This window comes from Halopiger goleimassiliensis, assembly GCF_000455345.1.
GTDB lineage: Archaea > Halobacteriota > Halobacteria > Halobacteriales > Natrialbaceae > Halopiger_A > Halopiger_A goleimassiliensis.
In genome coordinates, this window is sequence record NZ_HG315690.1 from 2,565,403 (window position 1) to 2,620,788 (window position 55,386).

Annotated in this window: 60 protein-coding genes and 1 tRNA gene (2 of these 61 cut by a window edge); 37 read left to right on the top strand and 24 right to left on the bottom strand. The window is 65.8% G+C overall.

What is annotated here, in order from left to right:
* Together TX79_RS12575 and TX79_RS12580 are read right to left on the bottom strand one after the other, a co-directional pair.
* A protein-coding gene (locus TX79_RS12575) for a winged helix-turn-helix domain-containing protein (RefSeq protein ID WP_049927782.1) crosses the window boundary here: on the bottom strand, positions 1-150 show its beginning. The gene continues 753 nt to the left of window position 1, outside the view; only the first 150 of its 903 coding nucleotides appear in the window; it begins with the start codon at positions 148-150; its stop codon lies beyond the left edge, outside the window.
* Between the two features lie 96 nt (positions 151-246).
* Positions 247-1,242: a phosphate uptake regulator PhoU gene (locus tag TX79_RS12580; protein ID WP_049927783.1), complete on the bottom strand. Its 996-nt coding sequence runs from the start codon at positions 1,240-1,242 to the stop codon at positions 247-249.
* A 445-nt stretch (positions 1,243-1,687) separates the two neighbouring features.
* Here TX79_RS12580 and TX79_RS12585 point away from each other — a divergent pair, with 445 nt between their 5' ends.
* The 11 genes from TX79_RS12585 (at position 1,688) to TX79_RS12640 (ending at position 11,495) form a co-directional block, all read left to right on the top strand.
* Positions 1,688-2,677 carry a PstS family phosphate ABC transporter substrate-binding protein gene (locus TX79_RS12585; protein ID WP_049927784.1) on the top strand — a complete coding sequence of 330 codons (990 nt, stop codon included), beginning with the start codon at positions 1,688-1,690 and terminating at the stop codon, positions 2,675-2,677.
* A 63-nt stretch (positions 2,678-2,740) separates the two neighbouring features.
* On the top strand, positions 2,741-3,676 hold the full coding sequence (gene pstC / locus TX79_RS12590) for a phosphate ABC transporter permease subunit PstC (protein ID WP_049927785.1): 936 nt from the start codon (positions 2,741-2,743) through the stop codon (positions 3,674-3,676).
* 49 nt (positions 3,677-3,725) lie between these two features.
* Positions 3,726-5,438 (top strand): phosphate ABC transporter permease PstA, encoded by a 1,713-nt coding sequence (gene pstA / locus TX79_RS12595; protein ID WP_049927786.1) that lies wholly within the window; start codon positions 3,726-3,728, stop codon positions 5,436-5,438.
* A gap of 6 nt (positions 5,439-5,444) precedes the next feature.
* Positions 5,445-6,344, top strand: a complete 900-nt coding sequence (pstB, locus tag TX79_RS12600; RefSeq protein WP_081655561.1) for a phosphate ABC transporter ATP-binding protein PstB — start codon at positions 5,445-5,447, stop codon at positions 6,342-6,344.
* Positions 6,345-6,346: 2 nt separating this feature from the next.
* Entirely contained in the window at positions 6,347-7,006 is a 660-nt protein-coding gene (gene phoU, locus TX79_RS12605; protein WP_049927787.1) for a phosphate signaling complex protein PhoU, read from the top strand.
* The gene (locus TX79_RS12610) at positions 7,006-8,031 is read left to right on the top strand and encodes a phosphate signaling complex PhoU family protein (protein ID WP_049927788.1); all 1,026 of its coding nucleotides are present in this window, start codon (positions 7,006-7,008) and stop codon (positions 8,029-8,031) included. Before phoU ends, TX79_RS12610 begins: the two co-directional genes overlap by 1 nt.
* Positions 8,032-8,461: 430 nt before the next feature.
* Complete coding sequence (locus TX79_RS12620) at positions 8,462-9,694, top strand: translation initiation factor IF-2 subunit gamma (protein ID WP_049927790.1); 1,233 nt, start codon at positions 8,462-8,464, stop codon at positions 9,692-9,694.
* Between the two features lie 18 nt (positions 9,695-9,712).
* Positions 9,713-10,099: a PIN domain-containing protein gene (locus TX79_RS12625; protein ID WP_049927791.1), complete on the top strand. Its 387-nt coding sequence runs from the start codon at positions 9,713-9,715 to the stop codon at positions 10,097-10,099.
* A 1-nt stretch (position 10,100) separates the two neighbouring features.
* Positions 10,101-10,676 (top strand): DNA-directed RNA polymerase, encoded by a 576-nt coding sequence (locus TX79_RS12630; protein ID WP_049927792.1) that lies wholly within the window; start codon positions 10,101-10,103, stop codon positions 10,674-10,676.
* A 2-nt stretch (positions 10,677-10,678) separates the two neighbouring features.
* A complete protein-coding gene (gene spt4 / locus TX79_RS12635; RefSeq protein ID WP_049927793.1) occupies positions 10,679-10,876 on the top strand; it encodes a transcription elongation factor subunit Spt4 in 198 nt (65 codons plus the stop codon).
* 7 nt (positions 10,877-10,883) lie between these two features.
* Entirely contained in the window at positions 10,884-11,495 is a 612-nt protein-coding gene (locus tag TX79_RS12640) for a GTP-dependent dephospho-CoA kinase family protein (protein WP_049927794.1), read from the top strand.
* Between the two features lie 137 nt (positions 11,496-11,632).
* Here TX79_RS12640 and TX79_RS12645 read toward each other — a convergent pair whose 3' ends face one another.
* From TX79_RS12645 to TX79_RS12655, 3 genes are all read right to left on the bottom strand, one after another.
* Complete coding sequence (locus TX79_RS12645) at positions 11,633-12,871, bottom strand: hypothetical protein (protein WP_154660517.1); 1,239 nt, start codon at positions 12,869-12,871, stop codon at positions 11,633-11,635.
* Positions 12,872-12,978: 107 nt separating this feature from the next.
* Entirely contained in the window at positions 12,979-14,070 is a 1,092-nt protein-coding gene (ygfZ, locus tag TX79_RS12650) for a CAF17-like 4Fe-4S cluster assembly/insertion protein YgfZ (RefSeq protein WP_049927797.1), read from the bottom strand.
* A 156-nt stretch (positions 14,071-14,226) separates the two neighbouring features.
* The gene (locus TX79_RS12655; protein WP_049927798.1) at positions 14,227-14,526 is read right to left on the bottom strand and encodes a DUF6432 family protein; all 300 of its coding nucleotides are present in this window, start codon (positions 14,524-14,526) and stop codon (positions 14,227-14,229) included.
* Between the two features lie 204 nt (positions 14,527-14,730).
* Here TX79_RS12655 and TX79_RS12660 point away from each other — a divergent pair, with 204 nt between their 5' ends.
* From TX79_RS12660 to TX79_RS12675, 4 genes are all read left to right on the top strand, one after another.
* Positions 14,731-15,615, top strand: coding sequence for a DUF7093 family protein (locus tag TX79_RS12660; protein ID WP_049927799.1), 885 nt, complete (start codon positions 14,731-14,733; stop codon positions 15,613-15,615).
* A gap of 179 nt (positions 15,616-15,794) precedes the next feature.
* On the top strand, positions 15,795-16,181 hold the full coding sequence (locus TX79_RS12665) for a DUF5611 family protein (protein WP_049928389.1): 387 nt from the start codon (positions 15,795-15,797) through the stop codon (positions 16,179-16,181).
* 112 nt (positions 16,182-16,293) lie between these two features.
* The gene (locus TX79_RS12670; protein ID WP_049927800.1) at positions 16,294-16,797 is read left to right on the top strand and encodes a hypothetical protein; all 504 of its coding nucleotides are present in this window, start codon (positions 16,294-16,296) and stop codon (positions 16,795-16,797) included.
* A gap of 51 nt (positions 16,798-16,848) precedes the next feature.
* Positions 16,849-17,037 (top strand): hypothetical protein, encoded by a 189-nt coding sequence (locus TX79_RS12675; RefSeq protein WP_049927802.1) that lies wholly within the window; start codon positions 16,849-16,851, stop codon positions 17,035-17,037.
* Positions 17,038-17,112: 75 nt separating this feature from the next.
* On the opposite strand, the gene TX79_RS12680 is transcribed toward TX79_RS12675, so the two are convergent.
* Positions 17,113-18,615: a heme-binding protein gene (locus TX79_RS12680; RefSeq protein WP_049927803.1), complete on the bottom strand. Its 1,503-nt coding sequence runs from the start codon at positions 18,613-18,615 to the stop codon at positions 17,113-17,115.
* 108 nt (positions 18,616-18,723) lie between these two features.
* On the opposite strand from TX79_RS12680, the gene TX79_RS12685 reads away from it, so the two are divergent.
* A complete protein-coding gene (locus tag TX79_RS12685) occupies positions 18,724-19,248 on the top strand; it encodes a PadR family transcriptional regulator (protein ID WP_049927805.1) in 525 nt (174 codons plus the stop codon).
* Positions 19,249-19,568: 320 nt separating this feature from the next.
* Positions 19,569-20,735, top strand: a complete 1,167-nt coding sequence (locus TX79_RS12690) for an acyl-CoA thioester hydrolase/BAAT C-terminal domain-containing protein (RefSeq protein WP_049927806.1) — start codon at positions 19,569-19,571, stop codon at positions 20,733-20,735.
* Between the two features lie 43 nt (positions 20,736-20,778).
* Here TX79_RS12690 and TX79_RS12695 read toward each other — a convergent pair whose 3' ends face one another.
* The 5 genes from TX79_RS12695 to TX79_RS19700 all read right to left on the bottom strand — a co-directional run bounded on the left by TX79_RS12695 (position 20,779) and on the right by TX79_RS19700 (position 25,673).
* A complete protein-coding gene (locus tag TX79_RS12695; RefSeq protein ID WP_049927807.1) occupies positions 20,779-22,617 on the bottom strand; it encodes a site-2 protease family protein in 1,839 nt (612 codons plus the stop codon).
* Positions 22,618-22,731: 114 nt separating this feature from the next.
* Positions 22,732-22,950 (bottom strand): HalOD1 output domain-containing protein, encoded by a 219-nt coding sequence (locus TX79_RS12700; RefSeq protein ID WP_049927808.1) that lies wholly within the window; start codon positions 22,948-22,950, stop codon positions 22,732-22,734.
* 1,649 nt (positions 22,951-24,599) lie between these two features.
* Positions 24,600-24,673, bottom strand: a tRNA-Lys gene (locus TX79_RS12710).
* A 75-nt stretch (positions 24,674-24,748) separates the two neighbouring features.
* Positions 24,749-25,435 carry a DUF7119 family protein gene (locus tag TX79_RS12715; RefSeq protein ID WP_049927810.1) on the bottom strand — a complete coding sequence of 229 codons (687 nt, stop codon included), beginning with the start codon at positions 25,433-25,435 and terminating at the stop codon, positions 24,749-24,751.
* A 97-nt stretch (positions 25,436-25,532) separates the two neighbouring features.
* On the bottom strand, positions 25,533-25,673 hold the full coding sequence (locus TX79_RS19700) for a hypothetical protein (protein WP_195892498.1): 141 nt from the start codon (positions 25,671-25,673) through the stop codon (positions 25,533-25,535).
* Positions 25,674-26,223: 550 nt separating this feature from the next.
* On the opposite strand from TX79_RS19700, the gene TX79_RS12725 reads away from it, so the two are divergent.
* Positions 26,224-26,565 (top strand): hypothetical protein, encoded by a 342-nt coding sequence (locus TX79_RS12725; RefSeq protein ID WP_049927812.1) that lies wholly within the window; start codon positions 26,224-26,226, stop codon positions 26,563-26,565.
* A 144-nt stretch (positions 26,566-26,709) separates the two neighbouring features.
* Here the strand turns inward: TX79_RS12725 and TX79_RS19360 are convergent, their stop codons facing one another.
* A complete protein-coding gene (locus TX79_RS19360) occupies positions 26,710-27,090 on the bottom strand; it encodes a hypothetical protein (protein ID WP_154660518.1) in 381 nt (126 codons plus the stop codon).
* 387 nt (positions 27,091-27,477) lie between these two features.
* Here TX79_RS19360 and TX79_RS12735 point away from each other — a divergent pair, with 387 nt between their 5' ends.
* The 4 genes from TX79_RS12735 to rimI all read left to right on the top strand — a co-directional run bounded on the left by TX79_RS12735 (position 27,478) and on the right by rimI (position 29,121).
* Entirely contained in the window at positions 27,478-27,762 is a 285-nt protein-coding gene (locus TX79_RS12735) for a DUF6360 family protein (protein ID WP_049927814.1), read from the top strand.
* 65 nt (positions 27,763-27,827) lie between these two features.
* Entirely contained in the window at positions 27,828-28,322 is a 495-nt protein-coding gene (locus tag TX79_RS12740; RefSeq protein WP_049927815.1) for a ferritin-like domain-containing protein, read from the top strand.
* A 4-nt stretch (positions 28,323-28,326) separates the two neighbouring features.
* Entirely contained in the window at positions 28,327-28,455 is a 129-nt protein-coding gene (locus TX79_RS20020; protein WP_268257988.1) for a hypothetical protein, read from the top strand.
* Positions 28,456-28,644: 189 nt separating this feature from the next.
* Positions 28,645-29,121, top strand: coding sequence for a ribosomal protein S18-alanine N-acetyltransferase (gene rimI / locus TX79_RS12745; RefSeq protein ID WP_049927816.1), 477 nt, complete (start codon positions 28,645-28,647; stop codon positions 29,119-29,121).
* An 87-nt stretch (positions 29,122-29,208) separates the two neighbouring features.
* On the opposite strand, the gene TX79_RS12750 is transcribed toward rimI, so the two are convergent.
* Both TX79_RS12750 and TX79_RS19365 read right to left on the bottom strand, forming a co-directional pair.
* Positions 29,209-29,667: an NUDIX hydrolase gene (locus TX79_RS12750; protein WP_049927817.1), complete on the bottom strand. Its 459-nt coding sequence runs from the start codon at positions 29,665-29,667 to the stop codon at positions 29,209-29,211.
* A 50-nt stretch (positions 29,668-29,717) separates the two neighbouring features.
* Positions 29,718-29,945, bottom strand: coding sequence for a hypothetical protein (locus TX79_RS19365; protein ID WP_154660519.1), 228 nt, complete (start codon positions 29,943-29,945; stop codon positions 29,718-29,720).
* On the opposite strand from TX79_RS19365, the gene TX79_RS12755 reads away from it, so the two are divergent.
* The 5 genes from TX79_RS12755 to TX79_RS12775 all read left to right on the top strand — a co-directional run bounded on the left by TX79_RS12755 (position 29,934) and on the right by TX79_RS12775 (position 33,146).
* Positions 29,934-30,719, top strand: coding sequence for an SDR family oxidoreductase (locus TX79_RS12755; protein WP_049927818.1), 786 nt, complete (start codon positions 29,934-29,936; stop codon positions 30,717-30,719). The two genes, TX79_RS19365 and TX79_RS12755, sit on opposite strands and share 12 nt — an antisense overlap.
* Before the next feature lie 78 nt (positions 30,720-30,797).
* Positions 30,798-31,025 (top strand): hypothetical protein, encoded by a 228-nt coding sequence (locus TX79_RS12760; protein WP_049927819.1) that lies wholly within the window; start codon positions 30,798-30,800, stop codon positions 31,023-31,025.
* Between the two features lie 178 nt (positions 31,026-31,203).
* A complete protein-coding gene (locus tag TX79_RS12765; protein WP_049927820.1) occupies positions 31,204-32,103 on the top strand; it encodes an acyltransferase in 900 nt (299 codons plus the stop codon).
* Between the two features lie 172 nt (positions 32,104-32,275).
* The gene (locus TX79_RS12770; RefSeq protein WP_049927821.1) at positions 32,276-32,599 is read left to right on the top strand and encodes a DUF7577 domain-containing protein; all 324 of its coding nucleotides are present in this window, start codon (positions 32,276-32,278) and stop codon (positions 32,597-32,599) included.
* A 235-nt stretch (positions 32,600-32,834) separates the two neighbouring features.
* Positions 32,835-33,146 (top strand): HalOD1 output domain-containing protein, encoded by a 312-nt coding sequence (locus TX79_RS12775; RefSeq protein ID WP_049927822.1) that lies wholly within the window; start codon positions 32,835-32,837, stop codon positions 33,144-33,146.
* A gap of 55 nt (positions 33,147-33,201) precedes the next feature.
* On the opposite strand, the gene TX79_RS12780 is transcribed toward TX79_RS12775, so the two are convergent.
* Positions 33,202-33,924, bottom strand: a complete 723-nt coding sequence (locus tag TX79_RS12780; protein ID WP_049927823.1) for a hypothetical protein — start codon at positions 33,922-33,924, stop codon at positions 33,202-33,204.
* 272 nt (positions 33,925-34,196) lie between these two features.
* Here TX79_RS12780 and TX79_RS12785 point away from each other — a divergent pair, with 272 nt between their 5' ends.
* Positions 34,197-34,442, top strand: coding sequence for a hypothetical protein (locus TX79_RS12785; protein ID WP_049927824.1), 246 nt, complete (start codon positions 34,197-34,199; stop codon positions 34,440-34,442).
* Here TX79_RS12785 and TX79_RS12790 read toward each other — a convergent pair.
* Both TX79_RS12790 and prf1 read right to left on the bottom strand, forming a co-directional pair.
* Positions 34,439-36,355 carry a hypothetical protein gene (locus TX79_RS12790; protein WP_049927825.1) on the bottom strand — a complete coding sequence of 639 codons (1,917 nt, stop codon included), beginning with the start codon at positions 36,353-36,355 and terminating at the stop codon, positions 34,439-34,441. The two genes, TX79_RS12785 and TX79_RS12790, sit on opposite strands and share 4 nt — an antisense overlap.
* 178 nt (positions 36,356-36,533) lie before the next feature.
* On the bottom strand, positions 36,534-37,793 hold the full coding sequence (prf1, locus tag TX79_RS12795; RefSeq protein WP_049927826.1) for a peptide chain release factor aRF-1: 1,260 nt from the start codon (positions 37,791-37,793) through the stop codon (positions 36,534-36,536).
* 164 nt (positions 37,794-37,957) lie between these two features.
* On the opposite strand from prf1, the gene TX79_RS12800 reads away from it, so the two are divergent.
* Together TX79_RS12800 and TX79_RS12805 are read left to right on the top strand one after the other, a co-directional pair.
* On the top strand, positions 37,958-38,803 hold the full coding sequence (locus TX79_RS12800; protein ID WP_049927827.1) for a MinD/ParA family ATP-binding protein: 846 nt from the start codon (positions 37,958-37,960) through the stop codon (positions 38,801-38,803).
* Between the two features lie 404 nt (positions 38,804-39,207).
* Positions 39,208-39,738 carry a hypothetical protein gene (locus TX79_RS12805; protein WP_049927828.1) on the top strand — a complete coding sequence of 177 codons (531 nt, stop codon included), beginning with the start codon at positions 39,208-39,210 and terminating at the stop codon, positions 39,736-39,738.
* Positions 39,739-39,885: 147 nt separating this feature from the next.
* Here TX79_RS12805 and argS read toward each other — a convergent pair whose 3' ends face one another.
* The 3 genes from argS to TX79_RS12820 all read right to left on the bottom strand — a co-directional run bounded on the left by argS (position 39,886) and on the right by TX79_RS12820 (position 43,551).
* Complete coding sequence (argS, locus tag TX79_RS12810) at positions 39,886-41,727, bottom strand: arginine--tRNA ligase (RefSeq protein ID WP_049927829.1); 1,842 nt, start codon at positions 41,725-41,727, stop codon at positions 39,886-39,888.
* Between the two features lie 245 nt (positions 41,728-41,972).
* Positions 41,973-42,440, bottom strand: coding sequence for a hypothetical protein (locus tag TX79_RS12815; protein WP_154660520.1), 468 nt, complete (start codon positions 42,438-42,440; stop codon positions 41,973-41,975).
* Positions 42,441-42,555: 115 nt separating this feature from the next.
* Positions 42,556-43,551 carry a radical SAM protein gene (locus tag TX79_RS12820; protein ID WP_049927831.1) on the bottom strand — a complete coding sequence of 332 codons (996 nt, stop codon included), beginning with the start codon at positions 43,549-43,551 and terminating at the stop codon, positions 42,556-42,558.
* A 104-nt stretch (positions 43,552-43,655) separates the two neighbouring features.
* Here TX79_RS12820 and TX79_RS12825 point away from each other — a divergent pair, with 104 nt between their 5' ends.
* The 3 genes from TX79_RS12825 to TX79_RS12835 all read left to right on the top strand — a co-directional run bounded on the left by TX79_RS12825 (position 43,656) and on the right by TX79_RS12835 (position 46,943).
* Entirely contained in the window at positions 43,656-44,180 is a 525-nt protein-coding gene (locus TX79_RS12825; RefSeq protein WP_049927832.1) for a DUF2062 domain-containing protein, read from the top strand.
* Between the two features lie 71 nt (positions 44,181-44,251).
* Positions 44,252-45,607, top strand: coding sequence for a metallophosphoesterase (locus tag TX79_RS12830; protein WP_049927834.1), 1,356 nt, complete (start codon positions 44,252-44,254; stop codon positions 45,605-45,607).
* 226 nt (positions 45,608-45,833) lie between these two features.
* Complete coding sequence (locus TX79_RS12835) at positions 45,834-46,943, top strand: DUF373 family protein (protein WP_049927835.1); 1,110 nt, start codon at positions 45,834-45,836, stop codon at positions 46,941-46,943.
* 12 nt (positions 46,944-46,955) lie between these two features.
* Here the strand turns inward: TX79_RS12835 and TX79_RS12840 are convergent, their stop codons facing one another.
* From TX79_RS12840 to TX79_RS12855, 4 genes are all read right to left on the bottom strand, one after another.
* Positions 46,956-47,798: a polyprenyl synthetase family protein gene (locus TX79_RS12840; protein ID WP_049927836.1), complete on the bottom strand. Its 843-nt coding sequence runs from the start codon at positions 47,796-47,798 to the stop codon at positions 46,956-46,958.
* Between the two features lie 48 nt (positions 47,799-47,846).
* Positions 47,847-50,240, bottom strand: a complete 2,394-nt coding sequence (locus TX79_RS12845; RefSeq protein ID WP_049927837.1) for a methyl-accepting chemotaxis protein — start codon at positions 50,238-50,240, stop codon at positions 47,847-47,849.
* A gap of 220 nt (positions 50,241-50,460) precedes the next feature.
* Complete coding sequence (locus tag TX79_RS12850; protein ID WP_049927838.1) at positions 50,461-51,414, bottom strand: electron transfer flavoprotein subunit alpha/FixB family protein; 954 nt, start codon at positions 51,412-51,414, stop codon at positions 50,461-50,463.
* Positions 51,415-51,472: 58 nt separating this feature from the next.
* Entirely contained in the window at positions 51,473-52,264 is a 792-nt protein-coding gene (locus TX79_RS12855) for an electron transfer flavoprotein subunit beta/FixA family protein (protein WP_049927839.1), read from the bottom strand.
* A 230-nt stretch (positions 52,265-52,494) separates the two neighbouring features.
* On the opposite strand from TX79_RS12855, the gene TX79_RS12860 reads away from it, so the two are divergent.
* The 4 genes from TX79_RS12860 to TX79_RS12875 form a co-directional block, all read left to right on the top strand.
* Positions 52,495-52,941, top strand: a complete 447-nt coding sequence (locus TX79_RS12860) for a TRAM domain-containing protein (RefSeq protein WP_049927841.1) — start codon at positions 52,495-52,497, stop codon at positions 52,939-52,941.
* A 190-nt stretch (positions 52,942-53,131) separates the two neighbouring features.
* The gene (locus TX79_RS12865; RefSeq protein ID WP_049928390.1) at positions 53,132-54,121 is read left to right on the top strand and encodes an MBL fold metallo-hydrolase; all 990 of its coding nucleotides are present in this window, start codon (positions 53,132-53,134) and stop codon (positions 54,119-54,121) included.
* A gap of 120 nt (positions 54,122-54,241) precedes the next feature.
* The gene (locus TX79_RS12870; RefSeq protein WP_049928391.1) at positions 54,242-54,706 is read left to right on the top strand and encodes a Tfx family DNA-binding protein; all 465 of its coding nucleotides are present in this window, start codon (positions 54,242-54,244) and stop codon (positions 54,704-54,706) included.
* A gap of 126 nt (positions 54,707-54,832) precedes the next feature.
* A protein-coding gene (locus TX79_RS12875; protein WP_049927842.1) for an SDR family oxidoreductase crosses the window boundary here: on the top strand, positions 54,833-55,386 show its 5' portion. Its footprint extends 232 nt past the window's final position; 554 of the gene's 786 nt are visible here — the first part of the coding sequence; its start codon is at positions 54,833-54,835; the stop codon falls past the right edge of the window.

Sequence of the window (55,386 nt, forward strand, 5' to 3'; positions counted from 1 at the left end):
CGCGACCGGTCGTTCGTCGGCCGCCCACAGCGCTTCGAGGATCGCCAGCCGCGTCTCGTTGCCGACCAGCGCGAACGCGTCGGCGGGATCGAGACAGTCCGTACACTCGAGGACGCCCTCGCCGTCACTCGAGGCGTTCGATCGGCTCATATCGAGATACAGACAACGAACTTACAAAATAGTTCCCTGAACCTCGTTTTTGTATACGAGTTGATATTAGGGGGTCGTCCCCGATCGAATGCGACGTTACGGACGCGGCGCGGCCTTCTGGAGGGCCGTCTCCGCGACGTTGCCACCGTAGTCGGCGCTGCGCGAGAGCGAATCGAGGACCAGTCCGAGCGACTGTGCCTGAACGGGATCGAGATCCCGGAGCATGTCGTCGATCCGGCGCGTGTGCTCGTCGATCTCCCGGACCGACTCGAGCGCGTCGTGCCCCAGGTCGGTCGCCTCGTTGCCGTCCTCGCTGAACAGCGCGTCCATCGACGTCTCGACGACGTCGACCGCGTCGTCGTGGAGGTCCAGGAGCGCGTCCGCGACGTCCTCGGGCACGGCGTCGAGTCTGCGCGCGAGTTGGCTGATCTTCACGGCGTGGTCGGCGATCCGCTCGAGCTGACGGGCGCTCGAGTGGTAGTCGAAACAGTCCTCGCGGGAGACGCCGAGCGATTCCGCGGCCCGCGGCGAGCGCAACGTAGCGCGAAAGATCCGCGAGACGACGAGAAAGAGGCGGTCGACGTCGTCGTCGCGTTCGATGACATCGCGGGCGACGTCGTCGTCGTCCTCGACGAGCGCAGTCACGGCGTCCTCGAGCATCGAGGTGGCGATCAGGCGCATCCGGGAGACGGCGTTGACGATCGACAACTCGGAAGAGTCCAGCAGGTCCTGGACGACGACGCGGTCGGTCGCTTCCTCGACGACCTCGACGCCGATGAGCCCCTGAACCGCGCTTCGGATCGATCGTCGCTGATCGGTCGTGATCCGCCCGGCCTCGAGTTCGATGACGTCGAAGCCGCTGACGTACATGGTGAAGACGGCGCGGACCAGTTCCTCACCCTCGAGCGACCCGATCTCGAGGGTGCCCTCCTGTCGATCGTCGTCCGTCTTCGGCGTCACGAGGAGCGTATCGCCGTCCGCGTACAGTTCGACGGTTTCGCCGCTGCTGATTCCGTTTTCCGTGGCCCACGTCTTCGGAAGCGAGACGGTGTAGGTCGAACCGCCAGTCACCTGGACTTTCCGCGTCTCCATGCATCGGGGTTCCGAGGGACCGAACATAAATATACCTGAATCTATAGAGACAGACCTGTTCCGCCGGTACTCGTGTCTATTGCCTATATTCCAGTCAATACCGACCGTACTGCAACGTACTAATATAGTTTTGAACCAGTGACTATGTTTTACTATGTAATAAGTCGTGATGGTATTGGCGGCGAGTGGAAACTAGACCGATTGTCGTCCAGTCCTGTGTGAGAGACGTAGGTAGATACTGATCAGTCGAATATCTCCCCTCTCCACTACCCCCCAAATATCTTGGCCACAGACTCTCAAACGGAAGATTCGTCCGGATAAGAGAGGACCCGATACGTGTTGGATAGAACCGATAGTGACCGACACGTACAGGAATGTATAGATACGTGTAGATATATATTATTCATAGCAGTGCTTTTTTAGTGACTGTCGGACCTCACAGGTGATGGCAGCAAACCAGCGCGGTCGTTCGGTCGAGTCAGTTTCCAGACGAAAGTTCGTCGCAACCGCCGGTGGGGTCGGTGCCGTTGCGCTCGCGGGCTGTTCCGAGACCGACACTGGCAACGGCGGCAACGGCGACGGTGACCTCTCCGGCGAGGTCGACGTCACGGGGTCGAGTACGGTGTTCCCGATCTCGGACGAGATGTCCGAGAAGTTCATGGACGATCACCCGAGCGTGAACGTGCCCGTCGACCCGACGGGCAGCGGTGGCGGGTTCGAGAACTTCTTCTGCCACGGCGATTCGGACATCAACGGCGCTTCGCGACCGATCAAGCCCGAAGAGGAGGACCTCTGTTCCGACAACGACGTCAATCCGATCGAGATGCACATCGGCGGTGACGCCCTCACGATGGCCGTCAGCCCCGAGAACGACTGGGTCGACTGCATGACCTTCGACGAGATGGCCCAGATCTGGCAGGAGGACGGTGCCGAAACGTGGGCGGACGTCAACTCCGACTGGCCGGACGAACCGTTCGACCTCTACGGCCCCGACACTACGTCCGGGACCTACGACTGGTTCACCGAGAACGTCGTCGGCGAGGCCGGGAACCACCGGACCGACTACGAACCCACCGAAGACGACAACCTGATCGTCGAAGGCCTCGAGTCGAACCCGTACGCGATGGGGTACTTCGGGTACGCCTACTACTCCGAGAACAGCGACCGGGTGAAGGCACTCTCGGTGCGCGAGAGCGAGGGTGACAGCTGTGGCGAACCCGGCCTCGAGGCGGCGAGCGAGGGAACGTACCCGATGGCGCGCCCGCTGTACATTTACGTAGCCGAGGACGCCGTCCAGCGCGACGAGGTCTACGAGTTCCTGAAGTTCTACATCGAGAGCGCCGGGGAGGACTGGATCGCCGACGACGTCGGCTACGTCCCGTCGAACGACGACATGGTCGACGAGAACTTGAGCAAGCTCGAGGACGCCCGATAGCGGCCGTCGGCGTCGACTACCAGTTACATCGACCGATGATTTTCACCGAAACGACTGTGAGAAATGAGTACTGAATCGACGTCCGCCGATCTGACCCGATCGTCCCGGGGCCAGGCGACGAAAGAGCGGCTGTACCAGATGTTGCTGTTCGGTTGTGCCGCACTGACGGTGTTCGTGACGGCCGGCATTATCGTCACGCTGTCGCTCGACGCGGCAGCGTTCTTCGAGGACGTCAGCATCAGTTCGTTCCTGACCGGGACGGAGTGGGAGTCCAGCCACGGGCAGTTCGGCGTGTGGCCGCTCGTGACGGGAACGCTGACCGTCACGGCCGTCTCGGCGATGGTCGCGATCCCCATCGGGACGGCCGCCGCGGTGTATCTCAGCGAGTACGCGAGCGAACGGATGCGAGCGGTGCTGAAGCCGGCCCTCGAGATCCTCGCCGGCATTCCGACCGTCGTCTACGGCTACCTCGCACTCGTCTACCTCACGCCGTGGCTACAGGCGATCGGGCTCGATCTGACCCTGTTCAACACCCTCAGCGCCTCGATCATGGTCGGGATCATGATCATCCCGATGGTCTCGTCGCTCTCCGAGGACGCGATGAGCGCGGTGCCGGACGACCTTCGGCAGGCCGGCTACGGACTCGGCGCGACCAAGTTCGAGGTGTCGACGGGGATCGTCATTCCGGCCGCCATCTCGGGCATCTTCGCGTCGTACATTCTCGCGCTCTCGCGGGCGATCGGCGAGACGATGATCGTCGTCATGGCGATGGGTATGCAGGCGCGGATGTTCGACCCGACCGACCCGTTCGGTCACCTGTTCCAGTCGGGCGAGACGATGACCTCCGCGATGGTCCACGCCGTCACGAGCGACGCGACCGGCGGGACGCCGGAGTTCTACTCGATGTTCGCGATCGGCCTGACGCTGTTTGCGATCACGTTCGCGATGAACCTGCTGAGCAATCGCATCACGGCACGCTACGAGGAGGAGTACGAATGACGACCGACGCGCGATCACCTGCGAACGCCTTCCGGGAGGTGAGCTACTGATGGCGACGTCCGACGATACGATCGGTGCCTGGTACGGCGCGGACGGACAGGTGAGCCAGGTCCGCGGACTGCTGTTCAAGCTGTCGTGTCTCGGCGCGACCCTGCTGGCGCTCCTGCTGATGCTCGGGTTCCTGGCGTACGTGTTCAACGACGCGATCCAACCGGCCACCGCCGACGCCGGCTGGCTGGTCACGTTCGCCGGAACCGTCGTCGTCCCGGCGATCCTGCTGGGCGTGTACTTCTACCTGTCCGATTCGAAGGCCGGCGAAGTCGCCTACACGTCGCTCGGCCTGCCCATCGTCTCGGTCCTGTTCGCCGGCGGTGCCGTCATCGCGTTCAGACACATCGTCACTCCGCGCGAGTGGCTGGCGCTCGTCATCGCGGCGGGCGTCGCCTACGCAGTCGTGACAGTCCACGGACAGGTTCGCGATGCGGGCGTGCTCGAGCGGTTGGCGGTCGTCGTACTCGCTCCCGTTCTCGCCGTCGTCGGCGTACCGGGGTTCAGCGTCGACAGGACGATTCGAACGCCGCTACTCGGGCAGGAACTGTTCGACGTCTCGTTCGCGGTGCCCGACCTCGTCCCGAGTCTTCGGGAGCTGATCCTCTCGTTACCGTTCCTCCCGCTGCCGTGGATTTCGGCCCTCCTGGCGTTTACCGGACTGGTCGCCGTGGGGGTTGCGAGGTACGTCCGGTCCGTCAGAGAAAGCGAACGCGACGGGATCGTCGCCGGCGTCGCGGTGCTCGCCGTCGGTGCGGCCGGATTCGCCGTCGCGTCGGTCGTCGGCGTCCCGTCGGCCTACGGCGTCATCGTGGCGACGGTCGTCGTCGTCCCCAACGCGCTGTACGTCGAGTTCGTCCTCCGACGGAACGACGGCGTCGCGGGACTGGCGTATCCGGTCGTGATCGGCGCCGGCATCCTGGTCGGCGTCGTCGTCGTCGACGCGATGGGATACGCGGGACCGGACGTCTGGCTCGACTGGAGCTTTCTGATCTCGAGCCACAGCACTACGCCCGCGGACGCCGGGATCTACCCCTCGCTCGTCGGCACCGTGATGTTGCTGACCGTCATCGCGGTCTCGGCGTTCCCCGTCGGCGTCGGGGCGGCGATCTACCTCGAGGAGTACGCCCCGAACCAGGGACGGATGGGTCGGATCGTCGAACTGATCGAGATCAACATCGCGAACCTCGCAGGGGTGCCGTCGGTCGTCTACGGCGTGCTGGGACTGGCGCTGTTCGTTCGGGGCGTCGGCTTCCAGACCGGGATCGTCTTCGTCGGCGGCCTGACCGTCGGCCTGTTGATCCTGCCGATCGTCATCGTCTCGGCTCAGGAGTCGATTCGCGGGGTTCCTGATTCGATGCGACGGGCGTCCTACGGGATGGGCGCGACACGCTGGCAGACCGTTCGCAACGTCGTACTGCCGGAGGCCATGCCAGGGATCCTCACCGGGACGATCCTCGCGTTCGGCCGCTCGATCGGCGAGACGGCACCGCTGCTGATGATCGGTATGCCGGCGGTCGTTCGCATCTCCCCGGACTCGTTCTTCAGCGTCTCGAGCGCGATGCCGAGACAGATCTTCACCTGGTCGCGGCTGATCGACCACGACTTCCGGTATGGGGTACTCGCGGCGGGTGTTCTGACGCTGCTCGTCGTGCTGTTGTTGATGAACGGGGCTGCGATCGTCCTGCGGAACAGGTACCAACGCGGAGAGTGACCGACCATGAGCTACGATAGCACGACAGAATCCGAGCCGAGCATCGAACGAGCGACCGAGAACGACCCCGCGACCGAAGCGGACGACGACGACGAGGTGCTGATCGACACGTCGATCGAGGTCGACCGACCGGCGGGCGGCCCCAGTACCGGACCGCCGATCATCGAAACGTACGACCTGGACGTCTACTACGGCGAGGAACGGGCGCTGCGGAGCGTCGACATCGAGATTCCGGAGAACCAGGTGACGGCGCTGATCGGCCCCTCCGGCTGTGGCAAGTCGACGTTCCTGCGCTCGATCAACCGGATGAACGACCTCGTCGATTCCGCCCGGATCGACGGCGAAGTCGTCTTCGACGGCAAGAACGTCTACGACGAGGACGTCGATCCCGTCGCGCTCCGCCGCAAGATCGGGATGGTGTTCCAGACGCCGAACCCGTTCCCGAAGTCGATCTACGACAACGTCGCCTACGGCCTGCGCGTCCAGGGCAAGGACGACGGCGACCTCGACGAGCGCGTCGAAGAGGCGCTGCGGAGCGCCGCCCTCTGGGACGAGGTGAACGACAAACTCGAGACGAGCGGCCTTGACCTCTCGGGCGGCCAGCAACAGCGGCTCTGTATCGCCCGGGCGATCGCCCCCGACCCCGAGGTGGTCCTCATGGACGAACCGGCGTCGGCGCTGGATCCCGTCGCAACCTCGAAGGTCGAGGACCTCATCGCCGATCTGGCCGACGAGTACACCGTCGTCATCGTCACCCACAACATGCAACAGGCCGCCCGCATCTCCGACAAGACCGCCGTCTTCCTCACCGGGGGCGAACTCGTCGAGTTCGACGACACCGCGACCATCTTCGAGAACCCCGACGACGAACGCGTCGAGCAGTACATCACCGGCAAGTTCGGGTAACCATGTCACGGGACACCTACCAGCGACGACTCGAGGCGTTGCGCGACGACGTCCTCGAGATGAGCGACCTGGTCTGTGAGCGTCTCCGACGGGCGCTCGAGGCCTACGAGACCGGGGACGAGGCGCTGGCTGCCGAGGTGATCGAAGGCGACCACGAGATCAACGACCTGTATCTCGAACTCGAGGGAGAGTGCATCGAGTTGATCGCGCTCCAGCAACCGGTCGCGGGCGACCTTCGCGTCATCGCGTCGTCGTTCAAGATCCTCACGGACCTCGAGCGGATCGGCGACCTGGCCGTCAACCTCGCGGAGTACGCTCGGGAACAGGACCGAAACCGATATCCGGACGTCGACATCGTCCACGTCGGCACGGAGACGGTCCTGATGGTCGAGGACGCGATGCAGGCGTACGCGACGAACGACGCGGCGGAGACCCGACAGATCGCCGCGACCGACGACGAAATCGACGCGCTCTGTGAACGGGCGAGTCGGATCGTCGTCCACGACCTGATGGAGGCGGATCCCGACGACGAACACCTCCTCGAGGACGTCTCGCGGATGCTCCTGACGATCCGCGACCTCGAGCGGGTCGGCGACCACGCCGTCAACATCGCGGCACGAACGCTGTACATGGTCGAAAACGACGACGAATTGATCTACTGATGAGCCGAAACCCGCTGTCGAACGGGAGTCACGACCCCGTCGAACGGACGGTCCAACTCGCGGGCAACTCTACGTACGTCGTCTCGCTTCCGAAGGAGTGGGCGGTCGACCAGAACCTCGAGTCCGGCGCGTCGATGTACCTCTACCCCCAGGACGACCGGCTGGTCGCCGCGACCGACACGGTCCCGACGCGGGAGCGGACGGTGCGGGTCGACGTCGCCTCACTGGGCGAGGAGACCGCCCTGCGACAGGTTCGGGCGGCCTACAGGATCGGCTGCGATCGGATCGTCGTGACCGGCCTCGAGTCGGCCCCACCGGAGCTGCGACGGCAGATCGAACGCCGTGTGGGACGGTTCGTCGGCGTCACGATCCAGGAAGACACCGGCGACCGGCTCACCATCGCCGACGTGCTCGACGCGAGGGAGGTGTCGCTTCCGCAGACGGTCGCCCAAACCCGACAGCTGGTGCTCGAGATGCACGCCGACGCGACGGCGGCGGTGGTCGAGGACGACGCGGAGCTCGCCGCTGGCGTCCGTGCACGCGCCAGCGACGTCGATCGGTTGTTCGCGTTCGTGAGCCGCGGCTTCCACCGCGGACTCGAGGACGTCCACGAACTGGATCGACTCGGCACGAACCGCCGGGAAGCGTTTCGGGACTACCGGGTGAGTCGCTGTCTCGACCGAATCGGAGATCACGCGGAGGGAATCGCCGAGGCCGCGACGCGCCAGTCAGGACCGCCGACGGGCGATCTAGGGGAGCGAATCGAGTCCCTCGCCAGGGACGCCCGCGACGCCGTCGAAGCCGCGCTCGAGGGCGAGATCGAACGCGCGGCCGAGCGAGGTGCGACCGTCGAGCGACGAACGGACGAGCTCGACCGGGAGTGGACCGACGGATCGGACCCTGTCGCCCGTTACGGGCCGGTACTGAGCCGGATCCGCCGGACGGCCACGGTCGCCCAGACCGTCCTCGAGACGACGGCCGAGGCGACGCTGCTCGAGGACGATCGGGTCGAAACGCGATCGTGACTGCGATCGATCGGGCTATTCTGACCGTAAGTCACCTCCGTGTGGGATCGCGACCACGGGTCGATCGACGTGAAAGAGCATGAGGCTCCCGAACAGCGCCCGGCCGAGCCGCGATCGCTTGCGCGCGCTCACGACGATAACGCTCCGTCGTGAGTCGCCCGCACTCGAGCAGTTCCTCGACGGGTGAGCCCCCGAACGACCTGCGACGTCGATCCCCGCTAGATCGTCGAGGAAGTCGGCGGCTTCGGCGGCGACGGCGGTCGCCGCCTCGAGGCGGTCGAACTCGCGGAGCCGGTAGCCACGCGTCGTGACGGATCGGGCCGCGTGAAAGACTCGCGCTCGAACGCGTTGCCGTCCGCCGGATCGCCCCGAGAACAGTAGGTTTATCAAGCGCACGGCGGAAGCTCTACTCAAGATTACTCATCGTCTTATGGCAGGAAACCAACAACCGGAGGTGAACATCGGGCTCGTCGGCCACGTCGACCACGGCAAGACAACGCTCGTCCAAGCGTTGAGTGGCTCGTGGACCGACCAGCACAGCGAGGAGATGAAACGCGGGATCTCCATCCGGCTCGGGTACGCGGACGCGACGTTCCGCGAGTGTCCCGAGCTTGACGAGCCCGAGCGCTACACCGTCGAGGAGGAGTGTCCGGACGGCTCGGAAAGCGAGCCGCTGCGGACCGTCTCGTTCGTCGACGCCCCTGGGCACGAGACCCTGATGGCGACGATGCTCTCGGGTGCGTCGCTGATGGACGGCGCTGTGTTGGTGATCAGCGCCAACGAACCCGTCCCACAGCCCCAGACCGAGGAGCACCTGATGGCCTTGGACATCATCGGGATCGACAACATCGTCATCGCCCAGAACAAGGTCGACCTCGTCAGCACCGACCAGGCGCGACAGAACTACGAGGAGATCCAGGAGTTCGTCGAGGGCACCGTCGCCGAGGGCGCGCCGGTCGTCCCGGTTTCGGCGGGTCAGGAAGTCAACCTCGACCTGCTCATCCAGGCTATCGAGGAGGAGATCCCCACGCCCGAACGCGACCCCGACGCCGATCCGCTGATGCACGTCGCCCGGAGTTTCGACATCAACAAGCCGGGGACCACGGCGACGGAGCTGTCCGGCGGCGTCCTCGGCGGCAGCCTCGCCCAGGGCCAGCTCGAGGTCGGCGACGAGATCGAGATTCGTCCCGGCCGCGAGGTCGAGGAGGGCGGCCAGACCGAGTACGTCCCGATCGAGACGACGATCCGGTCGCTCCAGGCCGGCGGTCAGACGGTCGACACCGCGACGCCCGGCGGGCTGCTGGGCGTCGGCACCGGGCTCGACCCGTCGCTGACCAAAGGCGACGCGCTGGCGGGCCGGATCGCCGGTCCAGCCGGCTCGCTACCGCCGACCTGGGAGCGGTTCACGATGGAGGTCGACCTCCTCGAGCGCGTGGTCGGGGCCGAAAGCGGCGAGACCGTCGACGAGATCAGCACCGGCGAGCCCCTGATGATGACCGTCGGCACGGCGACGACCGTGGGTGCCGTCACCAGCGCCCGCGAAGGGGAGTGTGAGGTCAACCTCAAACGTCCCGTCGCCGCCGAACCGGGCGCGAAGATCGCGATCAACCGCCGCATCGGCGCGCGCTGGCGGCTGATCGGTCTCGGAACGCTGCAGGGGTAGCGAGGACAGGCGACGAGCATGAGTACGCGGGTCGCCCTCGATACGAGTGCACTGATGATGCCAGTCGAACTCGACGTCAGGCTGTTCGACGAACTCGAGCGACTACTCGATGCGTACGAACCCGTCGTCCCACAGGCCGTCGTCGAGGAACTCCGCCGGCTCTCGGAGAAGGGCGGACAGGAGGGGACGGCCGCCAACGTCGGCCACGACCTGGCGACCGAGCGCTGTCTCGTCGTCGACACCGAGGCCTCCTACGCGGACGACGCCCTGGTCGAACTCGCCCGCGAGGGGACGGTCGACTACGTCGTCACCAACGACCGGCCGCTGCGCGACCGGGTGCTCGAGGCGAACAGACCGGTAATTGCATTACGCGGGAGAAACAAGTTAGCGATCACTCAACCATAGAATGTACAAACGGGTCAGACTGAAGGATACGGTGGAGGTACCGCCGGAGGAGCTCGGCGACGTCTCGCCGGAGCTCGTGAAGAAACTGCTCCAGGACAAGCTCGAGGGGCGCATGGACGAGGAGGTCGGCAGCGTCGTCTCCGTCACCGAAGTCCACGACATCGGCGAGGGGACGGTCCTGCCGAACCGCCCGGGCGTCTACTACGAGGCGGACTTCGACGCGGTCACGTTCGACCCCCAGATGCAGGAGGTCGTCGACGGCACCGTCGTCGAGGTCGTCGAGTTCGGGGCGTTCGTCGGGATCGGGCCGGTCGACGGGCTACTGCACGTCTCCCAGATCAGCGACGAGTACCTCGCGTTCGACGCCGAGAACCAGCGGCTGTCTTCGAACGAGTCCGACCGCGCGCTCGGCGTCGAGGACGCCGTCCGCGCCCGCATCGTCACCAAGAGCATCGACGAGCGCAACCCGCGCGACTCGAAGATCGGGCTGACGGCGAAACAGCCCGGCCTCGGCAAACACGGCTGGCTCGAGGAGGAACACGAGAAACGCGAGGCCACCACGGCCGAAGGTGAGTGAGTATGGCATCGGACCGACTCGTCTGCCGGGAGTGCCACCGGGTCAACGAGCCCGACAACGAGACCTGCGACGCCTGTAACTCCTCGTCGCTGACCGAGGACTGGGCGGGCTACGTCGTCATCGCCCACCCCGAGGAGAGCCGCATCGCCGAGGAGATGCAGGTCACCGAACCCGGCGCGTACGCGCTGAAAGTCCGGTAGCGTAGCCGTGACGCGCGACGATTCGAAGGACACGGACGACGGCGAGCCCGACCCGTCACCGACCGATGCCGACGACCAGCTACTGGTTCTGCCCGACGACCTCCGCCACGAACTCAAAGAGCCGATGGGCCCCATCGAGACCGACGCCGACCGGCTCCTCGCCGAGGTCGACGGGCCGCTGATCGCCGTTGGCGACGTCGTCACCTACCACCTGCTCCGGGCGGGCCGCCCGCCGGACGTCGCACTCGTCGACGAACGCACCAAACGCGATGCCGTCGACGAGGAGATCCGCGAGACCGTCACCGAATCGACCCACCTCGAGGTCGTCAACCCGCCCGCTACGATCTCCGAGGCCGTCGTCGAAGCCCTGCTCGAGGGGCTCGCACGCGACGAGCCGACGACGATCCTCGTCGAGGGCGAGGAGGACCTGGTCGCGCTGCCGGCCATCGTCGCCGCGCCCGAAGGCGCGAGCGTCGTCTACGGCCAGCCCGACGAGGGGATGGTCCACGTGAAAGTCGCCGAGGACCTCCGATCGGACGTCCGCGAGTTGCTCGAGCGCTTCGAGGGCGACGTCGACCGGTTCTGGGAGCTGTTGGGACAGTCACCGACCGACGAGTAACCGTCGCGGTCGGCGTCCGATCGTGCCACGCTGTTTTTCGGTTCCGTTTGCGGACCGTCTCGGTCGTCGCTCGCGGACGAGGTCGGAGCGTCGAACCCCGGCTCGTCGCCCGACGTTCGGCCGCTCGTCTCGCCGACCTAGCGTTCGGCGGCGGCGGCCGTATCGGCCCCGGACGCGTCCGGTTCGTCGTCCGATGGGGGCGACTGACCGGAAGCCGAGTCCGACGGCTCGGGGGGCAGGTCGTACTGCTCCTCGAGGCGTTCGATGCGTGACTCGATGGAGGGCTCGAGTTCGAACAGGCCGAACCGGGAGCTGTCGTCGGACCACTCCGTGAAGACTTCGAGTTCCGGCCCGACGGTGCGATAGGCCGACCGGACGGTGGCCGGTCCGAGATGGCCGCTCGCGAACCGGTCGGCACGGTACACCCGACGCTCACCGGTGTAGGCGAAGTACAGGATCAGCACGCCTGAAAGACAGACAGTGACGAACCCGACGGGGAGGAGGACGCTCGGACCGACGACGAACTCGGACAGCATGAACACGACTCCGGCGACGAAAACCCCCAGTGCGATGCGGAGTCGTGCTACCGGCGTCGACGTCCCTCTGGCTTCGGCCTGGGCGAGTGCGACCGCCAGTTCGTCGTCGGTGACGCGCTCGAGAAACGGTTCGTCGATCCAGGTCGCACGGACCGCGCCGCGTCCGACCGTGACCAGACCCGTATCGACGTCGGACGCGGAGAAGACGAGTATCGTTCCGGGTTGGCGATCGAACCGCTCGTAACACCGTTCGATGCGCGCCCGCTCGGCGTCCGTCGGATCCCGAATCGAATCTACGGGCAGGGCCTGCAGCGGTTCCACCAGATAGGAATACCCCAGTATCACGACCACCGTCACCGAGAGCAGCCAGACCAGTCCGCCGGGAAGGAAGCCGTACCACTCGAGTTGGAGCACGAGCGCTACGGGAAACAGCGCTGCCGAGTCGGCGAGCAAGCGGCGACGCCGGAACGCCGCACCGACCGTGAGCGGTTCCGTCCGCAACCACTCGACGAGCGGGCGCTGTCCGCGCCGAACCGCGAACAGCCCGGCCACACCCGTCGCCGTCATTGCCGCCGCGTTTACGACGACGAGGACTTCGGTCCCGGCGTCGCCGAGGCCGAGGCTCCCGAGAACGTCCGGACCGATCGGCGGTACCGCGTAGAGCGCCATCGTTCCGACGAACACGACCCCCTTCAGGAGCAGTCGTCCGATACCGGCTCGTCGGTCGATCCGATCGGTTGGTTCGTTGCCACGACGCAACACGACGGCACTCGCTCGGGCAGCCAGGAAGACGCCACCGACCAGGCCCGCCGACAGCCCGAGTATCACTCCCCCGTTCACGAGTACGTTTCAGTACGGGAGAGTGTCGGAATATTATAACTATCGGTCAACTACTGCTATCGGTGGCCGACGGGAACCGAGAGCCCGGCCGCGTGGCCGGCCGAAGGCTACTGGTAGCGGGGCAGTCGGTCCGACAGTTCCGACCCCTCGTAGAACGGTAACTCGGTCACGGTCGCCGGCACCTCCTCGCCGTCGACGCGGACCGTCAGCGCCTCGCTCTCGAGACCGTAGTCGACGACAGCGAGCGCGACGACCTCCTCGAGCAGCGGGCTCTCGCCCGCGCGGGTGACCTCGCCGACCGAGGCGTCGCCGTCGAAGACGGCTGCACCCGACTCGGGGACGGCCTCGCCCTCGAGCGTCAGTCCCACCAGCTTGCGGCTGGGCTGGCCGCGGTTCTCGACGCGGGAGACGACCTCCTGGCCGACGTAACAGCCCTTCTCGAAGTCCAGGGCGTTGCGCAGGCCGAGCACGTTCGGGATCGTCCCTTCGAGTTCGGTCTCGAACAGCGGGGAGCCGGCCTCGAGACAGAGGCTCTCCCAGGTGCGGTAGCCGAAGGGAGCGGCGTTGAGGCCCTGCGTGAGGAGGGTGTCGTAGACGGCTTCGGCGTCCGCGGCGGCGCAGATCACCTCGTAGCTCTCCTCGCCGGTGAGCGCGTCGGTGCGGACGACGGTGACTCCCTCGTCGCCCATCGTCCCGCGGACGAACGAGTAGCGTTCGTCGGGGGAGGCGGCCCCGTTGAGGACGCTGGCGACCTTCTCGGTCGCCTGTGGTCCCGACAGCCGGAAGACGGCGTAGTCGTCGGTCGCGAGCCGGATCTCGACGTCCTGGATGAACACCTTCTCGGACCAGTCTTCGACGAGCGATTCGGCCTCCTCCGGCGGGACGAACAGCAGGAGCCGTTCGCCGGCGTTGTAGACGTAGAGTTCGACCTCGATGCCGCCCTGGGGGTCCAGCACGAGCGCGTAACAGCCCTGCTCGTCCTCGGCGGGGACGCGGTTGGAGACGACGTTGTCGACGTACTCGAGGCGATCCTCGCCCTCGACGACGATCACGCCGTAGGCGGCCTCGAGGAGGCCGACGCCGTTGCGAATCGCCCGGTGGGTGCGTTCGGGGCGGCCGTAGTGTTCGACGATCGTTCGGCCGCCGCGCTCGCCGAACGTCGCGCCGTGGTCGGCGTGAACGGACTCGATAACGGTCATAGATACGTCGTGGGGCCTGATACGGATTGTTGTAACGGTTTCCGGTGCGACCGGGAGGGTCGCGGCCGCACCGGAAACGACTTACAACGGTCCGTATGCGGTCTCAGGCGTTTCGATTCGAGCAGCCGTCGGCAGCCGCCGGAGCCACGGTGACGCTTAAAAGGGGAACCGATCGCGGAGCCAGTCGCCGATGGACCAGCTCTCGTCGTCGTCCGTCGGCTGATCGGGGACCACCCGATCGGCGGGCTTGATGACGGTCCGTCCCTGCTCGGATTCGACGTCGATCAGCCCGTCGTCCTTGAGCGTCGCGAGCGCCCCCTCGAGGTCGTCGATCTCGACCTCGACGGCCGCTCGCAGCTCGAAGACCGTCATCCCCTCCTCCGCCCGGTCGACGAGTGCATCGAGTACCGCCACCTGGGTTCGCTCGCGGTTTCGGTACTCAGGCTTTGCTCTCATCCGTCTTGTCCTTCGGTAACCCGGGATTTGACGTTTGTCGTTCGGGAGACGCGTGCCGACTGGCCGTCCAATACGGACTGTGGAAACGACGTACCGGTACGACCGCGATCCGTGCGTCGGTTCCGGAGAACCGACGTCCGGTAGTCCGTATGACAGCTCCCTCAGCGGTACGTTTTTTATAGCCTGACTCGGTACGGTGGCACAATGGTCCTGCGATGTTCGCTGCTCGGACACGACTACGGTGACCCCGAAGTCGAACGCGAGCGCGAAGAACGGGGCAGTGAAGTCGTCGTTACCGTCCAGGAGTACAAGGAGTGCACTCGGTGTGGCGAGCGAACCGTCATCAGCGAAAACACCGAAGTGACGAGCCTCTCCGGCCCGGACGCGAACGCCGAACACCCCCGCCGATCCGACGCCGACGCCGCACCGCCAGCCGAACAGCCCGACAACCCCGACGCCGCTACCGTCGACGCCGAGACGGACGGCACCGACGCCGAGTTCATCGACGCCGACGGCGACCCCGACGACGGCGACAGCGTGGTCATTCAGGACGCGGAGTCCAACGCTCCCGACGAGTCCGATCCGGCGGTCGATCCCGACCATCCGACCGACGAGGACGGCGAACCGGTCACCGACGACGGCGAGATCCTCACCGACGACGAGGACGAGAGCCCGCGGGAACGCGACCGTGGCGAATGGCCCGACTCGAGCGACGTCGGCCCGACCGCACGTGGCGACGAGCCGGCCGAGTGGGACGAGGAGGAACCGGTCACGAACGACGCAGTCGTCCTCGAACACACCGACGCGACCGACGCGACCGGCGGCACCGAATCCGTCGCAACCGAGAGCGAAATCGCCAACGGGGCGACCGTCGACGACGACCCGCAGGCGTCGCCCTCGGGGATCGAACGCGCGGAACCCGCACCCTCGCCAGGCGAGACGAACGCCACGGGCAACGAGGACGTCCCGACCGAGTTCTACTGTCCCCGCTGTGAGTTCGCCGAGGCCGACGACCGGGGTTCGCTCCGGGCCGGCGACATCTGTCCGGACTGCCGCAAGGGCTATCTGAGCGAGCGACCGCTGCGCTAGCGGGACCTGCGGCCACGTGACTTCGACGACGGTCGCCTCCATGGCCCGTCGATTCGGTCGGCGACCGCGGTCGTCCGAATCCCTTGTGTCACCGTGAGAGCGGCCAGTCTACGACGTATTGGCTATCCGAAACGTCGGGTATGAAAAGAGGTAAACGCCCCGCCGTGTATCTCCCGTCCATGAAGGAGTACAAGATGCGTCGCGGTGAATACCTCGAGGAACGGATCCCCGATATGAAAGCGACGATCGAAGACTACTTCGGCCCCGTCACCGGCACGCAGGAGTACAAGGGCAGCGACCTCTACGTCATCGAGGAACCCGACAATCCCGTCTTCGAGAAGATCGTCGTCGGTGCCGTCGAATACTCCGGCAAGAAGGACAAACTCGGCGTCGAGTTCCACGAACGCGATCCCACCGAACTCGGCCCGGACGAACTCGAGGCCGCCGGCGAGGCCGTCGACGCCAAAAACGACTTCCTGCTCGAGGCCACCGGCCGTGACGCCAAAGCGCGACGCGACTCGATGAAACGCGCGGTCGAGGACGATCCGGACCACGACTTCGACTGAGGACTTCCTTCCGACACCGACCGATTGCGACGAGCGGTCGCCGACGGTTTTCTACGGCATTCCGTTCGACGTACCGGTGCATTGAACTATCAGTACTGTAGAGTGTATCGCGATGCAACCGAAATCTCGCGGCTACGGTGACCTGCTGGCGGAGTCGCTCGACCCGTCGGAGTCGGGCCTGCACACGCCCGTCATGTTCGTCTCCGTCGTGCTGTCGGCGATCGCGCTAGCGTTGCCGTGGGTCACGGTCTCGACGCCGGGCCTGGGGACCGATGCGATCCGAGGCTACGAACTCGGCATCTGGATCGCCCCGTTCGTGCTGGCCATCGGCGTGACGATGCTCACGATCAAGAACGACGCCGACCTCGAACTCAATCCCGGCTGGTCGCCCCTCGAACAGTTCGTCTGCCTGGGACTGGGCGGACTACATCTGGGCATCCCCATCGCGACGCTGCTCGCTCCGGACCAGGTCCTCCAGCTAACGGGCGAGTTCGGCATCGCCGAACCGCTGTTGCTCGAGCAGTTGTCGTTCGAGGCCCACTACGGACCGATGGTCACAGCGGTCGCCGGCGTCCTGCTGGTCGGTGCGATCGGATACAACTTCGCGACGAACTGAGCCAGCGGCTGTCGAAACGGCTATTGGGTCGCCGTCGAATCCTCGAGTAGCATGGAGGTCACCGAGTTCCTGCTCGCGACCGCGGTCGCTCACGTCGGCTTCGCGATCTTCGTGGCCGTGCACGCCCACCTGACGGACGAGGAGGCCGGCTACTGGCCCTACGTCACGCTGCTGTTGGGTATCGCCGGTGTCGCTGGCTACTTCTTCTACGAAGAACAGTCCGAATCCGGCCACATCTGAACCGCTACTACAGGTCGCCCGGCAGCGACTCGAGGCTGGCCGACCGCTCGAGCGAGGACGATGTCGGCCGATCGATCAAGCGAGGAAGACGTGTCGCGGCCGGTCGGCGAGGACGTCGCGGCCGTACTCGACGGTCTCGGAGAACTCGTCGCTGCGGAAGAAGGCCATCGCGTCCTCGCGGGAGTCCCAGCGGCTGGCGATGAACATGTCGTTCTCGTCCTCGCGGTTCGCGAGGAGGTCGGTCTTGCGGTGGCCGTCCATCTCCTCCAGGAGGCCGCCGACGTCGGCGAAGGTGCCGACGAAGTCCTCGCGGTGGTCGGGTTTGACGGTGTAGAACATGCCCATCGTCCCCCAGGAATCGTCGTCGTCATCGCCCGCCTGGCGGACGATTTCGGGCAGATCCGCGAGAAAGCCCGCGGCGGTGTCGGCGGCGCGGTCGGTCTCCCAGAGGCTGACGACCGCCGTCTCGGCGTCCTCGTCGTCGAACTCGGACTCGTACACTGCCGTCTTCACGTGGGTATCGTAGTGGTCGAAGTTCGACCGGAGCCCCTCGACCTCCTCGAATAACTCGTCGGGGTCGGCCGCGGAATAGAGGACGACCGCATGGACGTCCTCGCCGTGTGGCTGGCCGGCGTAGACGCCTTGTTCCTCGAGTTCGCTGCGGACGTCCTCGCCGTCGGCGTCCCCGTGAGGGTGACCGGCCCCGCTCTCCTCGTCGCCGGTATCGCCGTGGGGGTGACCGCCGGAGGCGCTGTCGGCGCTCGCGTGGGGATGGCCGCCCGCGTCGTCCTCGGCCGGGACCGCCTCGCCTGCCATGTAGGCCTCGAGGTCGTGCGGTTCGAAGCGCCGGCCGACGTAGAACCGGCCGAATTCGGCGTACTTCGACGTCGAGGGGTCGAAGCGCATCTCCGCGAGCAGGTTCTTGATGTGGGCCGGATCGTCGGCGAACAGCGAGACGCTCCACTCGTAGTCGTCGAAGCCGATGCTGCCGGCCGTGATCTGGCTGACCTTCCCGCCGTAGCTGCGGCCGATGTCGCCGTGGGAGCTCATGTGCTCCGAGCGCTCCTCGAACGGCAGGTCGTACCAGTTGTACTCCGGATCGCGACGTTTCTCCATCGGGTAGAAGTTGACGTACTCGGCGTCGGGGATCTGCGGATAGAGCTTCTGCTCGAGATAGCGCGAGAGGCCGGTGCTCTCGACCTCCTCGTCCTCCTCGAAGTAGGCGTCGGTGACGTAGTCCGAGACCTCCGCGACCGAGACGTACGAATCCGTTCGCTCGGTGAACTCGGCGAACGCCGTCTGGTCGAATCGCCGGCCGAGTCGCTCGACGTCGGCCATCGTCGGCCGGACGTGCATGACCAGCAGGTCCGTCTCGTGGCCGAGCATGGCGAACAGCGCGGAGTCGCCGTCGTCGGCGTCGGCGACGTCCTCGCAGTCGGCGAGAAACGCACGTCCCTCCTCGAGCGCACGTTCCCGGACGCGCTCGGGCGCGTCGCGCCAGGCGTCCCAGTCGACGGTGCGGAAGTCGTGGAGGATGTACCAGCCTTCCTTCGTTCGTGGTGGTGTCCGTCGCTCCATGACGACGGCTTGGGACCGGGTCGATAAGAAGGGTCTGCTTCAGTTTCGCGGCGTCGGAACGGCGATGACCGAAACCCTTTACGTTCGTCCGTTTAAATACGTGCGCACATGCGGAAAAGTGGGCCGCCGAAAGGACTGATCGCCTACCTCGTCCTCGAATTGCTCGAGGAGAAACCCAGGTACGGCTACGAGATCTTGAAGGAGATCAGGGACATCAGCGGCGGTCACTGGGAACCCTCCTACGGCTCGGTCTACCCGATCCTCTACAAGTTCGAGGAGAAGGGCTGGGCCGAGCGCATCGAACGGGCGGACGAACCCGACCGGAAGTACTTCGAACTCACCGACGACGGCTACGAGGAACTGCTCGAGCGCCGCGAACAGAGCGCCGAGAAGGCCCGGGACTTCGCGGACGTCATCCTCGGTTTCTTCCACGTCTACGCCGCGTTCGCGACCGACGACCGCTTCGAGGTGCCCGAACGGGAAGACGAGTGGCGCTTCGACGAGGAGTTCAGCGCCTGGGTGGTCGAACAGGTCGTTCGCCACCACGAACACTACTTCGACACCGACTTCGAGCGGATCCCGGACACCCCCGAGGAGTTCTACGACCGCCACGGGATCGATCCCGAGGAGTAAGCGGCGTGGCGTCGCGGTACTCGAATAGATCCCTCGTTACCGCGTGAAACGTCTCCACCGAATAGCTCGTACGGGGCCCGGCATCGATACGACCGCCAGCCCTTGCGCCCGAAATTCAACCAGTAGTATTTTTTACATCGAGTTTTAACCATTCTGATGTGAAAACTCCAAAATATCTGAATAGACGTAACATTCTCTCCGCCATCGGCTCTGGAATAGTCGCTTCCATCGCCGGCTGCAGCGGAGCCACCGACGAGCAACCCGGAGAGACGCCATCCGCAGCGGAGATAGGTGAACTCGAGTTCGACCATCCCGATACCGTGTCGTACGACGAACCGTTCGACGTAACGGTCGACGGCCTACCGGCAGGTGACACGGTCGAGGTACGCCTCTCCGGCGAGGACGGGGACGGGTCGTCGTTCGACGGCCGGGCAACGATCGAGACCGAGGACGGAACGGTGTCGCTCGCGGATGCGACGGTCGTCAGCGAGAGTGACGACCCGCTCGACGGTGTCGTCCCAGCCTCGCTCGACGTCCCGCTACCGATAGCGTTGTTCCAGTTCGCGTCGCCGCTTACCAATCGAAGCTATTCGTGGCCGGACGAGCAGGAACTCGCCTACAGCATCGAGTACGACGGGGAGACGGTCGGATCGACGTCGCTCTCTCGGACGTTTCCCGATCTGTCGGCGTTCGTCGAACCCGAACACCCTGAGCTCGAGGGAGCGGTGTACGAGCCGACGAACGGCCGGACCGGTCCCGGCGTCGTGGTCTTGCACGGGAGTGGCGGGAGTCCCCTGCATCACCGGTCGGCCCTGCTCGCCTCGCGTGGGTATACCGCCTTCGCGTTGCACTACTTCGGCGGCGAGGGAGTCCCGGCGGACCTCAACGAGATTCCGATCGAGTACGTCCGGGACGCCGCGGAGTGGTTGCGCGAGTACGAGACCACGAGCAGCGACCGGATCGGTCTCTACGGCGCTTCGAAGGGCGGCGAACTCGCGTTGCTCGCTGGAAGCCAGTTCGACGTCTTCGACGCCGTCGTCTCGATCAACGGGAGCGGGCTCGTCTGGGAGGGACTGACCGAATCGTGGCAATTGACCGACGCCTCGTCGTGGTCCCACGGCGGTGAGCCGGTTCCGTACGTCGAGATAGATAGCTGGTACGTTGATCCCGATTCGCTCAGTGAAGAGACGATCGGCGAAGCGTCGATTCCCGTCGAGAAGATCGACGGTCGAGTGTTACTCGTGTCGGGCGGAGACGACACCCTCTGGCCCTCCGCAGATCTCCACGACGTTGCGGCCGACCGCCTCGAGGAACACGACCACCCGAACTTCGAGCACCTCGTCTACGAGGACGCGGGTCACTACATTTCCCCGCCCTACCGGCCGGCCGTCGGTCTGACAGAACGCGGCGGCACGCACGAGGGAGCAGTCGAGGCGAGCCACGATCACTGGCAGTCGGTGCTCGAGACGTTCTCGACGCTCTCGTGACGACGTGGCACGCTCGAGCCGAACGGGGTCACTCCCGGAACCCTCACGTGAGGAGACCGGGCGCGAACAGCATTGCGAGGAAGCTAACCAGCATGGTCAGGCCGACGGTCGTCGTCACGGCCCGGACCATCCCGCGGGTCGCCTCGATCGGCAGCCTCGAGACGACCGCCTCGGTGCTGGTCCGCAGGATGTGACCGCCGTCCAGCGGGAACGCCGGGATGAGGTTGAAAAAGCCCAGCTGGATGTTGATCCAGCCGGTCCAGAACAGCAGGTTCGCGATCACGAACACCGTGCCGTCGCCCAGCGCGGCCAGCGAGCCCTGGACCTCGTAGAAGTTCTCGATCCCGCCGGTGAAGCCAGCGAAGTTAAAGGGGAGCATGCCGACGACGCCGGCGATGGGCAACAGCAGGACCAGCCCCATCTTGCCGAGGAACGAGTCCGTGATCGGGCCGTAGCTCCCGTCGCCGTCGCCGCCCAGCATCACGAGGTACTCCTCGGCCGGGTAGAGCTGGATGCCGATCGTCGAGAAGGCGACGCCGGAGGTCCCCGACGTCGGCTCGACGCCGAGGTACGCGGTGTCGGTCAACTGTGGGTGCTCGCCTAGCGTGACGGTCGCCTCGGTCCGTTCGCCGTCGACGTAGGCGGTGACGGTGACCTCCGCGCCCGGTTCGTAGCCGTCGAGCTGAGAGGTGAGGTCGCCGTACGTGTACGTCCGCTCGCCGTCGAAGGCCGTGACCACGGCCGTCTCGCCGCCCGCACCGAGGGCGTCGGCGAGCGGGCCGCCCTCGATGACGCCCGCCGCGGCACCGATGGGAACGTCACGCTCGAGGGGATCACCGCCGCCGGACGGCCGGATCGTCAGCGTCACGACCTCGTCCTCGCCGACGGCCTCGTAGAACTCCGCTTCGGTGATCACCTCCTGGCCGTCGACTGCGAGGATGCGATCACCGATCTCGAGGCCGGTCGGCCCGTCGTCGACCGCCGAGGTGACCAGCAGCGATCGCTCGAGGGTTTCCGTCCGCTCGCCGTTCAGTTCGATCTCGATCGCGTTGCCCTCGACGGCGGCGAGTCGGTCGCCGAGGTCGTCGTTGTCCTCGACCGGCACCCCTTCGACGGCCGTGATGCGGTCGTTGGGCTGTACGCCGGCCGCCTCGGCGGGAGAGCCCGGTGCTACCCCGCCGATCGCAGCGCCGGGGGCGACCGAGATCGCCCCGGCGATCGGCCCGAACAGCAGGACGAAGACGAGCAGCGTGATCGCGAAGTTGTTCATCACGCCCGCGGCGAACATCCGCGTCTGGCTGCCTCTCGAGGCCGCCTGGCTGCTCTCCTGATCGGGTTCGACGAACGCCCCCATGGGGATGATCGCGAGCATCGCGACGCCCATCGAGTCGATGTCGATGTCCTCGACGCGACACAGCAGGCCGTGTCCGCCCTCGTGGACGACCAGCCCGACGAGCAAGCCGAAGACGATGCCGGGGGCCGCCGACAGCGGCAGGAAGTCGTTGACGCCGGGGATGACGAGGACGTTCCGCGGCTGCTGGACGTCGGTCGCCGGCTCCGGCGACGTCACTGCGGTGACCGCCGCGAGCACCAGAAAGCCGAACATCGCGACCATCACGACCAGCGAGATGCCGATGCCGACGTTCGCCCACGCGCGCCAGAAGCGTCTGGGCGAGGACAGCCAGTCGAGGAAGGCTCGCCCCCGCTTCGTGTGGAACGTGAGGATCGGCCCCTGCGTGCTGACGTAACTCGGGAGGACGCCCGCGTTCCGGAGGGCGACGACGCCGAGCCAGTACAGCGCCAGGCCGATCACCACCCACGTGAGGAGTTCTGAACCGAAGAGTTCGGGGACTGTAATGAGGGCGGGAACTCCGGGCTCCATCTACCGATACTCACGGGGGGCGCTCTCAAATGGCTTTTGTCTGGGCGCGTCTCCCCCCTCGTCACTTCCTCGAGAGGGGCGACTGGGCGCGCCGCCGCCCTCGAAATCGATCGGTCACCGGTCCTCGTCGACGATCGTCGCCCCCTCGAGTCCAGGGCCGATTTCGACGCGATAGCCGGCGTACTCGAAGCGAACGGTGACGGCGGGGTTCGACTCGAGGACGGCGATCACCGCGTCAGGATCGACGGCCTCGTACAGCGGCGGCAAGGACGACCGATCGCAGCCCTCACGGGCCGCGATACGATCGAGTACCGTGACGAGTGCCGGATGCATGGTCACCGTCGGGGTGTTCGATCAGCGAGAGTTCGAACGCCGTCTCGCAGTCGGGACACCTCGGCGGGTCGGTCGTCGATGCGATGCGTATCGCCGTGCCACAGTCGCAGTGGATGGTGATGCTCGAGACCATGTCTGGTGTCGTACCGTGGTCCCGGCGTAGCAGAACGCAACCCAGCGAGCGAGTCGACGACAGTCGCGACTGGGTCGACGGAACGTCGGCAGGTCTTTATTTCGCCAACGCCAATGGTGGATTGCTCCCGCTACGCGGGGGCAGCGTACGAGCCGGAGTGCATGGTTGGATGCTGGGCACTCCGGCTCCATGCGCACTTTCGTGCGCGTCTGTTCGATACGCAATCTACCGTAAAGAACGTTAGGATGTTGATCAGTTTCGGCTCCGTGTTACGTTGGGCGGCGACCTCGAGCGATGATTTGCTCCGTTTGTAGGGGACACCACGGTGCCCCTAAGGGGGCAGGGCAATTGCGCGGCGCGCAGAGCGCGCGCCGCGCTAGCGCAAAGACGAGCCGGCCGATACTGGACGGATGAGTAGGCCCTGCGGCAGCCCTGGGGGTGGGCGGGACCTCGATAACCCATGTTGACGAGTCCGCTTAGGAGGGAAATCACAGCCTCGAGAAGCGAGTCTCGACGCGACCGCCAGGGGTTGCGCGCCGCGAACAGTGGGTTCCCGACTATGAACACGAACACCGTTTCGCTGTGTTCACCTATCCGGAACCGACATCGGGCAGCAACCGCCAGTGGAACGTTCCATACCTGAATTCACGAACCGGTATCGACTACTGGCCAGTGCGAAACCGAACCACGCCCGTCAGATCAGCCCGTGTTCACGACAGGCGGATACGGAATACTCGAGTGCCGCTGCGAGACGCTGCCCAAGACTCGCGTTCGCACCACGATCGTCGGCGCAGCCCAAATGGGCGGGCAAAACCGAGGCTCGAGGACGTCAGCACTCGCACGGTGGACGACACTCCGGCCGGGCGCTGCGAGGGCCGCAGGACCTCGAGGCGTGCGGCGAGGCCGGGACGCGCGAGTCCGCGCACTCCGTGCGGGCTCGAGCGACCCGGGGAAGGGCAGGCCGCGGTCCTGGTGGACTGAAAGGGCGAGCCGCTGTCGCGTTTATGTAGTCGCTTCAGCGACCCCTATCCGCGCTTGCGCGGATATGTCGCTGAGCGACCGCGACAGCGGCGAGGGCTTTCGAGATGGTCCCACCTGCAATACTTAGTCCAACCAGTCACTCCGTTCTCGATGTGTTCGCCAGTAAAAGCGGGCCGGGCGCGATTTGAACCACGCCGAGACGTTCCGGGTCACTCGCTTCGCTCGTTTCCCGGGCTGCGACTCGTCTACTTCAAATCGCTGTAGCCGCTTTGCTCCTCGCGTCATTGCTCGGAGCAAAAGCGGGCCGGGCGCGATTTGAACACACGGTCGGACGTTCCGGGCGTGCGGCCTCGCTTCGCTCGGCCGGTCCGGGGCTGCGACCTCCCTGCGTTCAAATCGTGCCTGCCGGTTCACTCACCGATTCGCCGTCGCGTGGCGCTCACTCCGTTCACGCCACGCTCCGCTCATCGGTTCGTTGTCTTCGAAAATCGAAGATTTTCGCGATGACGAAAGAGCGAAGCTCTTTCGATCCACACGGGCCGGGCGCGATTTGAACACGCGACCGTCTGGTTAAAAGCCAGACGCTCTGCCAGACTGAGCTACCGGCCCTCGAGTGGACGTATCGGGGAGCGGTGATTAAACGCTTTTGTTCCGCGACGACGCCGGCCCGCGGACGTCGACGACTTACTCGAGGTACTCCTCGAGCGCCTCGGTCACGAGGTCGCCCGGGGCTACGTCGTCGATGGAGGCCTGGCGACGCAGATCGCGGTACGTGGACGGCGAGAGGGTCACCTCGAGTCGCCCCAGCGTCACGTCGTGGTCGGCGAGTGCGTCCGCGATCGGGACGCCGTCGTTGATCGTGCTGGCGACGCTGCGAACCTCGCGGACGGTGAGGTCGCCGTCGAGGACGGCCCACGCGAGCAGGAGCCGTGACTCGCCGCTGACGCGGGCGATGTGTTTGGCGGCGGTCGGCGCGATCCGGCCCAGCGCGACCTGTTTGCGGACCGACCGCGGGAGGTCGTGGACGCGAGCCCACTTGCGGATGAAGGAGACGGTGACCCCCTCGCCGGCGCGTTCCGCCGCGGCCTTGTAGGAACCCTCGCCCCGGACGAGAGCGGCACAGGCGGCAGCCCCGCGCAGCATGTAGAGGTGATCGTCCTCGCCGGCCTCCGTGGCGAACTGCGTAACGATCTCGGCAGCGTCGGCCAGGCTCTCTGGATCGGTCGGGTCGAACTGGACCGCCTCGCGGGCGCGCTGTCCGGTCACCGATTCGTCACCGCGGATGACGGGCGCGCCAACCGGTGATTCGCGGTCCGTCGGGATCGATCGCTCGCGATCCGGCGATCGATCGCCGGGCCGGTCCTCGGTCATGGAACGATGTAGGACGCACCGCGTTAAAAAGATCGTTACCTGGGCGAATATCACACGGGCCTACGATGCGTGACAGTGATCGACGACCCGAGGCTGCTCACTCCTCGCGCTTCTCGGCGAGGTGTTCCCAGATCTCCGTACACCCGGCCCCTTCCTCGACGTCCTCGAGGTGCGCGTCCGCCCGCTCCTCGAGTTCTTCGTCGTCCGGCTCCGGGCTACAGTCGGCCGTGTCGGTCATACCAGCCCATACGAATTCAACCCGCATAAGCCCGCTCCCGCACGCAATGGATACCCGTACTCCCCCGTATCGGTGAGACTTACCGCTATCCCGGAGCCGTCCGGACGGCACCGGGCCGTCGCGGATCGAGGATCGATCGGACCCGACCACCGCCCGGTCCCCGTCGCTCGACAGAGGCCACCCCACGGGCGGAGTCCATCGTCGGTCGTCACTCGCCACGCTCAACCGTGGGCCGGCCGACGACGGGATCGACACGAGTTCCGACACTGTGTCGAACGTTGACGTTCGCCGATAGCGGCAAAACGGTCCTCGAGTGGCGAGAAACGACCCGCGATTACGGCCGCTCGGCGTCAACCCCCGCACGGTCGAGTTCGTCCTCGACGACCGCGAAGAACGCGTCGTCGTCCATCGGCTCGCCGGGCTCGAAGACGAGGTCTCACTCGAGAACGTCTACGGCGACGACGGGCCGGGGATGGGCCGTCGGTCTCCCGGTCGAACCTCGTCTGTCTCGAGGACGCGCCCGAGTTCGTCCAGCGGGAGGTGACCGGCGATGGACACTGAGGCGCTTCGCGAGGCGTTCGACGCCTCCAGGTTCGAGATGGTCCAGACCGCCCCGACGGGCGAGATTCCGACCGCCACGCCGGCCGCGTTCGCGTTCGACGAGCCACTCGAGGGGCCGGCGAGCGAGGTGCAAGCGGCGATCGACGGTCACGACGACGCGTTCATCGACGGCGACACCGAGGTCGACCCCGACAGCGAGAGCTACGTCCGGACGAAGGTGTATGACGACGAGACGAACGAGTTCCTAAAAACGGAGAGCCACACCGATTCGCTCCGGATCGTCCCCGCCGATGAGGGCTTCTCGTTCGAGACGTTCCGCCGTTTCGTCTAACACGTCACCGAGGCCCTGGACGACACGCTCGAACTGATCGAGCCATTGTGAGTGTCTCAATATCTCTGTCCTCGAGTAGATGACACGCTTCTACCCTCCACAATCATCAAACCAAGGTATTGCATTTGGCTAATCCTTTAGCATCTACCTTCCCACCGAACCTTGGTCAGCTAACAATTGAATAGTTGGCCTTGTTCCATCCTCATTTGAGTTGCTAATCACCCAGAGGAGTGTGAGATTGTCACCTTCAAAATCAGTAGTGTGGACGTCTTTTTCTGCATCCCAGCTTTCCGCAGATATATTAGCCGCAATGTGATATCTGCCTTGGCTAGTGGGAACGTCTGATTCAGGAATAGATCCTGCTTGTGGTGTATCTTCTCCGGAAGTTACCCGCCATTTAGTTTCAGTGATGGTATCCCCATCTTCTGATATTTTTGCAGATATCTCAACTTCCTCCCCATACTTATTGATGATACTAATATCGGAGATCCTCAATTCGTTTTCCTGACTATATAGTGACTCCATACAACCAGGTAACAAACCAGCACCCAAGACAGTTAACGAGGCGATTAATTGACGACGGATCACACCGATATGATTAGAAACACATCCACATAAATCAGTTGACGAGACGATACATTGGAATTCGCGTTTCCACCCTGAATTCAGCCGTATCAGATCGTTCCCGTGCCCCGTCGGTCGAGTCGACCGGCTCCGTCGACGTGGTTCGCTCGAGGAGCGCTGTATCTGGACTCACGGAGATCACCGGCCGTCTGCAGGGTGGGCCGGTAGTCACGTTCGGTCCGGCGACCGCGTGAGTCCGTCGCGTGCAGGTACAAGTACGTGAGGAAGGGACGGTCGCCGGCGACTCCCGTCACGGCCACTAAGTACGTCGGGCGCGAGGCCACGACCATGTCCGACCGACTGATGACGGTCAACGCGTACACGACCCTCGACTACGTCGAGGCCGCCGCGAGAGGCGAGACGTTCGAGTGGGAGTCGATCGCCGTCGTGAACGCGACGGCCGACGACGAGGAGCCCGAGGCCGTTCGCCTCCAGTTCGAACTCGACAACGTTCGCGAGGAGTACCTCCCCAAGCACATGGAGGAACTCGAGTTGACGCCCGACCAGGCCCGGGCGCTCGCGTCCGATCTCGAGGAGTACGCCGATCGCGTCGAGACCGACTCGGAAGCCTAGCGGCACCTGCCGTCGCAGGGAGCCGGCTTTTTCTCCCGGCCGGTGAACCGTTGCTCGATCCGTTCATGAGCATGGACACCATCCAGGACCTGTTCGAGCACGGCCTCGAGGACATCTACCACGCGGAACACCAGTTGCTCGACGCCCTCGAGGACCTCGAATCGAACACCGAACGCGAGGAGATCGCGAGCGCGTTCGCCGAGCACCGCGAGGAGACTCAAGACCAGATCGACCGACTCGAGGAGGTCTTCGAGACGTTCGGCGAGCCGCCCGAGAAAGAGGAGTGCGAGGGCATCGAGGGCCTGATCGAGGAGTACGAGGAGTTCACCTCGATGGATCCCTCCCAGGAGGTGATGGACTACCACAACATGGCCGCCGCCGAGAAGACCGAACACTACGAGATCGCGGCCTACGGCAACCTGATCCCCCTCGCCGACCAGCTCGGAATGGGCGACGCCGCAGACCTGCTCGAGGAGAACCTCCGGGAGGAACAGGACGCCCTCGAGGAACTGAAAGAGTTGACCGAGTCCTACGAGATGGACGCCATCCCCGCGGAGTGATTCGATGGGCGACGACTCCGCGGACGACGGCCCCCACGAGGAAGAGCAGGGCCAGTACGGCGGCACCGAAGACGAACAACCGACGACGACCATCGACGAAGACGACGCGGAAGCGGAAGACGACGAGGAGTAAACCGGGAACGCGGATCGAGTAGCACGAGGAGAGAACGACGCCAGACCCACGGCACGCGACGAACTCGAGGGGAGATCCACGGCACGCATCGAACGAGGGGATAGCGACGGCGAGTGGGGACCTCGCCGACGCTCGCGGTCCTCCGGTCGGACACGTAGTTCTTTTACCGTCGGCCCGTTAGGGACCGCTGTGACGATACGGGCTCCCGAGGAGGCCGAGGACGATCCGGTCATCAGACGGGCCGAGCGGGCCGACCTGCTCGCGGTCGTCAGCATCGAGAACGCGTCGTTCGACCACCCCTGGCCGTACGACGCCTTCGACGACCTGCTGGGGGAACCCGGCTTCCTGGTCGCCGAGTGCGAGGGGCAAGTCGCCGGCTACGTGGTCTCGGACGTGACGCCGACGGCCGGCCGTCGCCTCGGCCACGTCAAGGACATCGCCGTCCACCCCGACCATCGCGGCGACGGGATCGGCTCTGCCCTCCTCTCGCGATCGATCGCCGTTCTCGCGGCCCACGGGGCCGACACCGTCAAACTCGAGGTTCGTCGCTCGAACGAGCGAGCCAAACGGCTCTATCGGCAGTTCGACTTCGAACCCTTACGCCTGATGCCCGGCTACTACGCCGACGACGAGGATGCGATCGTGATGATCCGCAAACTCGAGTAGCCGGTCATACGGTTTACTGTAAGTCATTTTCGGCGCACCCGCGACCCGGGTGGCGGGTGCGCCGGTACATCGTTACAGTAATCCGTATCAGTCCGACGCCGTCGCAGCCGTCTCCGCGCCGTCGGCCGACGGCAACAGGTGGACGTAGGCGTCGAGATCCAGCGCGAACTCCCCAGCACTCGAGGGATCGATCCAGAACAACTCGAACGCCGCGCCGTCTTCCTCGCCGCCGTCCGTGACGACGTGCGTCCAGCCGTCGCGAGGTTCGTGGACCGTCGCGTGGAAGAAGTGGCGCACGTACCGCTTCGGCGGCGACCGCCGTCGCGTCCAGACGTCGGTCGTCAGGTGCGAGACGCCGTTCAACGTCCCGAGGCCGGTCTCCTCGAGGACTTCCCGAAAGAGCGCCTCGCGGGGCGATTCCCCCGGCTCGAGGGTCCCCTTCGGGATCTGGAGGGCGTCGTGGCCCGGGCCGTCGAAGACGAGGAGTTCGCCCGTCGAGCGGGTGACGTAGGCACACGCCTTCTGGACGTGCGTTACCTGTTCCACGATACAGTATCACACACCGTTCGGACTGAAAAGCGTATCCTCGTACGGATTTAAGGTGGGTAAGGGAATTCGATCAGGCCGGGGAGTCGGTCGGAGGCGATCGCCGGTTCGGACTCCGAGACGGGGTCGCCGTCGATCCGGGTGAACGGCGTCGCGAGCGTCGGCCCGGAGACCGCGAGCCCGCTGTTCTGGAGGCCGACTTCGAACCCGCAGACGGACCGATCGAGCGGTACTGATTCGGTCCGTGGCGTCGACAGTGTCTCACGATGGGCGACCACCGAACGCTGGTAACGGGTGCGAGCGGAACGCTCGGGCGAGAACTGCTTCCCCGCCTGCTGGAGGCGGGCCACGACGTCCGGGCCGGGAGTCGATCACCGCCCGAGGACCGCGGTGCCGACGCGGCGTGGGTCGAACTGGACCTCGCGGCGGGAACCGGCCTCGAGGCGGCCGTCGAGGGCATCGACGTGATCGTCCACGCTGCGACGGCACCACGGGGCGATACCGAGGCGGTCGACGTCCGCGGGACCGAACGGCTGCTCGAGGCGGCCGCGGATGCCGGAGTCTCGAATTTCGTCTACGTCTCCATCGTCGGCGTCGACGAGATTCCCTACTCGTACTACGAGTACAAACTGGCGGCCGAGCGGGCCGTCGAGGCGAGTTCGGTCCCGTCGACGGTCGTCCGCGCCACCCAGTTTCACGCGTTCGTCTTCGACCTGCTCGAGTCGATCGCGTGGTTCCCGGTGTGGCCGCTGCCGACCGCGGTCCCCCTCCAGCCGATCGACGCCGGCGAGGCGGCCGCGGCCATCGTCGAGCACGCGACACCCGAGGCCGCCGGCCGCGTGGCCCCCGTCGGCGGCCCCGAAGTGCGGCTGGTCGGCGACCTGGCCCGCGCGTATCGATCCGCGACGGGACGCCGCCGGCCGATCGTCAGGCTCCCGATCCCGGGAGCGGTCGCGTCCGGCTTCCGGTCCGGCGAGGCGACGTGTCCGGATCGGACCGTCGGCACGACGACGTGGGCCGAGTGGCTCGAGCGTCGACTCGGGAACGGCTGAGACGGGTGAGCGACCGATCGCTGGGTCGGGACCGGCCTCCTCCGAACGCTTCTTGGACGTGTGGCTCGCACGTTCGGTATGGACGAGAGCCGCCGCTGGTCCCACGAGACGGTGCTACTCGGCGTCGTCGTGACTGCCGTCGTCGCCGCCGTCGTCACCGCGTTCGTCACCGTCGTTCGAGTTCATTCGGACCCACAGGAGCTGACGATCGGCACGGCCGTCGTCGGCACTGCCCTGTTCGTCGGTGCGATCGCGCTCCCGGCGCTTTTGTTCTCGAAGTGGGACGAGGCCGAACCGGACCCGTGAGACGGGACACACGAACGGATCGCTCGTGGCCACTGTCGAGGATCGACTGTTTTCGACGGACGGAGTCCGTGCTTCGAGCACCGTCGCTGTAGCGGTATCACCCGCGTCACCGGCCACACCCCGGCGAGACGGACGAACAACCGAACCCCTATGAGGTAGGCGGGCTATACCACGTGATATGACAAAGCGGCACGTCTCGCTCCCCGAAGACGCGGAGGCGGGGATGCGCGAGTTCATCGACGAGGTCGACCAGCGCCTCTCGAGCGACGAGGACACCTGTGCCGTCGTCGAGGACGTTTTGCTCGACCTCTCGGGCGATCGCGAGGCTTACGAGCGCTGGCAAGCGGGTGCGGACGTCTCGCCGGCAGAACGGGTCCGCCTGCAGAGCTACGACCCGTGTAACACCACCCTCGAGAGCGAGTACTACGCCGAGAAAGACGAAGACGAGTTCCGCCGTTCGAAACACCTCCAGTGGCTCTGGCGGCAGTTCGACAGCCTGCCCATCGCGGACAACGTCGAGTTCGCGCTCCGATTCCGGCGGATGCTCGCGGACCACCTCTTCGCGGAGTGCGGGGAGAACTGCCGCTTCTTCAAGGGGATCACGTTCACCTACGGGCACAACATCTCCGTCGGCGACAACACGGTGATCCACGACGACGTCCACCTCGACGACCGCGGGGAACTCACCATCGGCGACCGCGTCTCCATCTCCGATGGCGTTCACGTCTACAGCCACGATCACGACGTCGTCGACCAGACCGAAGTACGGAACTACCACACCATCGTCGAGGACGACGTCCGCCTCACCTACGACGCGATGGTCCGCGCCGGCTGCAAGGTCGGCGAGAACGCCATCGTCGGCGCTCGCGGCATCGTCCAGACCGACGTCCCCGCCCACCACATCGCAGTCGGCATGCCCGCCAAGAGCGTCAAGATCAAACCCGGCTGGGAAGACGTCGCCACGCCCATCGAGGAGGCCGGCGTCAACCGGCAGGACCAGCGCCGCATCGAGTACGACCTCCCCGACGACCTCGAGGTCTTCGACGAGTTCGAGCGCGAGTTGCACCCGCCGAACTGATACGGAGTACTGTAACGAGTTTCCGGCGCAACCGCCCGGGCCGGGTTGCGCCGGAACTGACTTACAGTAAACCGTATGACCGCCGACCGGCCGCCCGTCGTTCGATTTTCGTGACTGTCTTCCCCGCCAACCCGGGGAACAACCAAGTGCCCTGCGAACGAATGCCACACTGATGGAGCTCTGGGGCTGGCTCATCGGCTACGCGGTGCTGTTTGCCCTCCTGCACCTGGTACTGTACTACGTGTACGTCCGCGGCAACGAGGACGACGGAGTCAGTCGGCCGTCGCTCGCCGATCCCGACCGGGGCCGATCACACGCCACGCCCGGCCCCGACCGCTTTCCCCGGGCGACCGACGACGACGGGGACCTCGAGGCGGCCGACGAGAGCCACGACGTCGACGGCGAGGCGATCCGCTGTCCACACTGCGGTGCCCGAAACGCGGCCGACCAGACGTTCACCTACTGCTGGCGTTGCGTCTCGACGCTGCACCACTGACCTGCGGTCCGACGGACATCGTCGGCCCCCAACCTGGATCCCTGCGGACGATCCACCCCTGGGTCCGTCGACTGTAATCTCCGATTACCTCAAAAACGCCCCTTCTCCCGGGTCGGGACCACGAGCCTCACGAAACGTCCGTCGGAGTGACTGTCGTTCGGTCCTGACTGTTTCGTAGGTAACCAACGATTACGCTTTTGATGGCGAGGGAGAGAGAGGTAGGACGACGACTCGTATGCACGACGCACCATCTCCGACTTCGTCTCGCTCTCGAGCGGTGTACCGCGCGGTTCACGACCCCGACGGCCCGGCGACGCTGAGCACGACCGTCGTCCACGCGCTGGCCGACTGCATGGGAGTCGATCCGACCGCGGGACGGATCTCGCTGTACGATGCGGTCGATCCGGACGCACTCGACGCCCTCTTTCGACCCCAGTACGACGGGACGCCACGGACGGGCGGTCGCCTCTCGTTCGTCGTCGACGACCACCACGTCACGGTGACCGCCGAGGGAGAGATCCTCGTCGAACCGCCGGTCCGCCGGTAACTTTACGTTCGCTTTTCGACCGGAGAGAAGAGAACTACAGCGGCCCGCTCGCGGCTTATTCGGCCAGCCCCGACTCGAGGGCGTCGAGGTGGTCGACGCCGACGACGGCGACGACGTCGCCGCGGTCGCACAGGTCCGCGAGCCGGTCGATCATACACCGTTCGCGCGTCTCGTCGCGGTAGGAAAGCGCGGAGCCGTCGGTGTCGACGCTGCCCAGCAGCGCCTGGACGGTCGCCACGTGGGAGCGTTCGTGCTCGGCCTGGCGGGCCGGCGGATCGTCGTGGCTACAATCGTACTCGATGGGGTCGTCGCGGGTGACCGTCATCGAGGTGGCGTGGGTCAGCGTCGCGGCGACGCGGCAGGCCAGCGCCTCGCGCGTCGCCCCGCCGAGGCTCGAGACGACGCGGCGGGCGGTCGCCGGGGACGCCCGATCGGCCACCAGTCGCGTGACGAGACGGCGGACGAACGACCAGTTCGGGGCGTCGATGCCGGCGACCTCGGCGTCCGAGGCGGCGATGGCGGCGCTCATCTCGCCGCCGAACCGCGGCCGGTCGTTACCGTCGCGGGCGTAGGCCCGGTACAGCGGGACCGCGGCGGGGGGCAACTCGAGCGCCAGGACGTCGGGGTCGGTCGCCTCGAGGACCCGCTGGACGCGCGCGACGCTCGCGGGGTGGTCGTGGACGACGCCGAGAAGGGAGATGTCGGAGGGGCCGGACACCTGACGGCAGAACTGCTCGGTGATCCGGGGGTCGTCGAACGAAGCGGGGAAGTCGGCCATTGATCGACTGGTAATACGCGACTAGCGGCATAACCCTTCCGTTGGACGTTCCCCCAACCGACGGCACCCGGTACGGAGCCGTCGGTTGGTTCGCTTCCGCAGAGACTGGCGTCGGGGCTGTAGCCGTCGCCTACCGACGCCACCGGGGGAAACGGTTCGTATTCGACGACAACGGTTTCGCCGATTTATGTCGCGATCGGCCGATAGCCCCGCCAGCGCGACACGTCGGACACGGCGTCGCGTGCGGACCGCGGACCGAGGTGGTGGTAGCCATGACTCGAGAGTCGCTCACCAAGGCCGACGAGGGGAAACGCGTCCTGAATACCGACGGGTCCGAAGTCGGTCGCCTCGTCGCGGTCGAGGACGGGCGCGGCTACGTCGATCCGGATCCGAGCCTCACGGACACGATCAAGGCGAAACTCGGCTGGGGCGACCCGACCGAGGACGCTCACCCCCTCGACGAAGGGAGCATCGCGGAGATCACCGATGACGCGGTCCACCTCCGCGGCACGCTCTAACTCTCGGTCCCGATCACCGTCACGGACCGCCGTGCCGTCGCTCCCGCCGCCTCCACGACGACCGGAAACGTCGTCGTCCGCGCCGCGGGATACGTCTCGTACCCAAGCGTCACGGAGCGACGCTCGCCCGGCGCGAGCGAGACGGTCCTCGAGTCGACGACCTCCGGATCGTGGCCGACGACGAGCGTCAGTTCCCGGTCGATCGGCTCCGATCCGGCGTTTTCGACGACGGCGGTCACCTCGAGCGGTCGGCCCGCCTGGACCGGCGCGTTCGTCGCCGTGATCGAGACGTCGACGGCCGGCTCCCCGCCACCCCCATCGGTTCCACGCACCAGAACGGTCCGTTCGGCAGCGTCGTCCGCGCCCTCGACGCGAACGGGAAACTCGTCGTCGGTAGCAACCGGATACGTCTCGTATCCGAGCGTGACCCGTTCGGTCTCGTTCCACGCCGGCGCGACGGTCGCCGTATCGACCAGTTCCGGGTCGTGACCGACGATCAGCCGTAGCTCCTGGGTCGGATCGCCGACCATCATCATGCCCCCGACGTTCGTGGCCTCGGCGACGACCTCGAGTCTTGCGCCACCCTCCACGGGGTCGTTCGTGGCGACGATCTCGACGTCGACGGGCGGCCGGATCTCCGGTCCCTCGATCGTCGCTACCTCGCTCACGAGCCCCGCCGCGGTCACTGCAAACGCGCTCGTCGGATAGCCGGCGCTGACCCATCCGGGCGGCGAGCGTGACAGCGTTGCGACGTCGTAAGTCCCCTCGAGGGGCGACACCGCGGGCACCGTCAGGTTCTGGCCCTCGACCCAGACGACCTGCGCGAGCGGCGCGTCGGCGGCGGCCGTGGCCGTGAACACCACCGGATCGTCCACGCCGACGCGTGCGTCCGGCCCGGGATCGACCGCCAGTTCGACGGTCGGCGCGCTCGCGCCGCCGTTCTCGACGCGGACCGTCCACCCGACCGTCTCCCCGTCCGGACCGGTCGCCGTCACCGCGTACGTCCCCGGCGCGTCGAACTGCCGAAACGCCGCGGGCCACCCCGTCGCCGACGTGTAATCGACCGCCAGCGGCGTTCCGGGCGGCGGCTCACCGTCGCCGTCCCACGCGACGTCGGTGTGATCGACCGCCCCGGCCGGATCGACCTCGAACAGCACCGCCGTCCCCGGTTCGATCGTGATCGCCTCCTCCGGCGGCCGTCGTCGCTCGAGGCCCGACCCCGCGGTGCCGAACACCCGGACCGTTCGCTCGACCGCGTCGGTCGCGGTCTCGACCCGCACCGGGAACTCGTCGTCGTGCTCGACGGGATACGTCTCGAAGGCGAACTCGACGTATTCGCGCTCGCCCGCCTCGAGCGAGACGGATCGCCGGTCGACGACCGTCGGCTCCTCCCCGACGACGAACGCGAGGTCAGCCGTCGTCGACGCGTCCGTCTCGACCGCGGCGACGACCTCGAGGACGTCGCCCGCGTCGACCGGGTCGTTCGTCCCGACGATCCGCACGGACACCGCCGGGCCGTTCGCGATCACGCGGACCTGGCGGGCGTCCGACCGGTCGCCGACGGCCACCCGTACGGGAAACGACTGGTCCCGCTGGACGATTGCCGTCTCGAACGAGAGGGTGACGACGGTCGTCTCGCCCGGCCCGAGCGTGACCGAGCGGGCGTCGACCCGGTCCGGATCGTCCCCGACGATCAACGCCGCGTCGTCGGTGACGGCGGCGTCGCTCCGGTTCGTGATCGCCGCCCGCACGACGAGTCGGTCGCCCGCACGCACCGGGTCGGACGTCTCGAGGATTCGGACGGTGACGTCGGCGGCCGAATCCTCCGTGCCGGCGACGGCACCGCCGATCGGAACGGCGGTTCCGGCGACGAGACCGAGGACGGTTCGTCGCAGCGGAGTACCTTCCCCCATACCGGGAGCGAGGCGAGTATCGGGTCGAAAAACCGATCGATCGTTACGGAGTCAATCGGGCGTTCACCGGGTCCTCGGCGCTCGAAGTGCGTCGTCCGACGGTGAGAACGATCGCGTAGCGCTCACGCTTTGCGGTCTCGAGAGCGCGATGAGAGTAGCAGATCGGCGTCGAAAACCCTTAGATTCCGGTATCGTACCGCAGGAGGCCGGCGAAGCCACCGAAGGCGTTGTACAGCTGTTCGCCCTTCTCGAAGTCCGTCGAGATGAACTTCGTCTCGGTGCCGCGCTGTTCGGCGATCTCGATCAGGTGATCGATGGCGTCCTCGCGGTCGTCCTCGTCGGCCTCGAGTTCGGTACCGCAGTCGCTGCAGGTGTGGTCAGGGGTCGCCTTCCGGCGGTCGATGACCTCGCGGTCGGTGTTACCACACTCCGGACAGTCGTAGGTGACGACGTCCTTCCGGAGGTCCTCGCTGATGAGCAGTCGGTCGACCGCGCCCATCACGAGGTTCTCGCGGGTCTGCTCGAAGCCGTAGGTCGCCAACTCGCCCGCGTTGAGTTCCTCGAAGAACTCCTCCATCACCTGCTTGTCCTTCATCACCTCGGCGTCGGCCAGGGCGTCCTCGGCGTTGTCGACGAGGTCTTTCAGCCCGGACTCGTCGGTGTAGGCGACGTCGAACTTGCCCAGCACCTTGTCCTGGATCTCGTGGTGGAGGTAGTCGCCGTCCAGGAACTCGTCTTTGGTGGGCGAGGGACCGCCGACGAGCACGCCGTCGAGTTCGTGGCGCTTGGGGACGAACAGGTCGTTGGCCATCCCCGCGACCTCTTGGTAGAAGTTGTCGATGGCCTCGAGTCGCAGGCGAGCGAATCGCTGGGCGGACTGGCCACCCTTGCGCTGTTTGCCGGGGACCAGCGACGAGGCGGATTTGACGGCCTCGATGCGCTTGCCCTTCAGCCAGCCGACGTTGGCCTCGCGCCGGTCGAGGACGATCAGGCCGTACAGGCCCTTGTCGGCGAGCATCTCCTCTAAGGGCTCCGTCAGAAAGTCGGAGTCACAGTGATAGCGAAACGACTGGATGGGCTGGGGCGGACTCTCGAGCACCTTGGTGACCATCTCGGTCCGGCCGCCGCCCGAATCGACCGCGCCCGAGAACAGGACCATGCCGTTCTCCGGCGGGTACGTGTCGTAGTAGCGCAGTCGGTCTTTGATACTCGTCAGCGCGTCCTGGACCGCCGTTCGGGTCTGCTTGGACTTGATGTTGGACGCTTCGCTGTGTTCCTGGGTGACGTGTTGCTGGACGTCGCTGATCTGTCGGTCTTCGGGAACGTAGATCGAGACGAGCTGCGTGCCGGAGCCCTCGTAGTTTTTGAGATCCTCGATAACTTTCCGGAACTCGTATTTCTTCCGGTCGGACTGCTCCCGCTCGGCCTCCTGGCTCATTGTCCGAACAAAACGGTGCTGCGGGTAAGTATTCTTTGACACGGCACCACCGTAATCGCTTCGTTAAGAGCCTATCGGCCGCTGCGTCCGTTCCCGTCGTCAAGACGGCGTCTCTCGAGGTGACGTTTTATAGTGTTGCCGTTCCACAGTCCGGATATCCGAACATGTCTCACGAGACGGTCTACGCTATCGCGAGCGGGAAAGGCGGCGTCGGCAAGACGACCACGACGGTCAACCTCGGGACGGCGCTGGCCCAGGCCGGCGAGCGCGTGGCCATCGTCGATGCGGACCTCGGGATGGCGAACCTGGCCGGGTTCGTCAGCCTCACCCCCGACGCGACGACGCTCCACGACGTGCTGGCACACGACGCGTCCATCGCCGACGCGACGTACCGACTGGCGGACAACATCGTCGCGGTCCCCAGCGGGACGGGACTGGACGACTACGCCGAAACCTCGCCCGAAGGGCTCCGGGACGCGATCGACGAACTGCGCGCGGAGTACGACTACGTCTTCCTCGACGTGGGCGCGGGGATCAGCCACGAAACCGTGTTGCCCCTCGGCCTGGCCGACGCCGTCATCGTCATCTCGACGCCCGAACCCGCGTCGGTGCAGGACTCCGAGAAGACCATCGAACTGACCGCCCACGCGGGCGGCGAGGTCGCCGGCCTCGTCGTCACCCGCATCCACCCCGACACCGACGTGACCTACGACGAGATCGCCGACCGACTCGACATCCCGCTGCTTGGGGCCGTCCCAGAGGACGGCGCGGCCCGCGAGAGCGTCTACGCCGGGACGCCGCTGGTCGTCTACGAACCCGAGAGTCCCGCGGCCGTCGCCTACCGTCGGATCGCCGCCGAACTGGCCGGCGTCGACGTTCCCGACGAATCGGCGACCGAGACCACCACGACCGAGTCGGACGACGACGCCGACGATGCCGACGACGAAGAGTCCGAGGCCGCTCACGACGACGTCTCGAGCGCGATCACCGAAGCCGAATCCGACTCCTGAGACGGTCGACCGGACGCGGTTCCGGTGAGACCACGGTCCGGGTGGGAGACTCATCGGGAACTCGGGAGAACGGTCCGAGTCCGCGCCCGGCCGTCCGACCGTTCGCGGACCGGTGGTCACCGCCTACCGTTCGGTAGGCACGGGTTGGACCGGGCCGTTCGCCACTCGAGTCCACTGATCCTGTCGAAACCGGTGACTACCACCGATGCGAAACGGTCTCCGTTCGATGACTGTGTTCGGGTCGTTACTGTCGTGGTTCGAGTACTGACTCTTTCCGGCCATATGTCGGCCGTCGCGGCCTCTATCCCCCGATTTTGACCTTCCACTATCGGCCGACAAAACGAATCACGAGACGAGAGAGTACGAGCTAATTACTAATTCACCAGTCCCTCGACCGGTCGAGCATGGAGCGACGTAAGATCCTCCTTGGCAGCGGAGCGGCGCTCGCGACCGTGCTTGCGGGCTGTTCCGGTGACGAAACGGGCGACGAATCACCCACCGACGACGATGACGACGAGAGTGGGTTCGACGACGATGACGACGACTACGGCAGCGATGACGACGATACTGGTGACGTCGAAGACGACGTGAACGACCTTCCCGGCATCGATGGCGTCGAAGACGTCAGCAGCGATCATCTGACGGTTCGACAGGTCGACCACGACCCCAACACCCTCAGCGTCGTCGTCGAGACCGACACGACGGACACCGAACTCCTGCACAAGGAACTCGAGGACCTCGCGGACGGGCTCGCGAACGCGGTAATCGACGTCGACGAGTTCGCCTCGGCTACCGACGAGATCGACGTCGTCGTCGAGTACGACGGGAGTCGCGTGTTCGCGGTCTACATCGACGTCGACTGGATCGTCCAGCTTCTCGAGGACGAACTGACGAAAGAGCAGTTCGGCGAGAAAGTCGTCAACACCAAATCGTAAGCGCCATCGGGCCGTTCGCGGCCGCGACGGCGCGACCCTGTCGATTCTCCCCGGTAAATATCCCCGGTGAGCGACGGCATCGATCGCCCGTCCCCCCTCGAGTGGACGCGACGGACGAACGTTCCGGATCGAACGAGTGCTCCCGCGTTACATCGAGCGGGGTGCCTCGACCCCCAGAACGTCGAGCGCGTTCGCGACCGTGTGCTTCGAGGCGGCCACCAGCGCGAGGCGGGCGTCCCTGACGGCGGGATCGACGTCGTCGGAGAGCACCGGACACTCGCGGTAGAAGGCGTTGAACCGGTCCGCGAACTCGCGAGTGAACGTCGCGATCCGGTGAGGCTCGAGGTCGTCGGCGGCCTCCTCGATCACGGCCGGGAACCGCGCGATGGTCTCGAGCAGGTCCCGCTCGGCTTCGGTCTCGAGGACGCCGGCGTCGACGGACTCGAGGTCGAGGCCCTGGCCGGCGAGGTCGGTCTCGGGATCCAGGCCGGCCGCTCGCGGGCTTTGCCCGCTCGCGTCTTCCGCGGCGCGTTGCGCCGCGCTCTCTTCCAGAATGCCACAGCAGCGGGCGTGGACGTACTGGACGTACGGCGCGGACTGGGCCTCGAAGTCTAACGCCTGGTCCCACTCGAAGGTGATCGCCTTCGTCGGCTGTTTGGCGACGATGTCGTAGCGGACCGCGCCGATCCCGACCTGGTGGGCGATGCGCTCGATGTCCTCGGCGTCCAGGTCGTCGTCGCGGATGCGGTCGTCCAGTCGGTCCTCGACCTCCTGGCGTGCGCGGTCGATCGCCTCGTCGAGCAGGTCGTCGAGGTCGACGCCGGTCCCCTCGCGGGTCGACATCCCGAGTCCGCCGGGGAGGTTGACCCACGAGAAGATGACCTGCTCAAGCTGGTCGGTGTCGTTGCCCAGCAGCTCGAGGGTCGTATTCAGCTGGCGAGCCTGCAGTTTGTGATCCTCGCCCAGCACCGTCACCGCGCGGTCGTAGTTGTCGAACTTCCACTCGTGGTGGGCCAGGTCCCGCGTGGCGTACAGCGAGGTGCCGTCCGAGCGCAGGAAGACGAGGTTCTTGTCGATCCCGTGGTCCTCGAGGTCGAGCTGCCAGGCGTCTTCCTCGTAGACGGCCTCGTCGAGGTCCTTGAGTCGCGCCACGAGGTCGTCCGTGTCGCCGTTGCGCATGAATCGGGTCTCTTTGACGAACTCGTCGAACTCGGCGGGCAGGCGCTCGAGACACGCTTTCATGCCCGAGAGCACCTGATCGACGACCTCGCTGACCCGTTCGTAGGTCTCGTCGTCGCCCTCCTCTAAGCCCTGCATGATCGACTCGATCTCGGCTTCGGCCTCCGCGACCTCCTCGTCGGGACCGTTCTCGAGGAAGGCGTTGCCCGTGCGGTAGTAGCGCACCAGATCGTACTCGATGCGGTCGCGCTCTGGGTCGTCCTCGAGGTCGTCCTCGTCGAAGGTCTCGTAGGCCCACGTGAAGACGGCCATCTGCCGGCCAGCGTCGTTGACGTAGTAGTGGCGCTCGACGTCGTAGCCGGCGTACTCGAGCAGATTCGCCACCGCGTCGCCGATGATCGGGTTGCGCGCGCGGCCGACGTGGACCGGCCCCGTCGGGTTCGCGCTGGTGTGCTCGACGACGACCGACTCCTCGCGGTCCTCGAGTTCGCCGTAGTCCTCGTCCGTCGCGGTCTCGAGCGTCTCGGCCAGATAGGCGTCGCTCGGCAGGAAGTTGAGATACGGTCCCTCCGTCTGGACCGCGGAGACGTAGGTCAGTTCGTCGACGTCGATCTCGTCGGCGATCTGCCCCGCGACCTGCGGCGGCGGCGCGCCGGCCTCGCCCGCCAGTCGGAACGCCACGCTCGAGGCGAGGACGCTCTCGACGTCCTCCGGCGGTTCTTCGATCCCGAGATCGTCGGTCGGGAAGTCGAGGGCGGAGAGCGCCCCCTCGAGGGCGTCCTCGACCTCCGCGCGTAGCACCAGGAACATACCCGCCCGTATTCAGGGCTCGAGTAAAGGGGTATCGTCTCTAGCCCGCATTCGATCCCGTAGCACTTTTTGTGAAGGAATTAGCCAATATAACCACCATTAATAGAACTCGAGGGGTCGCCGCGTAGCACTCGTCGAACAGAACAGCGAGCGTCGTAGTCGAACTAGCTCTACGATCCGCTCGCTTCTCAAACTGCACTACCTGGACGGTCCGGTGATGAGATTCCAGCGGAGAGACCACACCCTCAAAACTCGAGTTCGTCTTCAAAAGCCGAACAGATGTTACTGTCTTCATCAAGCTCTTCACAGGAGCGTACTCGCACGAAAAAGAAGTCCTCCTCTACGATTTGAACGCCCGCGTAAACGCAATCTCCATCCGCCTCCGAAGCCACATCGACTGTTTTCCACTCCTCGTTCAATCGTGCTTCTAAGTAAAACTCTCTCGGTTCGGTATCCCACCCACACTCTACGGTGGTAGCAGTAGGCACTCTAACGTCCTCATCGATCCGTTCTGCAGGACCGATAGTGACCTCATATTCCTGTATTTGTTGCTCCCCGTCTAGAACACGAATGTCGGCCGATCGTTCATCCAGAGTTTCGTTTTGAACCTCGAGAAGCGCTAATTGCACCTCTGAATCGAAATACGAAAGGCATCCACTCAGACCGATACCGGCACCTCCAGCACCTATCGCCAGAAGTTTTCTCCTTCTCACAACAGTACTTTTAGTTGTATTATTTATAAATCTGGTCGGAGTAGCGGTCCACGTCGGTCGGCACATCGTTACTTGTACTGCGCTCACTCACTGCGTTCGGTCACGGGCGCTATCCTTACGCCAGCGGCGTCCGCTCCACGACCTGCCCGTCGTAACTCGGGTACTGCTCGACGATTTCACCCTCCTCGAGGTCGCCCTCCTCGATCATCTCCTCCAGGAGCCACCAGGCGACCTCGACGTGGTTCGATTTGACGGTGTAGAACTCCTCGGGGACGCCCAGTTCCTCGAAGCGCTCGGGGTCGGCGTACGTTTTGCCGTAGACGAGGGTGCCGTCGTCGGTCACCTCGTCGAACTCGCGGCGGACGTTGCGGGCCATCCGCTTCAGGCGGCGGCGGTGCTGGGCGGCGTCCTTGAAGACGGAGGTACAGAAGTAGACCTTCTCGTGGTCGCCCATCACCTTGAGGATCTCCTCGCGCGACCCGTCGACGGCGCTCATGTGGCCCTCCTTGAGTTCGAACCCCTGTTCCTGCATCCGGCGGTAGTTGCCCTGGGACATCTCGAACTCGTTGACGTTGCAGAAGTCGGCCGCGCCTTCGTCCAAGAACTCGAGGAACTCCTCCTCGGCACGGATGCCTGGAATCTCGAAGGCGGGGGTGAGCCCTTCCTCGCGGGCGATGTAGAGGATCTCCTCCCACTCGGTGCCGTGGAGGTCGCCCCACTGTTCGTAGGGTGGGTGGAAGCGAATCTCGTCGAGACCCGCCTCCGAGAGGCGGCGCATGTTCTCCCGGCCGCCGGTGATGCCTGTGTAGAGGTGGGTGTGGTGGTCCTCGCCGAACTCCTCCTTGAGCAGGGAGAGGTAGTGACAGGTCCGGTCGAGGGCTTCCTGGGGCTCGCCGCCGGTAATCGAGGTGCCGAGGGCGTCCATTCGCCGCGCTTCCTCGAGGACGTCCTCGTCGGACTCGACGAGTCGTTCGTTGGCGTAGACGTCGGTGACGTTCTTGCGGTTCTCGCCGAGCGGGCAGTAGAAGCAGTCGCGCTGGTCACAGTAGCCGTAGACGAATAGGACCATCTTGCCGCCTTTCGCGCACTGCTCACAGCCCTTCGAGATCATTCGACCCATCGTAGACGCCCGACTCACAAAAGGCGTGCGAAACCGCGTCTCCGTGCGAGACCACCACAGGAGTTTTTTCGCCACTCTCGAATGGACCACCTACGATGGGTAACGGGCACCTGAATCGCCACGTCGACCGGATCCGGGCGGAGCTCCGCGAAGCGTTCACGGAGGAGCGGACGCCCCGCGAACTCGCCGGCAGTTTCGCCCTCGGAACGTTCATCACGATGTTGCCGACGCTCGGGGTCGGACTCGTGTTGTTCGTCGTCATCCTCCACGTCACGACCTGGGTGAGTAAACTCGCGCTGTTCGCCACGCTCGTCGTGTTCAACCCCGTGGTGAAGTGGGGGGTCTACGCCGGCAGCCTGGGCCTGGGTGTCGTCTTGCTGGGACCCGTCGAGGGCGTCTCGACGGGCGGCTTTTCGCTCGATGCCGGCTCCGAAATACTCCTCAGGTTGCTCGTCGGGAACCTGATCCTGACCGTGATCGTGACGATCCTCAGTTACGTCGTCGTCTATCGGCTCGCGCGACGCTTCGAGTCCTCGCCCGTCGCCGAAACGATCGACGAGGCCCTCGAGGAGATCGCCGACGAGGTCCTCGACCCCGAAGCGGACCCGGCCGACGACTGACGACTCGGGCGGCCGAACCGCCGGGACCTCAAGAACAACAGCTATGACCGTGGGCTCGTACGTCCAAACCGATGGACGACGACGATCGCGTTTACTACGTGATCAGCGACCTTCACATCGGTGGTGACGAGCAACTCGAGGAAGTGGAGTTTCTCGACGAGTTGCTCGCGTTCCTCGAACGACTCGAGGAGACCGACGAGAACGCCGAGTTAGTCATCAACGGCGACGCGTTCGGGCTCTGGGAGTTTACGACCGTCGAGGGGATGGAGAAGTTCGATGCGCTCGAGGAGACGTATCCCGAGCTGTTCGACCAGTTGCGGGCGACCGGCGAGAACGTCCCGATCACGATGTTGCCGGGCAACCACGACCACGAGCTGGCCGCCTACGACGAGTACGTCGACCGGTTCGCCGAGTACAACGTCGAACTCGTGCAGGAACAATCGATCAGCCGGCCGGTGGGTGAGACGGCGATCCACTTCGAACACGGCCATCAGCACGATCCGAACAATCGGATCGAAGACTGGGGCAACCCGCACGCTTCACCGCTTGGCTACTACTACAACACGCTCGTGACGAGTCGGGCGGGACAGCTCTCGGATCGGGGGCGGGGGCGCTACAACTGGCTCAAGGACGTCCAGGCGGTGACGCCGACCGAGTGGATGCCGATCTGGCTCGCCTCCAAGTACTTCTACCGGGAGATGAACCCCGTGATGCGGTACGCGTTGGTGCCGTTTCTGCTGCTGTTCAACATCAGCGCCCTCATCGCGATCTTCGCGGGCCTCGACGTCGCCGGCGTCTGGTCGATGCCGAACGAACAGTTCGAGACCTTCCTGCGCCAGTTCGGCCTGGCCGGCACCGCCGTCTATGCGGTCCTTGCGATCAACGTCGTCGTTACCGGACTGCTGTTGCTCATCGCCGTCCCGGTCTACCTCCTTCGGCGGGACCTCAAGAAGACGATCGACCGGTTCGGCCTCTTCGAAACCGATCTCACGGTCGATCCGGAGACCCCCTACGAAGACGCCGCACGCGAAATCTTCGCGGACGGTCCAGCGACGATCTTCTGTTACGGCCACACCCACCGTCCCGGAATCCGCGAACTCGAGGAGGGCGTCCTCGTCAACAGCGGGACGTGGCTCAAGCGACTCCACCGCCGTGACGGCGTCACCGGGCTCCTACCGCCGGTCTTCTACCCGTCCTACCAACTGTGTGCCGTTCGGATCGCCCCTGCGTCCGAGGGCATCGCCATCGAGCATCAAGCCATCGAGAAGCCAAGTCCCGGACCGGAGGAACTCACCCTCACCGAGCGCTTGCTCACCCTCGGACGGAAACCGAACCCCGAGTTGCCCGACGGAACCGTCGTCGAGACGCCGGTCTCGAAGCGACGGGCCGATTCGACGGAGGAGTCGGTCGGCCAAAACCCCCCATAACCTCCGGTCGCGTTCACCGGTCCGCTGTCCGCACACGGACGCTGCGGGACGGCTTTGTCGACACTCAGTGTGACCACCGCCGCGACGGGTTCCCTGAGTCGACCCCCTCGACGGTGATACCGTCTCCCTCGTCGACGACCGACCGCGTCCTCGCGTTCGTCGACTCCCGCACGGCGATTTCGCGTCCCCAGAAGATGGAAATACTCCGCGCTCGAACGACCGACAGATGCTGTTGGTCCTGTGCGTCGACCTCGACGACGACCTCGGCCGCAAGACCGGCTTCTCGACGCCGGTTATCGGTCGCGAAGCCGTCGAGGAAGCGGCCGTCGCGCTGGCGACCGCGGACCCCGAAGACTCCGACGTCAACGTGGTTTTCCAGGGGTTGCACGTCTACGACGACCTCGACGAACGCGACGAGAGCGTCGAAGTCGCCGTCGTCACCGGCAACGAAGAAGGCGAAGTCAGCGCCAACCGGGAGGTCGGCAACGAGGTCGACACCGTCCTCGCGAGCCTCTCGACGGCCGAGGACGTCACGGCGCTGGTCATCACCGACGGCGCACAGGACGAGTCGGTCATCCCGGTAATCCGCTCGCGGGTCCCCATCGACGGCGTTCGCCGCGTCGTCGTTCGACAGGCCCAGAACCTCGAGTCGATGTACTACACCATCAAGCAGGTGCTCGACGACCCCGAAACCCGCGGGACCGTGCTCATCCCGCTGGGCATCCTGCTGCTCATCTACCCGCTCGCGTTGATCGGCAGCGCGCTCGAGATGCCGGGGTTCGTCCTCGGGACCACCTCCGCACTGCTGGGGCTGTATCTCATCTCGCGAGGCCTGGGACTGGGCGACCGCATCGACCGGACCGTCGAGCGCGTCCGTCGGTCGCTGTACGCCGGGCGGACCACGCTGCTCGCGTACGTCGTCGCCGCCGCGCTGTTCGTTCTGGGCGGCGTCAACGGGCTCGAAACCCTCGAGACCGTGCGCGGAGTGCGGGGGGAGCTCGGCGTCCCGATGATGCTCGCGGCGCTCGTCTACGGGTCGATCCAGTGGCTCGCCGCGGCCGGCGTCACGACCAGCCTCGGCCAGATCACCGACGAGTACATCGCCGGCACCCTCGAGTGGCGCTACCTCAACGCCCCATTCTACGTGCTCTCGATCGCCATCGTGCTCCACGCCGTCAGCGCCTTCTTCCTCGATCGAGCCGACGTGAGCTATCTGGCAGCGGCCCTGACCGCCGGCACGCTGCTTGGCATCGTGAGTACGCTCGCGTTCGCCGTGCTCGAGTCGCGTTACGCCGAGTCGGAACCAGAAGAGGGGGCGTCGCCCGACGGCGCGTAACCGCGAGGGCGATCAGCGTTCGCGTTCGACGACGAACTCCGCCAACTCGAGGAGGTACTGTCGGCTCTCGGGGTCGGTCCCGTCGACCCGTTCCAGCGCGTCGATCGCCCGGTCGGCCTCGGTTCGCGCTCGTTCGTTGGCCTCCTCGGGCGTCAGGTCGGTCACCTGGACCAGCGACGGGCGCTCGAGGGCGGCGTCGTGGCCCGTCGGCTTGCCGAGCTCCGCTTCGTCGGCGACCGCGTCGAGGACGTCGTCCCTGATCTGGAAGGCGATCCCGACGCGCTCGGCGTACTCGCCGAGGGCTTCGACTGTGACGGGGTCGGAGTCGGCGGCGATGGCTCCGAGTTCGGCCGCCGCGCGAAACAGCGCGCCGGTCTTGCGTCGGGCCAGGGTCATGTACTCGTCCTCGGTAGCCGGTTTCGCCTCGAGTTCGGTCGCCTCGCCGACGCCGAGTTCGACCATCGCCTCGGCGACGACGCGGGTAGCCTCCGGTTCGGTCGAGAAGAGCGCGAACGCCTCGCCCAGCAGTCCGTCGCTGGTAACGATCGCCGGCCCGTGGCCGAACTCGGCCCAGGCGCTCGTCGTTCCGCGGCGGAGTTCCGAGCGATCGATGATGTCGTCGACGACGAGCGAGGCCGAGTGTACCAGTTCGATCCCGACGCCGAAGTCGACCGCCTCCTCGGCGGTTCCGCCGACCGTCTCGCAGGAAAGCAGCGTGACCAGCGGTCGAACCCGTTTCCCGCCGGAGAGTACGACGTGGCGAACTTCAGCGTTGAGCGTCTCGGGTTCGATCCCGTCGACGACCTCGACGAGTCGCTCCTCGATCAGCGCCCGGCGACGCTCGAGCCGATCCATTATCCGCGGTTAGGAGAGGACGGAAAAGTAGGTGACGGTTCGCGGTACCTACGCGTCTTCCTGTGGACCGTCGAACTGGAACGTCGACTCCATGGGACCGTCGTCGTCCGCATCGTCGCCGGCGTCGTCGCTTACCGCTTCGTCGTCCCCGTCCGCGGCGTCACTGTCGCCGTCACCGTCGCTCGATCCCGTCTCGGCGTCCGCGTCGCCGGCAACAGCAGCCTCGGTCTCGAGCGTCGCTTCCGCGGTCGCCGACTCGACCGAGACCTCGCTGTCGGTTTCGAACTGATCGAGCGTCTCCGATAGCTGAGCGGCCCGGTTCGCGAGGGAGCTCGCGCTGTTCGAGACCTCCGTCAGCGCCGTCGTCTGTTCCTCCGCTGCAGCCGCGACGTTCTCACTCTCGGCGCTGGTCTCCTCCGCGATAGAAGCGACGTCGTCGGCCATGGCCACGATCTCCTGTGCCGACTCGGCCTGTTCGTCGGTGGCGGTCGAGATCTCCTGGACGCCGGTGTTGGTTTCGGTCGCGTAGTCGGCGATCTCGTCGAGCGCCTCGGCCGCCTCCTCGACGGAGTCGGTGTGTTCCGAGACGCGATCGCTCGTCTCCCGGACCACGTCGACCGTCTGCTCGGTCTGGGACTCGATCCGCTCGAGGCGCTGTTCGATGTCGGTGGCGGCCTCTTTGGTCTCCGCGGCCAGCTGTTTGACCTCGTCCGCGACCGCCGCGAAGCCCTCGCCGTCGTCGGCCGATCGCGAGGCCTCGATGTTCGCGTTCAGCGCCAGCATGTTGGTCTGTTCCGCCACCTCCGTGATGAACGCCAGCAGGTCGTCGATCTGTTCGACTTCGGCCTGGAGCTGTTCGATCTCCTCGACGGCCGCGTCGGACTCGGCTTCGATCTCGCTCATGCCCTCGATCGCCTCCTGGGCCGCTTCGCGGCCCCGCTGGCCGGTCCGGGCGGTCCGTTCGGCGATATCGGCGACCTCGTTCGAGGAGGCTGCGATCTCTTCGGTCGTCGTCGACAGGGCGTTCATCTCGTTCGTGACCGACTGGATGTGCTCGTTCTGTCGATCAGCACCCTCGGAGATCTCCTGAATCGATTCGGTGACCTGGGCGGAGGCCGACCGGACCTCCTCGCTCGAGGCGGTCACCTGCTCGGAGGCCGTCGCGACCTCCGTCGCGAAGGACTTGACGGCCGCCGTCGTCTCCTCGAGTTCGGCGACCATCTCGTTGAACTCCGTGGCGATCTCGGTCATCGCCTCGTTCTCGCTCGCAGGATCCATCCGCGCGGTGAGGTCGCCGTCGCCACAGCGTTGCATCACTTCGCTGTACGACTCGGCCTTCCGCTCGAGGTGGTCGTTGATGCGTTCGGTCTCCTCGCGGGCGCGTTCGGCCTCCTCGCGGGCGGCTTCCGTCTCCTGGATCTGTGTTCGCAGCGAGGTTCGCATGTCGTCGAACGCGTCGTAGAGTTGCCCGATGCTGTCGATGCGATCCGACTCGAGTTCGACGGTGAGATCACCCTCTTCCATGCGAACGGCCTTGCGTCGCAGGCGGTCGATCGACCGGGAGGTGTTCCAGCCGATGCCCGCGCCCACGACGCCGATGAGGAGGACGGCACCGAACGTCGCGAGCATGCCGTACGTACGGACGTCTTCGACGAACCCGTACGCCTGTTCGGTCGGCGTGTGGACGAGCGTGACCCAGTCGGTACCGGGGACTGCCGCGTAGCCGACGACGAACGACTCGCCGGCAAAGACGTCGTCGGTTGCGAGCACGCCTTCGGCCGGGCCGGCTTCCGTAGCGCCCGACTCCAGCGAGTCGAGGTCGGACAGGAGCTGATCGGCTTCGTCGTAGGATTCGAGCAGGGCGCTTCTGCTCTCGCCGAAGGCGACCGTTCCGCTCGAGTCGACGATCATCGTCCGGATGGTGTCGGTACTGCTGATACTGTACTCGCTGACCGGCACCGTGTAAGCCAGCACCGTTCCCTCGGGCAGGTCGCCGTGATCGGTCACGAAGGCGACCCGCTCCGTGGCGTCGTCGTACTCGCCGCTCCGGTAGGCGTCGGTCGCGTACGTCCCGCTTCGCTGGTCGAGTTCGTCGACCCACGCTCCCTCGAGGTCGGTTCCCGGATCGACCAGCGAACTCGCGATGACGTCGCCGGTTTCCTCGAGGAAGTGGACGTTTGCCTCGCCAGGTCCACCTGCATCGAGGTCGGCGACCTCGCTATCGATGTACGCCTGTGCTTCCGACTGCGTAGCGCCGTCGAGACCGCTGTAGCGGGCGATAGATTGGACCGTCTGTCGATTGTCGTCGTAGAACTGGAAGGCCGACTCCGACTGCTGGAGCGCGAGGGTTTCGTACTTCTCGTAGACGTTCGATTTGACGCCGTCCTCGACCTGTGCGGTTCCGACGAGGCCGATCGCACCGACCGAGAGACCGATAACCAACAAGATAATTGCAAATTTTAGCGAATATCTCTTACGTATAAATTCCGGCACGATAGCCCGTATTCCTGGAGACATAAGCAGAAATGATTATCAGCGGATAATAAATCTTCGCGTTTCTGGAGACGTTCATTAAACATACATATTCTTCACACATCAGAGAGGAGAGGGAAACCGTCGGCGATAGAACCGGCCGCAGTATCGTCGCGAACAGCCGGCGGTATTAGCTGAACTGTTCCGTCAGCGCCGGCACGACGTCGAACAGGTCGTCGACGATGGCGTAATCGGCGATGTCCATGATCGGCGCGTTGGGGTCCGTGTTGATCGCGACGATCGTATCGGAGCCCTTCATGCCGGCGACGTGCTGGACGGCACCGGAGATGCCGATCGCGATGTAGACGTCGGGCGTGACGACCTTCCCGGACTGGCCGACCTGGCGGTTCTTGGGGAGCCAACCGTTGTCGACGATCGGACGCGAGGACGACACCGTCGCGTCGAGCGCGTCGGCGAGGTCGTGGATGATATCGAGGTTCTCCTCTTCCTCGATACCACGACCTACCGAAACGAGCACGTCGGCTTCCGTGATGTCGACGTCGCCGCCGCCGACCTCCTCGAAGCCGCTGACCGTCGAGCCGAGCGCGCCCTCGTCGATGTCGGCGTCGAAGGACTCGATCGTGGCGTCGCCGGTGCCTTCGGCGGCGGGCCACTCGGCGCTCCGGATCGTGACGACTGCGCTGCCCTCGACCTCGTTGGTCGTCTCGACCTTGCCGCCGTACATCTCGCGGGTGGCGGTCAGGGTCTCGCCGTCGCTCTCGAGGGCGATCGTGTCGGTGACGATCGGCAGGTCGAGTTCGTTCGCGACCGCGGGCGCGTAGTCGAGCCCGTTGACGCTGTTGGGTGCCAGCACGTACTGGGGTGCCAGCTCGTCGTAGAGCTGGGTCGTCGCCTGGGCGTAGACGCCGTGGTTGAACTCCTCGCCGTAGTCGACGGTGTGGACGACGTCGACGCCCTCGCGGTCGAGTTTCTCGGCGAAGTCCTCGACCGTGCCGCTGATGACCGCCAGATGGAGGTCACCGCCCGTGGCGTCGGCCAGTTCGCGTCCGGCCGTGATGATCTCGTAGCTGACGTCGCGCAGTTCGCCGCGTCGGTGGTCGGTGATCGCCAGAACGTCGGTCATCGGTTTTCACCTCCGGTGAAAGCGATGACGTCGTTGCGCGCGAAGCGTGCAACGGAAGTCATGGTGCCACCCCCTTGTCGCGGAGGAGATCAGCAAGTTCCGCAGCCGTTTCGTCGGCACCGCCCTCCCAGACGGTGACGTCGCTCTCGCTTTCGGGTTCGTACATGTCGGTCAGTTCGACCTCGCCCTCGACGGCACTGGCGTCGACGCCGAGTTCGTCCAGCGTGTGGACGTCGAGAGGCTTTTGCTGTGCCTGGCGGATGCCACGAAGGCTCGCGTACCGGGGCTCGTTGATCCCGGTCTGGATCGTGAGCACGGCGGGGAGGTCGACCTCGGTCAGTTCCTCGACGCCGCCCTCGAGTTCGCGGCGGACGGAGGCGACGCCCTCCTCGAGGTCGTGCTCGAGGTGGTTGACGACGGCGGCCCACTCGTAGTCGAGTTCCTCGGCCAGGGCGACGCCGGTCGCACCCCAGCTATCGTCGCCGGACTGGACGCCGGTCAACACGAGGTCGGGGTCTTCCTCCTCGACGACGGCCTGGAGGATCTCCCGCTTCGCGCCGACGTCGAGCAGGTCGACGTCGTCGAGGGCGTCGTCCCAGACGCGGACCGCGCGGTCGGCACCCTTCGCGAGGGCCTGCCGGATGGTCTGTTCGCAGTCGTCCGGGCCGATGGTGACCGTGACGACCTCGTCCGCGATGCCGTCCTCCTGGAGCTGGACGGCCTCTTCGATCGCGTAGTCGTCCCACTCGTTGAGGTCGGAACCGAGGTACTGGTCGGCGATCGACGTCCCCTCGATCTCGAACTCGTCTTCCACGGTCGCGACTTCTTTGACCGTTACGAGTATCTTCATCGTTCGTCTCTGCTACCTCCCTCCCGTAAACTGTTTCGAAACCGCCCGTCAGATTGGTCGAGTTCATCTACACGCGACGGAAAACTACCCACCGTTTGCCGGGTACGGTTGCGATCGTTCGTCGTCCCGTCGTCCGGTGGTTCCGAGATCGGCCGCCGGAATCGAACCCCTGGGCTCGAGGTCCATCCGGAAGACGGAAACGGTTTAACGCCGCCGCCGGTAATACGGGTATGGCAGACTGTCCGCTGGCCGACGACTGTCCGAGTTTTTCGGAACGGATCGCGGGAATGGGGTGTCAACACTACGGCGACCGCGGCGGCAAGGAGTGGTGTCAACACTACAACCAGCCGATCGAGGACTTGAAAACGCAACCGGTCAAGGTCGGGGAGGAGGTCGTCATCGACGTCGTCGACATGCACGAGAGCGGTGCTGGCGTCGGCCGCACCGACGACGGCTTCATCGTGATGGTCGACGGCCTGCTGCCCGAAGTCCGCGCCCGCGTCGAGATCACGGAGGTCCACAGCAACCACGCCCGCGCCGAGGAGGTCGAGCGACTGCCCATGGAGCCGGAGGACGACGACGCCGACGCGTCGGACGAGGACGACGCCGACGAGGACGACACCGATCCGACGGACCGCGAACGCCTGGGCAGCCGTGAGAACTTCTGGGGTTCGTAATCGCCGCCAGGACAGTCGGACGAAACCCGGTATCGGACAGTCGTCGGAGCGGTCTTCTCGGAGCGGTCTTGTCGGAGCCGGTTTCTCGAATCTCTCGCCGTTCGAGCCACGCTACCCGTCGAGAACGAGGAATGGGTCCCGACGTTCCGGTTCAGGAAGAGTTTTCCTGTACTCCATGGCACAACACTGCATGGACCGCATTCCGCTGTCGAACTCGGCGTTCGAGGGCGACAACAACGCCTACCTCTTCGACGCCGACGAGGTCGTGCTGGTCGATACCGGCGACTGGATGGCGACCACCCGCGAACAACTCGAGGCGGCCCTCGACGACCGGGGGCTGTCGTTCGCGGACGTCGATCGCATCTTGCTGACCCACTGGCACCACGATCACACCGGCCTCGCCGGCGAGATACAGGCCGAAAGCGGGGCCGAGGTCCACGCACACGCCGCTGACGCCCCGCTGATCGAGGGCGACGAGGACGCCTGGTCGGCGATGCGGGATCGACAGGAGCAATACTTCGAAGAGTGGGGCATCCCCGAAGCGGGTCGCGAGGTGCTCCGGCAGAAGGCCGCCAGCGGGGACGTCGACGTGGCGACGCCCGAGGTAACGCCGTTCGAGGACGGCGCGACGTTCCCGGTCGGCGACACGGAGTTGACCGCGATCCACGCGTCCGGCCACGCGGCGGGCCTCACCGTCTTCGCGTTCGAGGCGGACGGCTCCCGGGAGGTGCTCTCGGGGGACGCCCTCCTGCCCGTCTACACGCCCAACGTCGGTGGCGCGGACGTCCGCGTCGAGGGTCCGCTCGAGCGGTACCTGCGCGCACTCCAGGGGATCGTCGACGCCGACTACGACCGGGCCTGGCCGGGCCACCGCGACCCGATCGACGATCCGGCCGACCGTGCGGGTCACATCATCCACCACCACGAGGAACGCGCGTTCCGGGTGCTCGACGCCCTCGACCGGTTGGGTCCCTGCGACGCCTGGACCGTCAGCGCCGACCTCTTCGGCGACCTCGAGGGCATCCACATCCTCCACGGCCCCGGCGAGTCCTACGCCCACCTCGAGCACCTCGAACGCGCGGGGACGGTCGTCCGGGAGGGCGACGAGTATCGGCTGGCCGACAGCGTCGCCGAACGACTCGCGGACCTGGAGGACGAGTGGTGGCCCCTCGAGTACTGATCGGCCCGTACCGCCGGGGCGTCGGTGCCGCGACTGTGGGGGATCGGGGAAGCTTTGGTCCCACCTGCGCCTAGGCGTCGATATGTGCACGCGAGTCCGACGGCCGACGAGGTGGTCGCGGTGATCGACGAGGTCGAGGAGTTGCTCGAGGAGATCGGGTTCGACCCGGAGACGAGCGTGCTGACCTACCGACAGGCACAGGTGCTCGCGTTGCGGGAACGCGGGGAGTCACAGGCCGACATCGCGGACGCGCTGGGCACGTCGCGGGCGAACGTCTCGTCGGTCGAGGCCAGCGCCCGCGAGAACCTGCGGAAGGCCCGCGAAACGGTCGCGTTCGCGGAGGCGCTTCGCGCCCCGGTTCGGGTCCGTGTGCCCGCCGGCACCGACCTCTACGACGTCCCGGAACTCGTCTACGACGCCTGCGACGAGGCCGGCGTCAAGGTCGATTACTCCGCGCCGGACCTGATGAAGGTCGTCAGCGACGCCGCGGGCGCGGCCGTCTCCGGCCGCCAGATTTCGACGCCGCTGATCGTCGGCGTCACCTCCGAAGGGATGGTTCGCGTTCGCCACCAGAACGAGGTATAGCGCGGGGACGAGACCCTCAGGGGGCGACGAACGCCTCGCAGAGGCATCACCGAGAGTTCGTAATTGTTCCGAAACCTCGAGGGAGCGTCCCCGAGGGCTTTGCCCCTTCGCGTGGTCGAAGCGGCCATGGATCTCGGCCTCGACGACAGTGCGGCACTGGTAACGGCCTCCTCGCGGGGCCTCGGTCTGGCGAGTGCGACGGCGCTGGCCGAAGCGGATGCGAACGTGGCGATCTGTGGCCGCGACGCGGAGCGCCTCGCCGACGCTCGCGAGGACCTGGCGGCGACGGGGGGTGGCGACGTCCTCGCCGTCCGGGCCGACGTCACGGACCCGGACGACGTCGCCCGCCTCGTCGACGAGACGGTCGAAACGTTCGGCGGTCTCGATCACGTCGTCACGTCGGCCGGCGGCCCACCACGTGCGACCTTCCTCGAGACGGACGAACGGGAGTGGTACCGGGCCTACGACCTGCTGGTGATGAGCGTCGTCTGGACGCTCGAACGGGCCCATCGCCACCTGCTCGAGTCCGACCAGGGGACGATCACGGCGATCACCTCGCGGACGGTGCGGGAGGTCACGGACGGCCTCGTGCTGTCCAACGCCGTCCGGCGGGCCGTCGAGGGACTCGTGAAGACGATCGCGCGCGAGTTCGCGCCGGAGATCCGGGCGAACACGGTCCT

Excerpts from the sequence above, each read along its gene's own strand:
- TX79_RS12660 (WP_049927799.1), top strand. The coding sequence starts at position 14,731 with ATGGTCCTGCGATGTTCGCTGCTCGGACACGACTACGGTGACCCCGAA.
- TX79_RS12630 (WP_049927792.1), top strand. The coding sequence starts at position 10,101 with ATGTACAAACGGGTCAGACTGAAGGATACGGTGGAGGTACCGCCGGAG.
- TX79_RS12670 (WP_049927800.1), top strand. The coding sequence starts at position 16,294 with ATGCAACCGAAATCTCGCGGCTACGGTGACCTGCTGGCGGAGTCGCTC.
- TX79_RS12765 (WP_049927820.1), top strand. The coding sequence starts at position 31,204 with ATGACAAAGCGGCACGTCTCGCTCCCCGAAGACGCGGAGGCGGGGATG.
- TX79_RS12610 (WP_049927788.1), top strand. The coding sequence starts at position 7,006 with ATGAGCCGAAACCCGCTGTCGAACGGGAGTCACGACCCCGTCGAACGG.
- TX79_RS12760 (WP_049927819.1), top strand. The coding sequence starts at position 30,798 with ATGGACGAGAGCCGCCGCTGGTCCCACGAGACGGTGCTACTCGGCGTC.
- TX79_RS12685 (WP_049927805.1), top strand. The coding sequence starts at position 18,724 with ATGCGGAAAAGTGGGCCGCCGAAAGGACTGATCGCCTACCTCGTCCTC.
- TX79_RS12825 (WP_049927832.1), top strand. The coding sequence starts at position 43,656 with ATGGGTAACGGGCACCTGAATCGCCACGTCGACCGGATCCGGGCGGAG.
- TX79_RS20020 (WP_268257988.1), top strand. The coding sequence starts at position 28,327 with ATGGGCGACGACTCCGCGGACGACGGCCCCCACGAGGAAGAGCAGGGC.
- pstA (WP_049927786.1), top strand. The coding sequence starts at position 3,726 with ATGGCGACGTCCGACGATACGATCGGTGCCTGGTACGGCGCGGACGGA.
- ygfZ (WP_049927797.1), bottom strand. The coding sequence starts at position 14,070 with ATGACCGTTATCGAGTCCGTTCACGCCGACCACGGCGCGACGTTCGGC.
- TX79_RS12780 (WP_049927823.1), bottom strand. The coding sequence starts at position 33,924 with ATGGCCGACTTCCCCGCTTCGTTCGACGACCCCCGGATCACCGAGCAG.
- TX79_RS12735 (WP_049927814.1), top strand. The coding sequence starts at position 27,478 with ATGTCCGACCGACTGATGACGGTCAACGCGTACACGACCCTCGACTAC.
- argS (WP_049927829.1), bottom strand. The coding sequence starts at position 41,727 with ATGTTCCTGGTGCTACGCGCGGAGGTCGAGGACGCCCTCGAGGGGGCG.
- TX79_RS12625 (WP_049927791.1), top strand. The coding sequence starts at position 9,713 with ATGAGTACGCGGGTCGCCCTCGATACGAGTGCACTGATGATGCCAGTC.
- TX79_RS19700 (WP_195892498.1), bottom strand. The coding sequence starts at position 25,673 with ATGACCGACACGGCCGACTGTAGCCCGGAGCCGGACGACGAAGAACTC.
- TX79_RS12680 (WP_049927803.1), bottom strand. The coding sequence starts at position 18,615 with ATGGAGCGACGGACACCACCACGAACGAAGGAAGGCTGGTACATCCTC.
- TX79_RS12850 (WP_049927838.1), bottom strand. The coding sequence starts at position 51,414 with ATGACCGACGTTCTGGCGATCACCGACCACCGACGCGGCGAACTGCGC.
- TX79_RS12835 (WP_049927835.1), top strand. The coding sequence starts at position 45,834 with ATGCTGTTGGTCCTGTGCGTCGACCTCGACGACGACCTCGGCCGCAAG.
- TX79_RS19360 (WP_154660518.1), bottom strand. The coding sequence starts at position 27,090 with ATGGAGTCACTATATAGTCAGGAAAACGAATTGAGGATCTCCGATATT.
- prf1 (WP_049927826.1), bottom strand. The coding sequence starts at position 37,793 with ATGAGCCAGGAGGCCGAGCGGGAGCAGTCCGACCGGAAGAAATACGAG.
- TX79_RS12620 (WP_049927790.1), top strand. The coding sequence starts at position 8,462 with ATGGCAGGAAACCAACAACCGGAGGTGAACATCGGGCTCGTCGGCCAC.
- phoU (WP_049927787.1), top strand. The coding sequence starts at position 6,347 with ATGTCACGGGACACCTACCAGCGACGACTCGAGGCGTTGCGCGACGAC.
- TX79_RS12755 (WP_049927818.1), top strand. The coding sequence starts at position 29,934 with ATGGGCGACCACCGAACGCTGGTAACGGGTGCGAGCGGAACGCTCGGG.
- TX79_RS12770 (WP_049927821.1), top strand. The coding sequence starts at position 32,276 with ATGGAGCTCTGGGGCTGGCTCATCGGCTACGCGGTGCTGTTTGCCCTC.
- TX79_RS12725 (WP_049927812.1), top strand. The coding sequence starts at position 26,224 with ATGGACACTGAGGCGCTTCGCGAGGCGTTCGACGCCTCCAGGTTCGAG.
- TX79_RS12865 (WP_049928390.1), top strand. The coding sequence starts at position 53,132 with ATGGACCGCATTCCGCTGTCGAACTCGGCGTTCGAGGGCGACAACAAC.
- TX79_RS12695 (WP_049927807.1), bottom strand. The coding sequence starts at position 22,617 with ATGGAGCCCGGAGTTCCCGCCCTCATTACAGTCCCCGAACTCTTCGGT.
- pstB (WP_081655561.1), top strand. The coding sequence starts at position 5,445 with ATGAGCTACGATAGCACGACAGAATCCGAGCCGAGCATCGAACGAGCG.
- TX79_RS12665 (WP_049928389.1), top strand. The coding sequence starts at position 15,795 with ATGAAGGAGTACAAGATGCGTCGCGGTGAATACCTCGAGGAACGGATC.
- TX79_RS12855 (WP_049927839.1), bottom strand. The coding sequence starts at position 52,264 with ATGAAGATACTCGTAACGGTCAAAGAAGTCGCGACCGTGGAAGACGAG.
- TX79_RS12800 (WP_049927827.1), top strand. The coding sequence starts at position 37,958 with ATGTCTCACGAGACGGTCTACGCTATCGCGAGCGGGAAAGGCGGCGTC.
- TX79_RS12805 (WP_049927828.1), top strand. The coding sequence starts at position 39,208 with ATGGAGCGACGTAAGATCCTCCTTGGCAGCGGAGCGGCGCTCGCGACC.
- TX79_RS12790 (WP_049927825.1), bottom strand. The coding sequence starts at position 36,355 with ATGGGGGAAGGTACTCCGCTGCGACGAACCGTCCTCGGTCTCGTCGCC.
- pstC (WP_049927785.1), top strand. The coding sequence starts at position 2,741 with ATGAGTACTGAATCGACGTCCGCCGATCTGACCCGATCGTCCCGGGGC.
- spt4 (WP_049927793.1), top strand. The coding sequence starts at position 10,679 with ATGGCATCGGACCGACTCGTCTGCCGGGAGTGCCACCGGGTCAACGAG.
- TX79_RS12820 (WP_049927831.1), bottom strand. The coding sequence starts at position 43,551 with ATGATCTCGAAGGGCTGTGAGCAGTGCGCGAAAGGCGGCAAGATGGTC.
- TX79_RS12700 (WP_049927808.1), bottom strand. The coding sequence starts at position 22,950 with ATGCATCCGGCACTCGTCACGGTACTCGATCGTATCGCGGCCCGTGAG.
- TX79_RS12830 (WP_049927834.1), top strand. The coding sequence starts at position 44,252 with ATGGACGACGACGATCGCGTTTACTACGTGATCAGCGACCTTCACATC.
- TX79_RS12715 (WP_049927810.1), bottom strand. The coding sequence starts at position 25,435 with ATGACCGAGGACCGGCCCGGCGATCGATCGCCGGATCGCGAGCGATCG.
- TX79_RS12775 (WP_049927822.1), top strand. The coding sequence starts at position 32,835 with ATGCACGACGCACCATCTCCGACTTCGTCTCGCTCTCGAGCGGTGTAC.
- TX79_RS12860 (WP_049927841.1), top strand. The coding sequence starts at position 52,495 with ATGGCAGACTGTCCGCTGGCCGACGACTGTCCGAGTTTTTCGGAACGG.
- TX79_RS12740 (WP_049927815.1), top strand. The coding sequence starts at position 27,828 with ATGAGCATGGACACCATCCAGGACCTGTTCGAGCACGGCCTCGAGGAC.
- TX79_RS12655 (WP_049927798.1), bottom strand. The coding sequence starts at position 14,526 with ATGAGAGCAAAGCCTGAGTACCGAAACCGCGAGCGAACCCAGGTGGCG.
- TX79_RS12580 (WP_049927783.1), bottom strand. The coding sequence starts at position 1,242 with ATGGAGACGCGGAAAGTCCAGGTGACTGGCGGTTCGACCTACACCGTC.
- TX79_RS12585 (WP_049927784.1), top strand. The coding sequence starts at position 1,688 with ATGGCAGCAAACCAGCGCGGTCGTTCGGTCGAGTCAGTTTCCAGACGA.
- TX79_RS12840 (WP_049927836.1), bottom strand. The coding sequence starts at position 47,798 with ATGGATCGGCTCGAGCGTCGCCGGGCGCTGATCGAGGAGCGACTCGTC.
- TX79_RS12675 (WP_049927802.1), top strand. The coding sequence starts at position 16,849 with ATGGAGGTCACCGAGTTCCTGCTCGCGACCGCGGTCGCTCACGTCGGC.
- TX79_RS12785 (WP_049927824.1), top strand. The coding sequence starts at position 34,197 with ATGACTCGAGAGTCGCTCACCAAGGCCGACGAGGGGAAACGCGTCCTG.